Genomic DNA, 56848 nt, shown 5'->3' on the forward strand with positions numbered 1-56848 from the left:
CTCGTAGTGGGTCTACGTGGACGATCCCGACAACGCAGCGAGGCGCCGTGCCAGGCGTCGCGGGCCAGACGGGACTTTGCGGACACCCCCTAGGGGGTGTCCGCAAAGTCGGCGGCCACCGGCGCCAGCAGTGCGCGGCGGCCCGCGAGTTGCCCTCCGGGGCCCGTAAGTGGTCACATGCGCGGCATGAACGCGATGCCCGGGCCGGTTCCGCCGTCCGTACCGCCGCACATACCTCCGGTTCACCCGGTGCCCGCCGGGCTGACGGTCCCGCCGGGGCCGCCGCCGTACGCCCTCGGGAATCAGGGGCTGCGGCTGGTCGCCGTGGTCATCGACGTGGTGCTCGCCTGCGTCGTCATGTCCGTCGTCTCGGGGGCCATCGGCCTCTTGGTCTCCTTCGGCGGCTCACGCGACAATGTGCCCTTCTCCCTCGTCGGCCTGACCGCGCTGGCGTTGCTCTTCCTCTACTCGCCGCTGCTGACCGCCCGTTGCGGGGGCACGGCAGGCAAGCTGATCTGCGGACTGCATGTCGTGCGGCTGAGTGACGGCCGCAATCTCTCCTACGGGCAGGCCCTGGGGCGGCACTTCGCCCATCTGGGCATGTGGGCGGTGCCGGTGCTCAGCCTGCTCGACGCGCTCTTCTGCCTCTGGGACCAGCCGTACCGGCAGTGCCTGCACGACAAGACGGCCGGCAGTGTGGTCGTCCGCAGCCGGATGCGCGGGGCACAGGCACCGCCGCCCGTCTGGTGACCGCCGTCTGGTGACCGCCCCTTTTACGACCCGCCGCGGGGGAAGCTGACCTCGACCCGGCGGTTCTTCTTGCGGCCTTCCTCGGTGCCGTTGTCGGCGATCGGGTACTGCTCGCCATAGCCGCGGATCTGGAAACTCACCGACGAACCGAGGTCCTTGGCCAGCTCCTGCTGGACCGCGTTGGCGCGCTGCCGGGACAACACCAGACCGTGGCCGGCCGAGCCGAGATTGTCGGTGAAGCCGAAGACCCGCAGGCTGGTGGCGTGCTGCTTCTTGATCTCCGCGCCGATGGTGGCGATACGGGACAGCGCGTCCGGCGTCAGCTTGGCGCTGTCCTTGCCGAACAGCACCTCGGCCTGGAGCGCGAAGGTCACATTGTCGTTGGTGTCCTGCCGCCGCTCGGAGCCGTCGTCGGTCTCCACGATCGACTTGATGTTGAGCACCTTGGACGGTGCGAGCCGGGCGCCCTGCACCATCCGCAGATCGGGGTCGTCGGGGTCGATCTTCACCGGGGGGCTGGAGTCCTCGGTCATGCCGGGCGGGTCGGCGTGCGCGGTGGGGACCGACAGCGCCGCGGTCAGCAGCAGGGCGACGGCGGCGCAGACGGCACTGCGGGGCGCTCGGGGCGCACAACGGGCTCGGGGGTTCGGGATCGCGGTCATCGGGGCGGCCCGCTCAGTCCGTGATCTGCACGCTGGCCGGCGGCATCGTCGGCAGCTGGAAGTCGACCTCGGTCACCTTCGCCGGCGGCGCCGGGAACTGGGCGAAGATCGGGCGGCCGGCGCCGGGCATCAGCCCGCTCAGCCCGGTCGTACACAGGCATTCGCCGTTGGTGTCGCGCAGCACCAGATAGCGCTTCTTGCCCGCCTTGTCGACGAGGGTGGCCCCGGAGATGGAGGAACGGGAGCGCAGATCGGTCTCGTTGGAGCGCCAGTCGATGGCATTGAAGGCACGGGTGCCGTGGTTGGTGACCGTGCCGTTGACGGTGACGAAGCCGCCGGAGTCGCGGACGACGGAGTGCAGGGTGACCACGATGCCGTCGGGGCCCTTCATCTCGCCGATCACCTTGTTGGAGTCGGCCGCCGGGGTTCCGGGGCCGCCGTCCTTGGGGCCGCTGCTGCGGGCGGGCGGTTTCTTGTCGTCCGGCTGCGCACCGCCGTCACCGCCACCGCCGCAGCCGGCCACGACGAGAGCCAGGCCGACAGCGCTCGCCATGGCGACCGCTCCCCTGGCGGCCTTCGTGGTGCGCCGAATGCTCATGGATGCGATTCCTTCGATCGTCGTGTGCTCGGTGAGGTCGGTGTGCGGTGTCAGTGGGCCAGGCGTACCGAGAAGAGGTCGGCGGCGTCGGGCAGGTCCTGGAGGTGGCCGGGGTCGAGCGTCCAGTCCTTGCCGTCGCAGGTGAGCTTGACGGGGGCGGGCTCCGGGGCGTCCTTCCCGCGCCCGTCTCCCTTGCCCCCCTTGTCGTCCGTGCCTCCCTTGTCGTCCTCGCCGTCCGTACCGCCCTTCCCGTGGCCGTCGTCCTCGGCCGTCCCCAGCGTGCAGCGGGGGCCGACGACGGACTTCGCCGCCGCCGACGCATGTTTGTTCTCGGTCCCCGGGATGACCGAACGGCCCACGGAACCACGGGTCCTGACGGTGACGGCGAAGGACGTCGGCCAGGAATCCGGGTTGCAGGCCGAGAGCGCGGCACCGTTCCGGCCGGCGAACCAGTCCGCGTTCGTGCACGCCGCCCCGGACGGCGCACCGCGCCCGTTCACCAGGTCCTCCCAGGCGGCCTTGTTGCTCTCGTAGCTGCCGTCGCGGATGCCGTCGAGCACGCCCTTGGTCAGCAGATCGCGGTACTTCTGGCCGGCGGCGAGCGCGGCCGCGTCGGCGGCGGTCTGCGCACCGTTGCGGGTGGCCGCCGCCTGTCCGACGGCGAAGAAGGCGAGCGCGAGAAAGAGCAGGCCTCCGACCGCCACGATGTAGAGCGGAAAGGCCTGCCCGGCGTCGCGCCTGCCCCGGCGCGTGGTGGTGGCCGTCACGGCGGTGGCGGCGGTACGCCCTAGATTCCGACGACGTCGGAGATCTTGTTGGCGATGGCATTGGCGATCTGGCTGCCGAAGTCCGTGGTCGACAGGACCAGAACGATCGCCACGACCACCGCGATGATGCCGAGGTACTCGATCGAGGTCTGTCCCCGGTCGTTCCCCAAAATCCGCTTCGCCATCGTCTTCCCCTCCATGGGCGGCCGTACCGCTCTGGTCCGGCTGGTCTGCCCCCGTGGTGCCGGCGCGTCCGACCGCGCTCATGACACCAGAAAAGTACGCCGGAACCAGGCTCCCGGAACAGGGATTCCGTACCCAATCCTCTTTCGGGGACACGGGCAGAACGTACAACGGCGCATTTCGGCCACTCAGCCGCACCCTGTCCACCCCCGCTCCCCCTCCGGGACATTGCCCCGTTCCGATGCCCATGCGGACCGCCGGGCGCCCAGCACCGTAGCGCGGAGCAGACCACCGGCCTACCCACTGTGACACAACTCGTTGCTCCTGCGAAGGCGTTGACGAGAAGCGGGCGGTGCAGCGTCCGCATCCGGCCGGTCCGCGGGCGGCTGCGGCCGGGGGTGCGGGCCGGGGACGAGGGCCAACCGTGATCGGGCCGTCAGTCGCCCACCAGCGAGCCGAAGTTGGTGCCGGAGCCCAGGAAGAAACCGGCGATGAGCAGGATCATCGTGGCCGGAACCATAAACGTCGTGACGACCATGGTGGCTTTGGGTACCGCGCGGGCGGCGCGGCGGCGGGCGTTCTGGGCGTCGGTGCGGCGCATGTCGTTGGCGATCTGGATCAGGGTGTCGACAATCGGGGAGCCCAGCTCCTCGCCCTGCTGGAGGGCGGTGACGAACTGGGCGACCTGTTCGGAGTCGTTGCGTTTGCGCAGCTCCTCGAAGGCGGCGCGACGGCTGACGCCCATGTCCATCTGCCGGAGCGTGATCCGGAGTTCATCCGCCCACGGGCCCTCGTACTTCTCCGCGACACGGTCCAGTGCCTGACGGAAGCTCAGACCGGCGCTGACGACGACGGCGAGGACATCCAGAAAGTCCGGAAGGGTGCGTTCGATGGTGTCCTTGCGCTGGCGAATGGCGGCCCAGATGCCGACCTCGGTCCAGAAGAGGCCGAAGAGGACCATCAGGACGCCGAGAACCGGCTGGCCGCGCAGGAACATCACCAGGGCGCCGAAGAAGCCGAGTGCGCCGTAGACCGCGCGGCGGGCGGCGTAGCGGTCGACGGTCAGTCCGCCGGGGTTGCCGGCCAGGTCGATGCGGCGGCGGATGCGGGCCGTACGTTTGTCGCCCATCAGGCGCAGGACCAGCGGGGCGTAGCGCATCCCGGCGCGGTCCACCGCGGAGCCGACCGCCGTCGTACGGGTCGCGCCGACCTCCAGGGACAGCGCCAGGTCGGGCGGCAGCCGGGCCTCGCGGCGGTAGAGGGCGATACCGCAGCAGATGCCGGCGACCGAGAGGGCGAAGGCCGCGGCGAGGAGGATTGCGATTCCCATTCCCATCATTCCGTTGCTGTTGCGGTGACCGGTCCCGGTCCGGTGGCCATGGTGGTCAGACGTCGATCTTGGACAGGCGGCGGATGAAGAAGAAGCCGAGCCCGTAGAGGACGAAGGCGACGACGACCGCGAGCTGGCCGAGGAAGGAGGAGGTCATCCGCTCGATGGCGCCGGGCGCGATCCGGTTCATCAGCAGCAGGGTGCCGATGCCGAGCAGCGGGACCACGTAGGCGGTGACCACGACCTGGGAGAGCTGGGTGCGGACCTCGCGCCGGGTCTCCTTGCGCTCCTCCAGGGTGGTGGTGAGGTTACGGAGCGATCCGACGACGGTGCCTCCCGCCCGGTTGGAGAGCACCAAGGTGGTCACCAGGACGACGAGTTCGCGGGAGGGGAGGCGTTCGGCCAGTTCCCCCAGCGCCTCCTCGATGGAGTGGCCGACCGCGAGCTTGTCGGAGACCTTGGCCAGCTCCTCCCCGGCCGGCGCCTCCAGCTCCTCGGCCGCCATGCCCAGGGCGGTGCGCAGCGCCAGCCCGGCCTGGGTGGCGTTGGCGAGGATCCGGGAGAGTTCGGGCAGCTGGTTGATGAACTTCTCGATGCGCTTCTGACGCTGCCAGTTGAGGAAGGCGAAGGCCGCCCAGACGGCCACCAGTGCGGCGATCGGGCCGAAGAAGGGGGCGAGGACGGCGTGGGCGGTCAGCCAGAGGGCGACGACCGCGACGAGCATGGCGACGAAGAATTCGCCGGGGGTGACGTCCAGGCCGGTGGCGGCCAGCCGCAGTTCGAGCCGGCGGCCGAAGCGGGTGCCGCGCAGGGTGCGGTCGAGGGACGGGAAGCGGCGCCGGCCGGTGACCGGCAGGCCGTGTTCGTCGTCGAGCCGGTCGACGATGGCCTGGCGCTGGGCGCGTCCGGCGGCGAAGGTGCGGGCGCCGGCGATCGCGAGCACCCCGCACAGCAGCGTGGCCCCGATGGTGAGCAGGGCGAGCTGGTTCATGGAGGCCGGGATCAGCCCCCCGGCGGCAGTGGTCAGGGCCCAGCCGGTCATGAAGTGGCCTTCCGGGTGGCGAGTTGGTCGTCGGTGGCCGCCACGCCGAAGGCGGCCGGGGTCGGCTCGCTGGCCATGAAGAGGCGTTCGGCGACCCGGCGGGGCAGCGGGAAGTAGCGGAAGCGGCCGTGCACGATGCGGTCGGCGCCCATCGGTTCGGCGTCGAAGCGGCAGACCGTGGCGATCCGGTAGTCCTCGTGGCCCCGGGAGTCGAGGAGGGCGATCTCGCTGATCCGGCGGGAGCCGTCGGCGTGCCGGGTGAGCTGGACGATGCAGTCGACGGCGCTGTTGATCTGGTCCCGCAGCGCCTCGAAGGGGATCTTCACATCCGACATGGACGCCAGTGTCTGGAGCCGCATCAGGGCGTCCTCGGCGCTGTTGGCATGGACGGTGGCGAGCGAGCCGTCGTGACCGGTGGACATCGCCTGGAGCATGTCGAGGGTTTCGCCGCCGCGCACCTCGCCGACGATGATGCGGTCGGGGCGCATGCGCAGGGAGTTGCGTACGAGGTCGCGGATGGTGATCCGGCCCTTGCCCTCCACGTTGGGCGGCCGGGACTCCAGCCGGATGACGTGGGACTGCTGGAGCTGGAGTTCGGCGGCGTCCTCGACGGTGATGATGCGTTCGCCGTCCGGGATGAGGCCGGAGAGCGCGTTGAGGAGGGTGGTCTTGCCGGCGCCGGTGGCCCCGGAGACCACCACATTGAACTTGGCGCGCACCAGTCCCGCCAGCAGCATCAGCATCTGCTCGTCGAGGGTGCCCCTCCCGATGAGTTCGGCGAGGGTGTAGGCGCGCGGGAAGCGGCGGATGGTGAGGGTGGCGCCGTTCAGGGCGAGCGGCGGGATGATGACATTGACGCGTTCGCCGGAGGGGAGGCGGGCGTCGACCATCGGATTGGACTCGTCCACCCGGCGGTTGACGGTGGAGACGATCCGCTCGATGGTCTGCATCAGCTGCTCGTGCGAGGCGAAGCGTACGGGCACGAGCTCGACCCGGCCGGCGCGCTCGACGTACACCTGGTCCGGGCCGTTGACCATGATCTCGGTGATCGAGGCGTCCTCCAGCAGCGGTTCCAGCACGCCCAGGCCCAGCGCCTCGTCGACCACCCGGCGGATCAGCCGGCCGCGTTCGGCGGTGGACAGCACCGGGCCCTCGCGGCTGATGATGTGGCCGAGGACGCGCTCCAGCCGCGAGCGGCGCTCGGCGGCGGCCAGCGAGGACATCTCGGCGAGGTCGATCTCCTCCAGCAGCTTGGCGCGGTAGGTGGCGACCATATGGCTGTCGTGGCGCGCCTCGGCGGGCGGCTCGGGTGCGACGATCCGGCCTTTCAGGCTCATCGCGGGGGTGCTCCTTCGTACGTACGCACCGCGCCGCCGAGGACACGGGGGTGCTCGGGGCGGGGCATGGTGGCGCTGCGGGTGGCGGTGCCGAAGTCGTCGACGCCGGGGATGATCGAGGGGATGGTGACCCGCACCGTCGCGCGGACCGAACCACCGCCGTCGCCGCTCACCGAGACCCCGGCGCCGCGCGCGACCCAGCCGCTCATGGCGGCCTTGCCGGCGCTCGACGGGTCGGTCTCGCGGTCGGCCCGGTCCATCGAGGCGGTGCGGGCCGCGGCGCGCGCTCCGGTGCCGGCCTGCTGGACGGTGTAGGCCGCCAGGCCGAGCTGGATCACGGCCAGCGCGATGACCAGCAGGAGCGGCAGGAAACCGAGGAATTCGATGGACACCTGGCCACGGTCGCGGCCGTGGCCGCGCAGCCGGGCGGGGATGCGCAGCCGGGCGGGGATGCGTACGGGCCTCACCGGCGGTCCTCCTTCGCGGCGCCGGCCGAGCCGGTGACCGGCCACGGGAAGTCGCCGGCGCCAGGGAAGAGCACCGGCACCTGGATGCGGACGGTGGCCTTCCACAGTCCGCCCGCCGTCCCGCAGGAGGTCGTGGCGCCGCCCCGCCAGGCGCTGGGCAGTTCGCCCTCGGCGGCGGCGCGGCAGGCCCCCGCGCCGCCGCCCTCGGTGGCGGTGGCGGCCCTGGCGCCCCGGTCGGCGGCGTGGGCGGCGAGCGAGTAGGTGTAACCGACCAGCACGAACTGCCAGAGCAGTACGAGCACCACGAGGATCAGCGGGAGCAGCCCCAGGAACTCCACGGAGACCTGCCCCCGGTCGTCGCCGCCCAGCGGGCGCCGCACCGCTCAGCCCTCCTCGTACGGGCCGGCCGGATCGAACGGGCCCTGGCCGCCGCCCGTGGGGGCGGAGCCGCGCCGCGCGCCGAACCGGGCCGCGGCCCCCGCACCGGCCCCGGACGCCGCCCCTGACGCCGGACCCTGAGCCGTCCCGGAACCAGGAGCCGCCCCCGCCCCTATGGCCTTGCGCCTGCGCCCGGTCAGCGTGGGGCGCGCCCGGTGGCTGCCGCGGCCCTGCCGCACGGCCGGTGCCTCGACCAGCCCCAGTTCGCCCGCCAGCGTCCACAGCGCCTGCTTGACCGTCGACCGGTCGTCCAGGTCCTGCATCCGGCCCGCGTCGACGCAGGGCTGGAGCTCCTTGAAGGCGGCCGGCACCGGGGTACGGGCCACCTGGGTGCCGGTGGCCTTGGCGACCAGCGGCGGCTGGATCTCGGTACTGCGGGTGAGGCGGTTGACCACCGTCGTGGTGTCCTCCGCCTTGCGGATCTGCAACCGGTCCCACAGCCGTACCTGCCGCTTGGCGGCCCGTACGGCCACCACGTCCGGAGTCGTCACCAGCAGCGCCACATCGGCCAGTTCGACGGCCGCGGCGTTGGCGGACTGCATCTGGGAGCCGCAGTCGACCAGCACCACTTCGTAGCGGGAGCGCAGCGCGCCGATGATCTGGCGGGCCGCCCGGTCGTCGACCTCCTCACCGCGCTCGCCCTCCTCCGGCGCCAGCAGCAGCCCGAGGCCCGTGTGGTGGTCGTGCACCGCGTCCTGGAGGACCCGTACGGAGATGTCCTGGATCCCGGCCAGGTCGACGACCGAGCGGCGGAACTGGACGTCCAGGTAGGAGGCCACATCGCCGGACTGGAGATCGAGGTCCACCAGGGCGACGCTGCGGCCCGCGGCCCGCGCGGCCAGCGCCAGATGGACGGCGGTGACGGTGGTGCCGACGCCGCCCTTGGCGCCGGTCACGGTCACCAGGGTGCCGGTCGGCCCGGGGGGCGCATCCGTGCTGCCCCCCAGGTGGACCCGTACGCCCGCGGACCACTGGGCGGCGGCCTGCACCCGGGCGGCCAACTCGTCGTAGCCGAGCGGCAGTCCGACGATGCCCCGGGCCCCGGCGTCCATCGCCGCGGAGAACAGCGCGGGTCCGGCGTCGGCGGTGATCAGGACGACGCCGACCGCGGGGAAGCGCAGCGCCACCTCGCGGATCAGCTCCAGCGCCGGCATCGGGCCGATCCGTTCATGGACCAGGACGACCTCGGGCAGCGCCTCGACGGCGGACGACGGGCCGCCGGCGGGCGCGGCGGGGCCCTGGCCCGCGGGCGGGGCGCCGGTGCCCTGTGCGGCGGCGCCGGCCAGCGCGTTGAGCAGCGCGGTGGAGTCGGCGACCGCGGGTCCTGGCTCGGCGTCCGGCAGTTGGTGGAGCAGCGAGGACACCGCACGGGCGGCGTCCGGGTCGCCGATCGCCGGGAGGATACGGATGGTCACCTGAGCCTCCGGGTCACTTGTCGCCGTCGAGGGTGTAGCTGCGCTGGCCGGGCGGGATGACCGTCTCGCTGCCGGGCGCGAGCAGGGCGAGCCGCACATGGGAGGCGAAGGACTCGGCGTAGGCGACCCGTTGGGCGTCCTGGGTGTTGAGCGCGAAGGTGATCGGGACCGCCTCACCGGCCTGCCGGCCCGTAGTGGTGTCGCCCGGGTCCTTGGCCTCCAGGGGCGTCAGCTTGCCGACGTCGATGACCTGGGCGGCGGCGACGATGACCTTGGAGACCGGCTTGTCCTCGGGGCGCTTGCCCTCGAAGGTGGCGTAGATGTTCACCCGGGCTCCCGGGTTGATCTTGCCGGCCACTCCGGTGGCCGCGTCGATCATGATGGCGATCTCCTGCTGCCCGGGCTTCAGCGCGGGCCGCTCGACGATCATGTCGTCCTGGAGCAGCGACCCCTTCTTGAGCGGGGTCACCGCGATCCTGCCGCTGACCCGGTCCAGATCGGTCACGGCGGTGGGCGGCAGCCAGCGCTGCGGCATCTTCACCTTTTCGAACTGCCCAGGATCCAGCGCTTTATAGGCGGCCACATCCGTCTTCAGCCGGTATGCGGTCTTCTCGGGTCCGACCTTGGACTCGACGTTGTTGATCACCGACAGCACGCCGACGAACGCGCCGACCGCACACAGGACCGACAGGAGCAGCAGGATCACTCCGCGGCGCTGGCGTGAGTTCATGGGGGAGGGACCTCGATCGGGACGGGGGGACAAGGGTTGGCCAGGGGTGGGCCGGGGGGTCGGTCTCAGCGCACGCGGGCCACCGTCCGCGGCGCACCGGGAGACTCCGGCTCACCGGCGTAATCGGGGTGGCCGGGCAGATCCCAGCGGCCGGGGGCATGGGGGCCGTCGGACGCGTAGGGGTTCCCCGGTACGGGGCGGCCGGACCCGTAGGGGTTGCCCGGAGCGGCCGGCCCCGCCCCGTACGGCCCGGGTCCGCCGGTGGCGGGGGCCGGTCCGCGTACGTCCAGATGCGCCGGTCCGCCCTGGCCTCCGGGCACGCCCGCCGGTGCCACCGGCGACAGACCGCGCTCGGCCCACGGTGCGGACGGCGGCGGTGCGGACGGCGGGGGCGCGGAATCCGTGGCGGGCGCGGAAGGCGAGCCGGGCGCGGAAGGCCATCCAGGGGTCGGAGGTGCGCCCGTGGCGGGAGCGGATTCCGTGGCCTGATCCGTGGCCGGCGCCGGCTCCGGGGCCGGAGCGCGGTCCGTGTCCGGCGCCGGAGCGGGAGCCGGATGCGTCTGCGGAGTCGTTGCCGCCGGAGCCGGGGCGCCCTCGGCCCGCTCCGGCCCCGCTATGGCCGCGGGGGCGCGCCCGGACGGTCCTCCGCCCCGCGCGGCCCGGTCCCTCGCCAGCGGCGCCGCGCAGAAGGCGCAGTGGTCGCCGAGGAGTTCCAGCCCGCACCAGCCGCACTCCTCGCGCCGTACGGAGGCCACCAGCTGGTAGAGGACCGACGGGTCCGGGATGGCGGCGGCGAATTCGATCAGCTTCTGGGTCCCCCACCAGCGCGCGGACTCGGCCGGCAGCCGGGCCTCGTACGCCCCCTGGACCTGCCAGGCCGGGGCGAGCGAGCCGGTCACCCACTCGGCGGTGAGCTGACCGCGGGCGACCGCGAGCTGGGTGGCGAACCCGGGGGCCCGCAGTCCGGCCTCGGTGCTGTGCCGGTCCAGATGCAGCAGCTGCGGCTCGGGATTGGCCAGCACCGCGAAGTGCGCACCGGGCAGCCAGGACTTGAGTTGCGCGCGTAGATCGACCTCGACACGGTCCAGGCCGCTGACGCTGCCCAGCAGGGCGCCGGCGTGGATGTAGTGGGTCAGCAGCCGCGCCGCGCTGGCCAGCACGCCGGGGCTGAAGTCGCACAGCGACAGCTGCCGCAGCTGACGGGCGAGCAGGGCCACCCCCAGCGGTGGCAGGGGCACCGGCAGGATGGCGATCCGGTCGCTCTCCAGGACCGCGCGCAGGGTGTGCAGCCGGCGGATGTGCTCCGGCCGGCAGGCGGAGGAGTAGAGCGCGACGAGATGGCCGTGGTGCTCCAGTACGGCACTGGTCTCCGTCAGGGCGTCGTCCAGCGGCTGGAGATGCGGCGCCTGGAGGACGACGGCGGCGGGGGTCTGCCGGTCGATGGGGGCACCTCCCTGCTCGAACGAAGTTGAGAGCATGGGGGAGGGCAGCGCCATATCAGGGCTGGTGACTGCAATCGCGGTCGGCACGTCGCTCCCCCACTCCCTCCGGCCGCCGGGGGTCCCGGGACCGCGGATCGGCACAGCTCTGCGCCATCGGCGCCATTCGCTCAGCACTTTATCCACAGAGATACGCCCCAGAGAACACGTTCTGGGCTACTCGTCATCACCCTCACCCCGTAGGGAAAGGGCGTGTACCGCCCGAGCGGCCCTTACGGGAACACCGGGTTCCCGTAAGGCCCTTGACAGGGCGAATGGTCTGGACCATGTTGTGGGCAGCACAGGGGCCCCTGAGCGCGCATCCGCACCACCCCTCTCAACTTCCCCCCACACGGAGGCAGTCGTGGTTCGCGCACCATCAGGAAACGTCAGGAGAAGGCTCCTTGCCGGGCTGGCCGCCACGGCGCTGCTCTCGGCCGGCACCCTTGCGGTGGGCACCCTCGCGGCGGGCACCGCGAGTGCGGCCGCCGGCCACCCCGCCCCGGCCGCGGCCGCCACCGCCGCCGTACCGAAGCACGCCCTCACCGGCTACTGGCAGAACTTCGACAACGGCGCCACGGTGCAGAAACTGAAGGACGTCGACGATGCCTACGACATCATCGCGGTCTCCTTCGCCGAAGCGGCCGGCGAGCCCGGCGCCGTCACCTTCCGCCTCGACCCCGCCGTCGGCTACGGCTCGGTCGACGACTTCAAGGCGGACATCAAGGCCAAGCAGGCGGCCGGCAAGTCGGTGATCCTCTCCGTCGGCGGCGAGAAGGGCTCGGTGTCCGTCAACGACGACGCCTCCGCCAGGAACTTCGCCGGCTCGATCAACAAACTGATGGACGAGTACGGCTTCAACGGCGTCGACATCGACCTGGAGAACGGCCTCAACGCGGCGTATATGACGCAGGCGCTCAAGGCCGTGCACGCCGCGCACGGCGACGTCGTGGTGACCATGGCCCCGCAGACCGTCGATATGCAGTCACCGCAGAACGAGTACTTCAAGACGGCGCTCGGCATCAAGGACTTCCTGACCGCCGTCAATATGCAGTACTACAACAGCGGTTCGATGAACGGCTGTGACGGCAAGGTCTACGCCCAGGGCTCGGTGGACTTCCTGACCTCGCTGGCCTGTATCCAGCTGGAGGGCGGTCTCGACCCGTCCCAGGTCGGCATCGGTGTCCCGGCCTCCGCCCGCGCAGCGGGCAGCGGGTATGTCGCCCCGTCCGTCGTCAACGCCGCCCTGGACTGTCTCACCCAGGGCAGCAACTGCGGCTCCTTCAAGCCGTCCAGGACCTATCCGGGGCTGCGCGGTGCGATGACCTGGTCCACCAACTGGGACGCCTCGAACGGCAATGAGTTCGCGGGCCAGGTGGGCGCCCACGTGCACGGCCTCCCGTAGGGGTACCCGTACGGGAGGCCCCACAGCCAGGTCCCGCACACCCGGTGCGCGGGACCTGGCTGTTCTCTGTCCCTTGGGTCACCTACGGGTGGCCGCCGGCTTGGGCAGCTCACAGCCCTCGGCGCTCAGGTCCAGCTTGTTACCGGTGCCGAAGCACTTCGGTATCCCGTACGTCTCCTGGGCGTAGTTGATGCCCTGGTGCACCGTGACCTTGCCGTTCTCGTCGACCTCGCACGGGTTGTTGACGGTGCACTTCTCGCCGTCCTCGTTGCCCGTGTTGTTGATCGCCGCGACCTTGCCGCTGGTGGTGTCGACCACCGGCGAGCCGGAGGTCCCGCCTATGGTCTTGCACTCGGGGGTGTAGCGGACCGAGTCCTTCCAGGTCCAGTCGCCCTCCTTGAGGGTGGGCACGAACCCGTCGATGTTGCAGGAGTAGATCTTCTTCCAGTACCCGGAGACCACGCTGATCGCGGCGCCCTTGGCCGGGTGCTCGGTGGCCAGCTCCAGTGGCTTGATCCCGTACTTCTTCTCGATCTCGGCGTAGGTCGAACCGGTCTCGTAGAGCGAGACATCGGTGTCGGTCATCGTCGCGTAGGCGATCTTGGTGGCCTTGACCCTGCCCAGTTCGCGCGCCGACTTGTCCAGGAGGGTGAAGCTACGGCTGGACGGCTGGTCGACGATGACCTCGCCGGCGCCGGGCATACCGCTTTCCAGACAGTGGCCGTTGGACATCACCAGGGCCGGGTCGTTCGCCTGCGAGGAGGGCATCCGCACCAGGGAGCCGGAGCAGTTGCTCAGTGCGACGGTGCCCGCGAAGTCCACCGCCTTGGTCTTGTGGTGGGTGAGGTGGTCCGCCGCCCGCTGGGGCGCCGCGTGGGCCGTTCCGACGGTGCCCGTCAGGGCTGCGGCTCCCAGGACGGCCGTGGCCAGGGTGCCGACGAGAGGTCGATTCATGTGGGGGTCCTCTCAGCTTCTGTCACCGGAGGTCCTTGCGGATCCTTCGGTTTTGTCGTGCGCATTGTTAGTGCCAGGGCCCCGCGTGGCAATCAATTTCCGCAAAACGATGGGAAGTTGCCGGGTTCACCCACCGCACCCGGCTCCCCGCGACTCCGACATCTGGCGATACAACACCTTGACCCGCCCATGCCAATGCCCGAAAACTGGCCGCTGTCGCTTCGACTCACACCCCCCACAGGAGACCGCATGCGACCTCGGATACGCGGCGGACGCACCACCGTCCTCGCCGCCCTCCTCTCCCTCGCGCTCGCCGCCCCGATAGCCGCCGCCCAGGCGCAGGGTGCGCCGTCCGGCGAACCGACCTCCACCGGTGCCGTACGCGGCGCCGAACTCCCCCACCAGTACGAGGTGACCGGCCTCAGCACCCCCGCGGCCCGTACCGCGCTCGCCGCGACCGGCGCCAGCATCGACGAGGTGCACGGCCGGGCCGTGGTCATCACCGCCGACCGCGCCCAGGCCGCCGCCGTCCGCCAACTCGGCCACACCCTGCGGAAGTTGCCCGATCCCCCGGCCGCCGGGCCGGCCGCCCCCGGCGCCAGGGCCAAGGACTTCCCGGACGGCTACACCAACTACCACACCTACGACGAGGCCACGAAGGAGATCGACGCCCTCGTCGCCAAGTACCCGGACATCCTCAGCAAGCAGGTCATCGGCACCTCACACGAGGGCCGCAACCTCCTCGCCCTCAAGCTCAGCAAGAACGTCACCAAGGACGAGAAGGAACCCGAGGTCCTCTTCACGGCCCACCAGCACGCCCGGGAGCATCTCACCGTCGAGATGGCCCTCTACCTGCTCAACGAGTTCACCTCGAAGTACGGCTCCGACGACCGCATCACCAAGATGCTCGACTCCCGCGAGCTCTGGATCATCCCTGACCTGAACCCGGACGGCGGCGAGTACGACATCGCCTCCGGTGACTTCGCCATGTGGCGCAAGAACCGCCAGCCCAACGCCGGCAGCAGCGAGGTCGGCACCGACCTCAACCGCAACTGGGACTTCAAGTGGGGCTGCTGCAACGGCTCCTCCGAGGACCCGGGTGACGAGACCTACCGCGGCCCCTCCGCCGCCTCCGCCCCCGAGGTCCAGGTCGTCTCGAAGTTCGTCCGCAGCCGGATCGTCGACGGCACCCAGCAGATCAAGGCCGCCATCGACTTCCACACCTACAGCGAACTCGTCCTGTGGCCCTTCGGTTTCACCAATGACGAGACCGGTCCCGGCATGACCCAGGACGAGCACGACACCTTCGCCACCCTCGGCAAGAAGATGGCCGGCACCAACGGCTACACCCCCGAGCAGTCCAGCGAGCTGTACATCACCGACGGCGCGATCGACGACTGGCTGTGGGGGGACCAGCGGATCTTCGCCTACACCTTCGAGATGTACCCGTCGTCCGCCGGAAGCGGCGGTTTCTACCCGAAGGATTCGGTGATCCCGAAGGAGACTTCGCGCAACCGTGAGGCGGTGCTCCAGATGGTGGAGACCGCGGACTGTGTGTACCGGGTGATCGGCAAGGAAGGGCAGTACTGCAAGGGAGGCAAGGCCGGCTGAGCCGGGCCGGGCCGAGCCGTTCGCACGCGCCAGGGGGCGCCCCGGTCGGACCGGGACGCCCCGTGGCCTCTGCGCAGCGGGCCGGCTCAGCCCGGCTGGTCTCCGGTGTACCGGTAGATGTTCCCGGCGGCGTTCACACCCCACACGGTGCCGTCGGCGGCCGCACCGATATCGGTCAGCGCACCGGGGATGTTCACCCACGGATTCGCATCGTCCCCCGTGTACCGGTAGATCCCCCCGGCCGAGTTGACACCCCACACATGCGTCCTGGACCCCGCCGAAATCCGCGCCAGCCCACCGGGGATCCTGATCCAGTGGGTCGAGCCCTGGTCCCCGGCGTAGCGGTAGATGTTCCCGGCGGCGTTCACACCCCATACCGTGCCGTCGGCGGCCGCACCGATATCGGTCAGCGCACCGGGGATGTTCACCCACGGATTCGCATCGTCCCCCGTGTACCGGTAGATCCCCCCGGCCGAGTTGACACCCCACACATGCGTCCTGGACCCCGCCGAAATCCGCGCCAGCCCGCCCGGGATGTTGATCCAGTGGGTCGAGCCCTGATCGCCTGCGTACCGGTAGATGTTCCCCGCGGAGTTGACGCCCCACGTGGTGCCGTCGACCCCCGCACCGATGTCGACCAGCCCGCCGGGGATGTTCACCCACGGATTGGCATCGTCCCCTGTGAACCGGTAGATCCCCCCGGCGGAGTTGACGCCCCACACATGGGTCCTGCTCCCGGCCGATATCGCCTTGAGACCGCCGGAGATCTGCTTCCAGTGCGGCATACGAACTCGCTTCCTCTCGCTCCTGACCTTGCATGCGGGTACTTGGCGTGCGAGAGAACTACCCAAACCCTCCAATATGCCGACTGGTCAGCAATACGCTCCAGAAATCGATGTTTGGCGACGCCGTCGATCCGCCCGTGCACGGCGAATGGACATCCGTTCGGCAGATATGCGGCCGGAAACTCCGTACCGCCTTCAGCGGATCGACGGGACGCCCGGTCTGTGCTGTCGGTGGCCCGACCGCTCGCCGGCGCGCCCTCTCGGCCCGGCTACAGGACGGCGAGGGCGTCGATCTCGATGAGCAGGCCCTTGGGCAGACCGACGTAGACGGTGGTGCGGGCGGCGGGGGCCTCCTTGAGGCCCTGCTCCTCGAAGTAGGCGTTGTAGATCTCGTTCATCTCGGCGAAGTGGTCCACGTCCGTGAGGTAGACGCGGATCATCATCACGTCGTCCCACGTGGCGCCGCCCTCTTCGAGGACGGCCCGGACGTTGGCGAGGGTCTGGAGGGTCTGCTCGCGCAGGGTGGGGCCGGCCGGGGTGGGGGCCCGGCCCTCGACGGCGGGGAGGAAGCCGACCTGGCCGGCGACCTGGAGGATGTTGCCCTTCCTGACGCCGTGGGAGAACTTGGCGGGCGGGGTGGTGTGGGTCTTCGGGGTGAGCGCGGTCTTGTCCGTCATGCGGTCTCCTTTTCCGGTGTCCTGCCTGAGTACTCCCGGCTGATGGCGTCCGCGGTACGGCGTACCAGCGGGAGCAGCGTGAGGAGTTCGTCGGCGCTGACGACGACACTGGGCGCGGAGACCGACAGGGCGGCGACCGCCCGGCCGTCCGCCCCGCGGACGGGGGCCGCGATGCAGTTGATGGACTCCTCGTGGCCGCCGAGGTCGGTGGCCCAGCCCTGTTCGCGCACCGTGGCCAGCTCGGCGAGGAAGGCCGTGGCGTTCGGGGTCGAACGGGGCGTGTAGCGGGGGTAGTCGAGCCGCTCCGCGAGGGCGCGGCGCTCGGGTTCGGGCAGGTCGGCGAGGAGCAGTTTGGCGACCGCGGCGACCGTTGTCGCGACCGGCTTGCCGATCCGGGAGTACATCCGGACCGGGTAGCGGCTCTCGACCTTGTCGATGTAAAGGACCTCGTTCTCCTCGTGGACCGCGAGGTGGACGGTGTGTCCGCACGCCGCGTTGAGCTCGACGAGGTGGGGGTGGGCGATCTCGCGGACGTCGAGGTTCTCGGCGGCCTGCTGGGCGAGCGCGAAGAGCCGTGCGCCGAGGCGGTAGCGCTGGTCGGGCTGGCGGTGGACCAGCCCGTGTTCGTGCAGGGTGCGCAGCAGCCGCAGCGCGGTGGACTTGTGGACGCCGAGGCGGTCGGCGACCTGCCCGAGGCCGGCGGGGCCCTCGGCGAGCAGCGGCAGGATGCTCAGCGCGCGGTCGACGGTCTGACTCATGCCGCACCCTCACTCCGCCCGGCCCCGGCCTCGTCAGCGGCGCACCGTTCGGCGGCTCTCCCGAGGGCGCCCTCGATGGTTCTCTCGCTGTGCTCGTTCACTGCGTACGTACCTCCTCGACGGCCCGTCCCCCGGGGGCCGTGGGCTTCGTCCAGCCGGGGCCGAGGTGCAGTGTCCCCCAGGCGGCACCGTCGAGACCGGTCAGCCGGTCCGCGTGGGCGCGGGAGGGGGGCACCCCGAGGTCGCCGGGCACCGTGAGGGCGGCGGCGGCCCACAGATGGCCGTACCGCAGGCGGGTGCACAGGGGCAGGTCCCGGAGGGTGGCGGAGAGGAATCCGGCGGCGAAGGCGTCGCCCGCGCCGACGGCGGCGACGACCTCGACGCGCGGCGCGGGCTCGGTGTGCCGGTGGCCGTGCCGGTCGTAGGCGACGGCGCCCGCGGCCCCGCGTTTGACGACGAGCGTGGCGGGCTCGGGCAGCGCGGCACGGACCGCGTCGGGGCCGCCGGTGAGGCCCCAGGCGTCGGCCGCCTCGTCCTCGCCGACGAAGACCAGATCGGCGCCGCGTGCGAGGTCGAGCAGGACGTGGGCGCCGGTGGGGTCGCGCCACAGGCCGGGGCGGTGGTTGACGTCGAACGAGACGAGCGGGCGGCCGGGCCTGCGCGACATGAGCGCGCGCAGCAGGCCGAGGCAGTCGTCGGAGAGCGCGGCGGTGATGCCCGACAGGTGCAGCACCCGCCCGGATCCGGCCGCGGCCGGGTCCACGGTGCCGGCGGACATCGCGGAGGCGGCGGATCCGGCGCGGTAGTAGGCGACTTCGTGGGCGCCGGTGGCACGGTCGCCCGCCGTACGGAAGTAGAGGCCGGTGGGGCGCCGGGGGTCGCGCCGGACGTGGGAGACATCGACGCCGCAGTCGGCGATGGCGGCGACGAGGTGGTCGCCGAAGCCGTCGGCGCCGACCCGGGAGATCCAGCGGGCGGTGTGTCCGGCGTGGGCGAGGGTGCAGGCGACATTGGATTCGGCGCCGCCGATGGCGCGGGTGAAGGACGGCACCCCGGCGAGCGGTCCGGGGCGGCCCGGCAGGAAGGCGACCAGGGATTCACCCAGGCAGACGACGTCGACGTCCGGGGCGGGGGCGCCGTCCCGGGCGGCGGTGCCGCCGGCGTGCGGGGACCTGGTCACGATCGGATGCGCTCCTTCGCTGTGCGGCTCACCCGGGCCGGCCGGTGCGGTGGAACCGGGCGCTGTCCGGGGCGGTATCCGGGCCCCGTTGCGGCCCGTTTCGCACCATGCTTTTCACCGTTGACCGGGCGATGGCCCGGATGTTAGACAGCTGCCAGCGATATGCGCAACGAGCGTTGCAGAGAATGCAACAGGATCTTTGAGGAGGCCCCATGGCCGGCGAGCGGCTCGCGCAGGGACTCAAGGGACTCGCGGACGAACGGGTCGACCACCGCTTCAAGGCGCTGCCGCCGGACGCCGAAGGGCTGACCGTCGGGGAGCTCGCCGCCCAGCGCCGCAACCTCTTCGACGGCGGCTTCACCACCCCCGTACTCGCCCTCTCCGCCGAGGCCGTCGAGCACAACCTCGCCGTGATGGAGACCTACGCCACCCGGCACGGCCTCGCCTTCGCCCCGCACGGCAAGACCTGCATGGCCCCGCAGCTCTTCGCCCGGCAACTGGAGCACGGCGCCTGGGGCATCACCGCCGCCGTCCCCCACCAGGCCCGCGTCTACCGCACGTACGGCATCCAGAAGATCTTCCTCGCCAACCAAGTCGTGGACCCGGCCGCACTGCGCTGGCTCGCCGCCGAACTCGCCGAGGACCCCGGCTTCCACCTGATCTGTTACGTCGACTCGCTGCGCGGTATCGAGCTGATGGACCGCGCGCTGCGGGAGGCCGGCGCCACCCGCCCGGTGGACGTGGTCATCGAGCTGGGCGCCGGAGAGGGCGCACGGACCGGCGTCCGTACCGACACCGAGTGCCTGGAACTCGCCGATGCCCTCGCGGGCGTGGACACCCTGCGCCTGGTCGGCGTGGCCGGCTACGAGGCCGAGGTGCCGGACGCCACTCCCGAGCGGGTGACCGCCTGGCTGCGCCGACTGGTCGCACTGGCCGTGGAGTTCGACAAGGCCGGCCGCTTCGCCGACCTCGACCAGATCGTGGTCAGCGCCGGCGGCAGCGCCTGGTTCGACGCGGTCGCCGAGGTGTTCGCGGAGATCCCCGCGCTGTCGGCCCCGGTCCTCAAGCTGCTGCGCTCGGGCGCGTATGTCTCGCACGACGACGCCCACTACCGCCGTATCACCCCCTTCAACCGCATCCCGGACGAGGGCTCCCTGCACCCCGCCTTCCGGCTGTGGGCACAGGTCGTCTCCCGCCCCGCGCCCGAGCAGGCCTTCCTCAACGCGGGCAAGCGCGATGCGGCGTACGACCTGGGTCTGCCGCAGGCCCAGGTCGTACGGTCCGGCCGGGACGGCACCGAGCGCCCGGCGGACGGCCTCACCATCACCAAGCTGTCCGACCAGCACGCCTGGGTCGCCACCGAGCGCGTCGGCGATCTGGAGGTCGGCGACTGGGTGGGGCTGGGGCTGTCGCACCCCTGCACCATCTTCGAGAAGTGGCAGCTGATCCCGCTCGTCGAACAGGACGGGACGGTCACGGACTTCATCCGCACGTTCTTCTAGCTTCCAGGAGAGGCGCCCTCTTCACAGAAGAGAGACCGGCCCCGGCGGCCCGACCGGCCAGAAAGGCACCCCGGCCATGGACACCGTGCTGCGCGACGTACGCGTCATCGACGGGTCCGGCGGCCCGTCCTACCGGGCCGATGTCGCGCTGGCCGGCGGCCGGATCGCCGGGATCCGGCGGGAGAGGGACGGCGGTCCGCGCCCGTCCGCGGCGCGCGTGGTGGACGCGGACGGGCTGGCCCTCTCCCCCGGCTTCATCGATATGCACGCGCACAGCGACCTTGCGCTGCTCCACGACCCCGCCCACGAGGCCAAGGCCGCCCAGGGCGTCACCCTCGAAGTCATCGGCCAGGACGGCCTGTCGTACGCACCGGTCGACGACCGCACCCTCGCCGAGGTCCGCGACCAGATCAGCGGCTGGAACGGCGAGGGTTCCGGCATCGACTTCGCCTGGCGGACCGTCGGCGAGTACCTCGACCGCCTCGACCACGGCTTCGACGGCCAGGGCATCGCGGTCAACGCGGCCTACCTCGTCCCCCAGGGCACCGTCCGGATGCTCGCGGTCGGCTGGGAGGACCGCGCCGCCACCCCCGACGAGCTGGCACGGATGAAGCAGCTGGTCGCCGACGGACTGGAAGAGGGAGCGGTCGGCCTCTCCTCCGGCCTGACCTACACCCCCGGCATGTACGCCTCCGACGCCGAACTGACGGAACTGTGCCGGGTGGTGGCCCGCTACGACGGCTACTACTGCCCACACCACCGCTCCTACGGGGCGGGCGCCCTCCAGGCGTACGAGGAGATGATCGCCCTCACTCGCGAGGCCGGCTGCGCCCTCCATCTCGCCCACGCCACCATGAACTTCGGCGTCAACGAGGGCCGCGCACCCGAGCTGCTGTCCCTCCTGGACGCCGCCCTGGACGCCGGTGCGGACCTCACTCTCGACACCTACCCCTACACCTCCGGCTGTACGACGCTGGCCGCGCTGCTGCCCGGCTGGGCGAGCGAGGGCGGCCCCGACGCGACCCTGGCCCGCCTGAAGGACGACGCGACCGCGGCACGCATCCGGCACGTCATGGAGGTCGAGGGCGCCGACGGCTGCCACGGCGTCCCCATCGCCTGGGACACCGTCGAGATCTCCGGCGTCATCAACCCTTCGCTGGCCCGCCACATCGGCCGGACGCTCGCCCGGAGCGCCGCCGAACGCGGTGAGGAGCCCTGGATGACGGCCCGCCGGCTGCTGATCGACGACCGCCTGGGCCCGACCGTCCTCCAGCACGTCGGCCACGAGGAGAACGTGCGGCAGATCATGCGGCACCGCGTCCACACGGGCGGCAGCGACGGCATCCTCCAGGGCGCCAAGCCGCACCCCCGCGCCTACGGGACCTTCCCCCGGTACCTCGGCACCTACGTCCGCGAACTGGGCGTGCTCTCCCTGGAGGAGTGCATCGCCCATCTGACCTCCCGCCCGGCCGCCCGGCTACGGCTCCCCGACCGCGGCCTGATCCGCGAGGGCTACCGCGCCGACCTGGTCCTCTTCGACCCGCTCACGGTCGCGGCCGGCTCCACGTACGCGTCCCCCCGCACCCTCCCGTCCGGCATCCCACACGTCCTCGTCAACGGCCGCTTCGTGATCGAGGACGGCCGGCGGACGGACGCCCTGGCGGGCCGGGCGGTACGGCGGGGTCGCTAGGGCGCGTCTCCCCGGTCTTCGGGTGCCGGCGGGGGCACGGGGACCTGGGCGGCCTGCGGGACGTCGCGGGTCCGGTCCTGGAGGGCGGTCACGACCAGATCGCGCAGCCGGTGCTCGTTGTTGGTGAGCCGGGCCCCCAACGCGGCCGCCCGCTCCTCCCGTTCGGCGCTCTGCCGGATGGTGTAGAAGATCACCGGCCCGTCGTAGGCCCCGTCGTCCTTGAACCGTCCCACCATGTCGAAGCCCGCGGTGTGGTCCCGCCCCCGGCTGATGTCGGAGATCAGCAGGTCGGGCCTGCGGTCACGGACGGCACGGGCGGCGTCCCGGCTGGTGGCCTCGTGCCGTAGCTGGACCCCCAGCCCCTCCAGCACCTCACGTACCACCTGCTTGCGCTCCGGCTGGTCATCGACCCAGAGGACGTCGAACGTCGGCACGGCGTACGGGCCCGGCATCTGCGGGACGGCGCTCCGGCCCGGCTGTCCCGCCAACGGTTGCCCTCCCAGCGGCTGCCCTGCCAGCGGCGGCTGGGCCGGCTGCGGCTGGGCCGGCTGCGGCTGGGCCGGCTGCGGCTGCTGTCCCGGCCAGTACGCCGGCTGCTGGAGTGCCTGCCCCTGCTGTGCCGGCGGCCCCGTCCGCTGCCGGTCGGGCGGCGGCGCCCCGTAGCCGCCGTACGGCTCGCCCCACGGCCCGGCCAGCGGCGGTCCGAACCCCGTGGCGTAGCCGTCCGGGCGGGGCCCCTCCAGGTCCCGCCACGCCACGGTCCACTCCTGGGACATCCGGGTGGGCTCCCCGCCGGGGCCCCGCGGACCCTCGCGCAGCCGGCGCAGCAGCTCCTCCGCGTCCGGGCGGGCGGTCAGCTCGTCGACCAGCGAAGTGAACGCCGGATTGACCACCAAGTCGGGGAATTCGTTGGGGAGTTGACGCTCCAGCGCGGCCAGCGCCCGGCTGCCGCCGGAGGAGCCGAGCGGCTCCGGCAGCAGCAGGTCGTACGAGGCGAGGAAGGCACGTACCTCGCTCAGCTCCGGTGCGGTCGGCTCCCCGGCGGCGGAGGCCAGCAGGATCCGGCGCACCTCGCGATAGGTACGGAATTCGGCCACCACATCGCCGTCCACGGTGCCGGACGGCCCGGTCATCATCCGGTAGAAGTCGGGATAGAAGTACTGGAGCAGGAGGGTTCTGATCACCGCTCCGGGGCCGAAGTCCCGCCAGACCGGGTTGAGCGTGGCCTCCAGGACGAAGCCGTTGACCAGGCGCTTGATCCGGCGGGGATTGCGGTCCGAGCGCTGCGCCAGCAGGTCCACCAGGGCGTCGTCGAGCAGCGGTGCCACGCCCGCGGTCCGTGCGCACCAGCGGATGTAGTCCTTGACACCGTGGTTGTCGGCGGCCGGAATCCGGTAGCTGGTCTGGAAGATCTTCTCCATGAACGCCGAGCCGGCCGGAGACAGATCGCGCAGCAGGCCGTTCGGCCCGAGCGCGGACCGGTCGCAGCCGACCACGAAGGCCAGCCCCGGTACGTCCAGGTAGACCTTCACCGCCTCACAGACCGCGAGCACGGTCTCCTCGGAGCAGCGGTCCAGGTCGTCGATGAAGACCACCAGGAGGCGGCGTGGCCGGAACTCTGCGGTCTGGGACCACTCCTGCACCAGATCGCCGATCGCGCCGCGCATCTCGTTGCGGGCCTGGGAGTTGACGGAGAGGTTCTTCCACAGTTCGTCGACCAGGCCGGCCACGCCCAGCGGCCCGGCGGCGACGGTCGTCAGGGCGCGGGCGAACCGCAGCAGCGCACGCCGCTCGCTGACCCGCTGGAGTCCGCGGCGCAGCACCCGCCGATCGAAGCGCATCAGAACGGACTTGATCAGCCCTTCCAGCGCGTCGGCCCCGGTGGAGGTCCAGGCGTTGTACCAGACGGTGTGGACGTCGGAGGCCTGCGCCAGCTGCGCATCGACCAGCCGCATCAGGCTGCTCTTGCCCATGCCCCAGCCGGCGTCGACGGCGAGGGTGAAGGGGGTGGAGCCACGGGAGGCGTCCAGCAGGTCGGCCAGCTGCCGGGCGGCCCCGCCGGCGCCCAGCAGATCCGCGCCCGGCTCGGCGACCGGTTCGTCGTTGAGCAGCGCGAACGGGTGGTGCGACGGGTGCGCGCTCCCGGTCGCCTGCGGTGCGGCTGGGGGTAAAGGGGCCGAGGGGGACATGGGCCCGGATCCTAGGCCCTGGAGCGCACCGCGGTTGCGCGGCCCTCACCGTCCGTGAGGAAGCCCACACCATCCGCTCCCCCACGTGGGGAAAAACACCGGGCGGCCGCCGAAACACCGCCGTAAGGTTGCGGACATGCAGGTGATCCAGTCAACGAAGCTCGCCAACGTCTGCTACGAGATCCGTGGCCCGGTGCTCGAGGAGGCCATGCGGCTCGAGGCGGCAGGTCACCGCATCCTCAAGCTCAACACCGGCAACCCGGCGGCGTTCGGCTTCGAGTGCCCGCCCGAGATCCTGGAGGACATCCTCCGTACGGTCGGGACGGCACACGGCTACGGCGACGCCAAGGGCCTGCTCTCCGCCCGCCGCGCGGTGATGCAGCACTACCAGACCCAGGGCATCGAGCTCTCCGTCGAGGACATCTACCTCGGCAACGGCGTCTCCGAGCTGATCCAGATGTCGATGCAGGCGCTGCTGGACGACGGCGACGAGGTGCTGGTGCCGGCCCCGGACTACCCGCTGTGGACGGCGTCGGTCTCGCTGTCCGGCGGTACGGCCGTGCACTACCGCTGTGACGAGCAGGCGGACTGGATGCCGGACCTCGCCGACATCGAGCGCAAGGTCACCGACCGCACCAAGGCCATCGTCGTCATCAACCCCAACAACCCCACGGGTGCCGTATACGGCGACGAACTGCTGCGCGGCATCGCGGAGCTCGCCCGCCGCCACAACCTGATCGTCTGCGCCGACGAGATCTACGACAAGATCCTCTACGACGGCACCACCCACACCCCGTTCGCCTCGCTCGCCCCCGACCTGCTGACCCTGACCTTCAACGGGCTGTCCAAGGCGTACCGGGTGGCGGGCTACCGCAGCGGCTGGATGGCGGTCTGCGGACCGAAGGCGCACGCCTCCTCGTACATCGAGGGGCTGACGATCCTCGCCAATATGCGGCTGTGCGCCAATATGCCGGCCCAGCACGCGGTCGCCACCGCGCTCGGCGGCCGGCAGTCGATCAACGATCTGGTACTGCCCGGCGGCCGGCTGCTGGAGCAGCGCGATACGGCGTATGAGCTGCTGACCCAGATCCCCGGCGTCAGCTGCGTCAAGCCGAAGGGTGCGCTCTACGCCTTCCCGCGGCTGGACCCCAAGGTCTACAAGATCAAGGACGACCGGCAGATGGTGCTCGATCTGCTGCGCGCCGAGAAGATCATGATCGTGCACGGCACCGGCTTCAACTGGCCGGAGCCGGACCACTTCCGCCTGGTCACCCTGCCCAGCAAGGACGATCTGGCGGATGCGGTGACCCGGATCGGATCCTTCCTCGACGGTTACGGACAGTACTGATCCGAGGCGATTTCTGCGCGACTTCCGACCGACTTCTGTACGGATCTCAACTTTAGACAGTGTCCAAGCTAGGATGGTCCCCTGAACGTTGTCAGGAGGCCGTCCCATGTACGAACCGATCCGCACCAAGTCGGTCCACACCATGGCCGCCGCCCCGGAGATCCCGCACCGCTCCCGCGAGGAGGAGCTGGACATCCGGCTCGCCGGACAGCTGACCGCGCTGCTCACCGTCACCGACGAACTGCATGCGCTGGCCACCCGGGCCGATACGGAGGAGGCCCGGCAGCTGGACGGCGTCGCGCTGGCCGCCGCCGCCGACCGGATCGCCGAGCAGGTCGCGCGGCTGAGCGGCGGCCACTACCCGCTGCGCGCCGAGCCCACCGACGGCGGCGCCCCGTCCCGTACGGCGGCCCTCCAGCAGCGCGCCCGCACCCTCGCGGGGAACGCCCTGGCGGTTGCCACATCCCGCAACGACACCGAGGCGATGGCCCTGGCCACGGAGCGGATGCAGGCACATGCGGGCCCGGCGCACACGGGACCGGCGCACGCCGGGCCGGTCCGGGACCTGGCTTCGGCATAGGAACCCCATCGCCGCAGCTGCCGCGGCCTGATCCTGCGGAGACCGAAGCGACAGACACCCCTGCTCCACGTCACTCCACCGGCCCAGCCGCGGCGCCCGTGTTTCGCAGCACCGCCCGCTCACGCTCAGCTGCGCGCCACCGCCCGGGCCGCGTTCACCTTCGTACGGATCGCCGCCCAGGCCGAGGCCCCGCACCTTTCGGTACGGGGCCCGGCCGGTGCACGGTAGTGATCAGCCCAGCCGCTGGACCAGCGCGCGGTACTCGTCCCACAGCTCCTTCGGCGTGTGGTCACCGAAGGTGTTGAGGTGCTCGGGGATCAGCGCCGCCTCCTCGCGCCACACGTCCTTGTCGACCGTGAGCAGGAAGTCCAGTTCGGCATCGCCGAGGCCAAGGCCCTCGGTGTCCAGCGCGTCCCTCGTGGGCAGCACACCGATCGGGGTCTCGACGCCCTCGGCCTTGCCCTCCAGCCGCTCGACGATCCACTTGAGCACACGGCTGTTCTCGCCGAAGCCCGGCCACACGAAGCGGCCCGCGTCGTCCTTGCGGAACCAGTTGACGTAGTAGATCTTCGGCAGCTTGGACTGGTCCTTGTCGGCGCCGACCTTGACCCAGTGCCCCATGTAGTCGCCCATGTTGTAGCCGCAGAACGGCAGCATGGCGAACGGGTCGCGGCGCAGCTCGCCGACCTTGCCCTCGGCCGCGGCGGTCTTCTCGGACGCCACGTTCGCGCCGAGGAAGACACCGTGCTGCCAGCTCAGCGACTCGGTCACCAGCGGTACGGCGCTGGCGCGGCGGCCGCCGAAGAGGATCGCCGAGATCGGCACACCCTTGGGGTCCTCCCACTCGGGCGCGATGATCGGGCACTGGCCGGCCGGAACGGTGAAGCGGGCGTTGGGGTGGGCCGCCGGGGTCTCGGACTCCGGGGTCCAGTCGTTGCCCTTCCAGTCGGTCAGATGGGCGGGCTTCTCCTCCGTCATGCCCTCCCACCACACGTCGCCGTCGTCGGTCAGCGCGACATTGGTGAAGACGGAGTTGCCCCACATGGTCTTCATGGCATTGGCGTTGGTGTGCTCGCCGGTGCCGGGCGCGACGCCGAAGAAGCCGGCCTCGGGGTTGATCGCGTAGAGGCGGCCGTCCTCGCCGAAGCGCATCCAGGCGATGTCGTCGCCGATGGTCTCGACCGTCCAGCCGGAGATCGTGGGCTCCAGCATGGCGAGGTTGGTCTTGCCGCAGGCGGACGGGAAGGCGGCGGCCACGTACTTCGGCTCGCCCTGCGGCGGGGTCAGCTTGAGGATCAGCATGTGCTCGGCGAGCCAGCCCTCGTCACGCGCCATCACCGAGGCGATACGCAGGGCGTAGCACTTCTTGCCGAGCAGGGCGTTGCCGCCGTAGCCGGAGCCGTAGGACCAGATCTCGCGGTCCTCGGGGAAGTGCGAGATGTACTTGGTGGAGTTGCACGGCCACGGAACGTCGGCCTCCCCCTCGGCCAGCGGGGCGCCGAGGGTGTGCACGGCCTTGACGAAGAAGCCGTTCTCGCCCAGTTCGTCGAGCACCGGCTGCCCCATGCGCGTCATGGTGCGCATCGAGACCGCGACATAGGCGGAGTCGGTGATCTCCACGCCGATGGCGGAGAGCGGGGAGCCGAGCGGGCCCATGCAGAACGGGACGACGTACATCGTCCGGCCCTTCATCGCGCCGCGGAAGATGCCCTGTGCACCGACGAAGATCTCCCGCATCTCGGCGGGCGCCTTCCAGTGGTTCGTGGGGCCGGCGTCCTCCTCCTTCTCGGAGCAGATGAAGGTGCGGTCCTCGACGCGGGCCACGTCCGAGGGGTCGGAGGCGGCGTAGTACGAGTTGGGGCGCTTGATCGGGTCGAGCTTCTTGAACGTGCCCTTTTCGACGAGCTCCTGGCACAGGCGCTCGTACTCCGCCTCCGAGCCGTCACACCAGACGACCCGGTCGGGCTCGGTGATCGCTGCGATCTCGTCGACCCAGGCGATGAGGTCCTTGTGCCGGGTCGGGATGGGGGAGGGAGCCGCGTTGTCGCGCGCCACGATCGCTCCTAGATGAGGGTATGGACGAATTATTGCCCGTTTTGCCGGGAAAATCCGCATCTTTTGGTTGTCTGCCCCTTGGGGGCTGCGACCCGGATGCTTCGTGACCGCTCATCCGGTGCCGACCGCACTCATTTGATCATCCGACCCCGATAGAGTTCTGTCCAGAGGGCGACTTGGTGACCGTCACCACTTCGGGACGAACCCGTAACTTACGGTTGCGTAGGTAGCATTGCGCCATGACTTCCGCGCCTGACGCCGCCGAGAGCACGCCCCCCTCCGCGCCGCCCGCGACCGCGGCGGTCACCGCCGCCACCGCGCCACTCAAACCCAAACTGCGCGGCTGGCTGCACGCGGGAATGTTCCCCGCCGCCCTGCTGTCCGGCGTCCTCCTCACCGCCCTCGCCGACAGCCCCCGCGGCCGCCTGGCCTGCGCCATCTACACGCTGACCGCCTGCCTGCTGTTCGGCGTCAGCGCCCTGTACCACCGCGGCAATTGGAGCCCCCGCATCGACGGCGTCCTGCGCCGCCTCGACCACGCCAACATCTTCCTGATCATCGCGGGCACCTACACCCCCTTGACCATGCTGCTGGTGCCCGGCTCCCGCGGCCAGGCGCTGCTCTGGGCGGTCTGGGCGGCCGCCCTGGCCGGTATCGCCTTCCGCGTCTTCTGGGTCGGCGCGCCCCGCTGGCTCTACACCCCCTGCTACATCGCCATGGGCTGGGCCGCCGTCTTCTTCCTCCCCGACTTCCTGCGCACCGGCGGCGTCGCCGTCCTCGTCCTGGTCGTCCTCGGCGGCCTCCTCTACAGCGCCGGCGGCATCATCTACGGCATCAAGCGCCCCAACCCCTCCCCCCGCTGGTTCGGCTTCCATGAGGTCTTCCACTCCCTCACCCTCGCCGCCTTCGTCGTCCACTACGTAGGCATCTCCCTGGTCGCCTATACACACGCCTGACCCGCCCCCCACCCCCGCACCACCCGGCCGCGACCACCCGAGTCGCGGCCTTTTGCCCACCTCAACCACTCACTGTGCGCAATCACTTCACCACAGAGCGTGCCATACGCCACTGACAGCCACTGCGGCCGCGACCGAGACCCTCGACGTCAATTGACAGTCACAATCTTTTGAGAGTTACTGTCATTTGATTCATGCAGTCAGTTCCTCCCGACTCTCCGAGGTGTGCCGTGACGTCGCGGTCCGAAGAACCCCAGCCCTCCCGGCCCTTAGTTCAGCCCGTGCGGTCCACGCACGGGCGTCCGGGCGTGCCCGCCGCGCCCCACCCCCGCCGCTGGTGGGCGCTGGGCGCCCTCGTCGCCGCGATGCTCGTGCTGGGCTTCGACACGACGATCCTCAACGTCGCGCTGCCGACGATGGCAACCCAACTGGACGCCGGCACCGGACAGCAGCAGTGGATCGCTGACGCCTACCTCGTGGTGTTCGCCGCCCTGATGCTTCCGGCCGGCCTGTGGGGCGACCGGTTCGGCCGCCGCCGGATGCTCATCGCCGGACTCGGGATCTTCCTCGGCGGCTCGCTGCTCGGCACCCTCGCCGGCAGCGCCGAGGCAGTCATCGCGGCACGGGCGGTGATGGGGATCGGCGCGGCGCTGATCATGCCGCTGGCGATGTCCGTACTGCCTTCGCTCTTCGGGCCGGACGAACGGTCCAAGGCCGTCGGCGCGATCTCCGCGGCCTCGGCGCTCGGGCTGCCGCTCGGCCCACTGGTCGGCGGCTGGCTGCTGGACCACTTCTGGTGGGGCGCGGTCTTCTTCGTCAACGTCCCCCTGGTGGCGATCGGGGTCGCGGCCTGCGCCTTCCTGCTCCCCGAGACCAGCGACCCCGGCTCCCCGAAGGTGGATGCGCTCTCCACCGTGCTCACCGCCACCGGGCTCGGCGCCCTGGTGTTCGGCATCATCGAGGCTCCGGCACGCGGCTGGGGCGACCCGCTCGTGCTGACCGCGTCGGCAGGCTCCGCCGCCCTGCTCGCCGGCCTGGTGCTGCGCGGCCGTCGTCTGGACCGGCCGGTGCTCGATCTGCGGCTGCTGCGCAGTCCAGCGTTCCTCTGGAACACCGTCGCGGCCTCGCTCGGCACGCTGGTGCTGTCCGGGCTGATGTTCCTCCTCCCCCCGTACCTCCAGGCCGTCCTGGGACATGACGCATTCGGCACCGGGCTGCGGATGCTGCCGTTGATGGCGGGCCTGATGGTGGCGGCGAAGGGCAGCGGTGTGCTCGCCGCGCGGACCGGTCCGCGGCCCGTCGTCGCCGACGGCCTGCTCGTCCTGGCCGGTGCCGCCTTCCTCGGCTCCACCACGAGCGTGCACGACGGCTATGGCGCCACCGCCCTGTGGCTGTCCCTCGCGGGGGTCGGCTTCGGATTCACCATGGTCCCCGCCATGGATGCCGCGCTGGGCGCCCTGCCCACCGAACGGGCCGGCAGCGGGTCCGGACTGCTCATGACCGCGCGGCAGTTCGGCGGTTCGCTGGGGGTGGCGCTGCTCGGCAGCCTGCTGGCCGGGGCCTACCGCGACCGGGTCGGCACCGCCGGGCTGCCCGCGCGGGCAGCCGATGTGGCCGGGGACTCGGTGGTGGCCGCCCATAGGGTGGCCGAGCGGATCGGCGCGCCCCAACTGGCCGCCTCCGCGGACCGCGCCTATCTGCACGGCATGGGGCTGGTCCTGCTGGTGTGCGGAATCGCGGCCGTGGTGGCGGCGTTGCTGACGACCGCGTTTCTGCCCGATCCGCGTACGGCAGGCCGGCGGCGTCCCGCGGGGCGCCGCGGGGATACGGATGCGGCCGTGGCCCCTGGAACGTCCGATGCCTGACAATGCTGCCCATGGTCTCCGCACGTACCTCTCCCCGCACGCCGCCCGGGACGCCGAAGACCGGGCTACGTGAGCGGAAGAAGATCCAGACCCGGCAGGCGATCCGGCGGGCCGCCTACCGGCTGTTCGAGGAGCAGGGGTACGACGCGACCCCCGTCGACCAAATCGCCGAGGCCGCCGAGGTCTCGCCGAGCACGGTCTTCCGCTACTTCCCCACCAAGGAAGACATCGTGCTCACCGATGAGTACGACGCCGTGCTGGAGGCCGGGATCCGGGCCCGTCCTGCGGACGAGCCGATGGCCGAGTCGATGCGGCAGGTCACCGTCGAGGCGCTGCGCCGGCTCCCCGCGGAGGAACGTGCCGAACTCGTCCAGCGCATCCGGCTGATCCGTGAGGTGCCCGCGATCCGGGGCCGTACGGCGGAGAACACCGCACGGGACGCCGCGATGATCAGCGCGGTGCTGGCCGAACGCTCCGGACGCCCGGCCGACGACCTGGAGTTGCGGGTCATCAGCGCGGCGATCCTGGCCGCCCTCCAGGAGGCGATGCTGCGGTGGGTCGCGGAGGACCGGCCGGCCCACCTGGAGGGGCTGATCGAGCTGATCAACCGGACGATGGATGTGCTGGCGCGGGGGCTCACGCTCTGAGCGCGGGGGGGGCTTCGGGGAGCGGCGGTCCGGGGGCCGGGTTTCCGGTGCCGCGCCCGGCGCCCCCGGCCTTGCGCTGGGGCCGGCCGCCCCTCTCCCTTCCCGCCGACCCGTTCAGCGTGCGCCCGGCCCGCCCGGCTCCTGTGGCGCTCCGCCCGGTGCGCCCTCACACCCCGCCAGTACGCTCTCGATTTCCGCTGCCCCGTGCAGCAACGCCTCGTCCGCGCCGAAGTTGCCGATGAGTTGGAGCCCCAGCGGCAGCCCGTTGGCGGCCCGGCCGGCGGGCAGACTGAGGGACGGCAGGCCGGCGTTGCTCCAGGGGAGGCACATGATCGAGCTGCCGGTGGTGGTGAGGTCGGCGGGCGCGGGGCCGGTGGCCGACGGGGCGATCCACAGGTCGATGCCTGCCGCGGCCCCTTCCGCCGCGAGCCGTGCCCGGAACGCGGTGCGGCGCTCCCGGGCCGCTTCATAGGCGCCGTCCCCGATCGGCTGCCCCTGGCGGATGGCCGCCCTGGTCTCCTCCCGGTAGCGCGCGCCGAAGCGGGCGAACAAGTCGGCGTGCGCGCGGGCGACCTCGTAACGGTTCATCGTGAAGAGCTGGTCGACGATCTGCTCGAAGTCGTCCATCAGGGGGACTTCACACACCACGTACCCGGCGGCCCGCAGCAGCTCCTGCTGTTCCCCGAAGGCGCGCAGGGCCTCGTCGCCAGCACACTCCAGGTAGGGGCCGGCGGGTATGCCCAGTACGGGACGTCGCGCCGTGCGCCCGCCCGGCCGCTGCTGCCATCCGTCGAGCAGCACCGATGCCGCGAGGGCGACCCCTGCCACGTCGGTGGCGTAGCACCCCAGGGTGTCGAAGCCGGACGCGTTGGGGATGACCCCGTCGACCGGTATCCGCCCGTAGGTGGGCTTGAATCCGACGACGCCGCAGTACGCGGCGGGGCGGATCATCGAGCCGACGGTCTGCGTCCCGATGGCCAGCGGCACCATGCCCCCAGCCACCGCGGCCGCCGAGCCACTGCTCGACCCACCAGGCGTATGGGACAGATGGTGCGGATTGCGGGTCGGGCCGGGCGCCGTGACCGCGAACTCCGCCGTCACGGTCTTGCCCGCGATCAGCGCGCCGGCCGCGCACAGCCGGTCGACGACGGTGGCCTGCGCACCGGCCAGCACCTCGGGCGGCAGCGCGGAACCCGCCCGGGTGGGCAGCCCGTTGACATGCACGATGTCCTTGATGCCTACGGGTATCCCGAAGAGGGCGGGCCGGGCCGCCGGGTCCGGTGGGCCGCCCGCCGCCCGCTGCCGCGCCGCCTGAAGGAGCCGGTCGCGGCGCCCGGCCTCGGGCACGAAGGCCCGCACCTGCGGATCGACGGCGTCGATGCGGTCGCAGGTGCGCTGTGCCGCGGCGACGGGGTCGTCCGTGCCGGCCCGTAACGCCGCGGCCTCCTGGACAAGGGATCGATGCCCGAGCAAGGTCGTCACGCCTGAACGCTACAACCGGCCACTGACAGCGGGCCGTTGCTTCCCCCGCCACGGCGCCCCCTTACTCAGCCCGGGGGCCTTCGCAGGCCGGGCCTCTCTCGGGAGGCCCGGCCGCGTACCTCACCCCCGGAGCCGTTCCGTCAGCTCCTCCGCGTCCGTCGTGGGCCGTTCGCAGGTGAAGTGGCGGCAGACGTAGGCGGCGGGTTTGCCGTCGACCAGGGGGCGGTCCTTGAGGAGCGGCACCTCGCCGGTGTCGTCGGACCCGGGGGCGCCCAGTGCGACCACCGCTCCCGGGGCGGTGCCCAGCAGCGCGGCGCGGTGCAGCGCCGCGGTGGCCGGATCGTCCTGCGGGCCGACGACCGCGATCTCGCGCGGGCCGTCCAGGGCGGCCTCGGCGACCGCGAGGCCCCAGCCGATGAAGCGCGGGGCCCGGCCGCCGAGGGCGGTGACGATGCCCAGGGCCCGCTCCGCGGCGTCCCGGTGCAGCGCGCTGCCGGTCAGCGCCGCGTACGACAGGAGAGCGCCGGCCGCGGCGGTCCAGCCGGAGGGCGTGGCGCTGTCGGTCGGGTCCTGGGGGCGGCGGATCAGCGCCTCGGCGTCGGCGGCGGTGTCGTAGAGCGCGCCGTCCTCGGTGGTGAACTGGACCAGCACGGTGTCCAGGAAGAAGCCCGCGAACTCGGTCCAGACGCCCTCCCCGGTCACCGAGGCCAGCGTGAGGAAGCCCTCGGCGACATCGGCGTAGTCCTCCAGGACACCGGAGTTGGCGCCCGGGGCGCCGTCGCGGGAGGTGCGGTGCAGCCTGGCCTGCCAGTCCATGTGGACGCGGACCAGCAGGTCGGCGGCGTCGGTGGCGGCCTGGATCAGGTCCGGGCGGTCGAAGTAGGCGCCGGTCTCGGCGAGCGCGGCGATGGCGAGCCCGTTCCAGGAGGCGACGACCTTGTCGTCGCGGCCGGGGCGCGGCCGCTTCGCGCGCGCCGCCAGCAGCCGCTCCTTGACGGACCCCACCCGCTCGGCGTCAGCCAGGCCTTCGGTGTCCGGGAGCTGGAGCACCGAGGCGCCCTCCTCGAAGGTGCCCTCCTCCGTGACGCCGAAGTAGGTGGCGGCGAACTCCGCGTCCTTCTCCCCCAGTACGGTGCGCAGCTGCTCCGGCGTCCATACGTAGTACGCGCCCTCGACGTGCTTCCCGGAACCGTCGTCGCTGTCCGCGTCCAGTGCGGAGGCGAAGCCGCCCTGGTCGGTGCGGAGTTCGCGGACCATGAAGTCGGCGGTCTCGACGGCGATCCGGCGGGCCAGGTCGGACCCGGTGGACCGCCACAGGTGGGCGTAGGTCCGGCACAGCAGGGCGTTGTCGTAGAGCATCTTCTCGAAGTGCGGCACCGTCCACGTGGCGTCCACCGCATAGCGCGCGAAACCGCCGCCGAGCTGGTCGTAGATGCCGCCGCGGGCCATCGCCGCGCAGGTCGCCTGCACCATCTCCAGGGCCCCGGCGGAGCCGGTACGGGCGTGGTGGCGGAGCAGGAACTCCAGCACCATGGACGGCGGGAACTTGGGCGCGCCACCGAAGCCGCCGTGCACCGCGTCGAATTCGCGGGTCAGCCCCATCAGGGCGGTGTGCAGCTCCTCGGGGCGCGGCGGCCGGCGGTCCGCGGGCAGCGACTCGGTCAGCGAGCGTCCGGCCAGGTCGGCGACGATCCGTCCTGCGACCTCGCCGACCTCGTCACGGCGGTCGGCCCAGGCACTGCGCACCCCCTCCAGGACCTGCCGGAAGGACGGCATGCCGTGGCGGGACTCGGGCGGGAAGTACGTGCCGAAGTAGAACGGCTCGGCGTCGGGGGTGAGGAAGACGGTCATGGGCCAGCCACCCTGGCCGGTGGCGGCCTGCACGGCCTCCATGTACACCGCGTCGACGTCCGGGCGCTCCTCGCGGTCGACCTTGACCGAGACGAAGTGGTCGTTGAGCAGCGCGGCGGTGGCCGGGTCCTCGAAGCTCTCGTGGGCCATCACATGGCACCAGTGGCACGCAGAGTAGCCGACTGATAGCAGAACGGGTACATCGCGCCGCCGCGCTTCCTCGAAAGCCTCCGGCGTCCAAGGCCACCAGTCGACCGGATTGTCAGCGTGCTGAAGCAGATACGGCGAGGTCACACCAGCCAACCGGTTCATACGACCCAGCCTCTCACAATGCCCAACCCTGCCCTGGAGGCCGCACGGGCTCTGCCTCGCTTTACCTGACGCTGAGCAGCACCCCGCGCCGGCCGCCTCGCTGAACGCCTCGGGCGCCCAGGTCGATCCGAGGCAGGAAGATTCCGGGGGAGGGGAAGAGATCGATGACGGATTCCCTGCTGGTCAACGGCACAGAGGGAGCCTTCGGGGCGGGCTTCCTATCCGATCGAAGGACGACGGGTGCGGGTTTCCGACCTGGTCGACGCCGGGCTATTGGCCGCGGGGACACAGCTCACCTTCCGGCATAAGCGAGCGGGGAAGCGCATCTCGCCCAGGTGACCGCGGACGGCAGGATCGAGGCGAGCGAGGGTCGACAATTCAAGTCCCCCTCTGCGGCAGCCGCCGCGGCCTCGGGACGAGGGCCCTTCGACGGTTGGACCGCCTGGGCACTGGACGACGGACCCTGCTGGACGTTGCGGCCGACATTGCTGGACACGGCGGCGAGGCAGCAGGCTGTCAGGGCGCCACTCCGCGGACTCTTGGCCGACGAATCACCTCAGCCCAAGCCAACCCGCAGCAGCGCAGGAGTGAATCAGGACGGCATTCGATATCTGCGGTCGAGCGAGGACGTCCTCAGGCTTCCGAAGCGCGAAACGTGAGCCCAGTAATGTCATATTCTGCAAAATCTTTCGCGCACACCGAAATGCCGTTGCTGCCCGTCATGTCGACACCGCAGAAGTACCTGGGCCCGGGAGCCCGAAGATACAACAGGTCGATATCGCGAAGAGCATCCTCTGTGCGACACAGGATGGATTCCTCGGACCCGTTGTACATGATCAATGCATGCGGATGTGAGCCCATTGGAGTCTCCAGGCATTCCTGCATGAACTTGACGTCGGGTGATTGCGGAATTTCCACCTTGATGTGCCCGATCGCCCCCCAACGGATCCCGCTCGAACCCCAAGGGAGCGCATTCAGATACTCGTTCAGGATTCCTGAGTACTGACTTCCCAAGACTTCACCGTCATGCTCCCCCAACCACTCTTTGATGTGCTGATGCTCTACGTAAGCCATGGGCTCAACCTTTGTTTACGCCTGCGGGAAATGTCGAAATATGTCCCTGTAAGTCTGCAGATCACCTCCGTTGATCACATTCGCCCCGTAGGTCCAGGAGTCACTTCTCTTGGCACCCTCCTTTACCCACCAGTTTACATGGAATGCCTTTTCCGGATTATCCGGGTCATAGTCGATCCTCCATCCGCGCGACCCGTCAGGACTTTGCATTCCCGTAACCGCACCCCTTTCGGGGCCGATTTCTTGGACGAATGGAATTGCGTCGTCTCCCAGCCCGGCGCGCTGCCGAGCATCGGCCCTTGCTTGGTGGAAGTCATCGAAATAGTTGAACTCCTCTTTGGGCTTCCCTTCATCTTCTTCGTCTTTGGCCTTCTTTTTCTTCTTCTTGCATGGTGCGAGGCCGAGTGGGTCGGTCCAGGTGAACGGATTGCGGACGTATGTAGAAGGATTCGGCGCCGGGGTGAGACCGAGCGGGTCCGGGGTGAGGTAGCGGGCCGTCTCTGGGTCGTACTGACGAAAGTAGTTGTAGTGCAGCCCTGTCTCGGGGTCGTAGTACTGGCCCGGAAAGCGCAGCGGCGTGTACGCAGTGCTGCCGGATGCCCAAGTGGTGCTACCCCATAGGGTCTGGCGGCTCCGCCAGGCGATATCGCCCCGCTCGTCGACGAGTTCGGTGGGTGTGCCGACGAGATCGGTGACGATGGCGAAGAAGCGCTGATCTGTCTCGTGTTGCGGGGTGTGGATTGTGGTGCGGCGTTCGTGTTGGGTCAGGGGTTTATAACCCTGATGGTCCCAGGTGAGGGTTGTTTGCATGGGGTTGCCGTGGACGAGGGTGGTCTGCTCGCACAGGGTGGTGCCGTCCCAGGTGAAGTCCACCTGTTCGGCGATGCTCCGGCCGTCCGGGGTGAGACGTAGCTTGGCAGTGCGGCGGCCCAGCGGATCGTAGGCATAGCGCCAGGTGGTGCCATCTGGGGTGGTGCAGGCGATCAGGCGATCTTCGGCGTCCCAGGTATAGCGCCAGGTGTCCGGTTTGCGGGAGGGCCGGGTCTTTTGGCGCAGGGTGATGCGGCCAGCGGCGTCGTGTTCGTAGCGGATTCTGCCGGCGCGGTTGATGCGGGTGCCGGTGTACGTGCGCTCGCCCCGGGCTTCGGGGGCGGGGTGGCGGTCGGGCCAGGTGGCGTGGCTCTGGTTTCCGGCCGTGTCGTAGGCGTAGGTCTCGGTCCAGTTGAGGGCGGAGACGGTGGTGACCCGGCCGACGGCGTCGAGTTCGAAGTTGCGGGTGCCGTTGAGGTGATCGTCGATGTGGGTGAGGTAGCCGTCCGCGCGGTAGGTGAAGGCGCGACGCTGGACTGTTTCCGCAGCTGAGGTGACGTGCTGGCCTGTGAGGCGGCCGAGGGAGTCGAATTGGTTCGTGAAGGTTAGGTCGCCGAGGGTGCGGGAGATTTCCTGGCCGAGTGCGTCGTGTGCGAAGGCCAGGATGTGACCAGACACGTCAAGCGCGGTGCGGCTCCCAGCTGCGTTGTAGGTCCAGGTGCTAACCGCGCCAGTGGGAGTGGTGCGGGATATACGACGGCCCAGCGTGTCGTAGGTGTAAGTGGTGGTGCGGCCGTTCACCGTCTCGTTGATGACCCGTCCGAACTCGTCGCGTATGTAGACGATGTCACTGTCAGAGGCGGTGATCCGGGTCAACTGCCCAGTAGCATCGTAGGTGAAGGTGGTGAGCTCACCGTCGACATCCTTGGAGGTTGTGCGGCCCCTCGCGTCGTGCTGGAAGCGGATGGTCTGGCCCAGAGCGGTGGTGCGGGAGGTCATCCGCCCGGCCGCGTCGTGGGTGTACGACTGGGTGCGGTTGTCGAAGTCGGTCTCGGAGATCAGGCGCCCGGCCAGGTCGTACTCGTAGCGCCAGGTCAGACCCTGTGGGTTGGTGACCTTCATGAGCTTGAGTTCGGTGTCGTGCACGAACTCGTGGCGTGCGCCGTCCGGGTCGGTGCGCGCCTTGAGCTGGTCGAAGTGGCCGTATTCGAAGGTGGTGACCTGGCCCAGGGGATCGGTATGGGTGGTGCGGTTGCCCTCGCCGTCGTAGGTCCAGGACTCCTGGGTGCCATCGGGGTTCAGGCGGGTATCGAGGTGCCCTTCGGGGGTCCATGTGTAGTGGGTGGTGTTGCCAAGAGGATCGGTCACGGATGCGGTGTGGCCGAACCGGTTCCGGCGGAAATGCGTGGCGGCGCCCAGAGGGTCGGTGATCGTAAGTGGCAGACCGGCCTCGTCGCACTCGATACGGGTGGTGTTCCCCAGCGGGTCGGTGACCGAGGCGAGGTGTCCGCGTCCGTCTCGGGTGAAGCGGGTGGTTCGGCCGGCAAGGTCCGTGATGGAGGTGCGGTTCCCGTTGGCGTCGTACTCCTGACGGAAGGTTCGGCCATCCTGGCCGGTGACCTCCGCTGGTAGCCCCAGGTCGTTGTAGGTGGCGGTGCTGGTGGAACCGTCCGGGTGGACAAGGGAGACGAGGCGTCCGTCCTCGTCGTAGAAGAGTTGTGTGGTGTTGCCGAGGGGGTCGGTGATCTGTAGCGGCCGGTCGTGCGCGTCGTAGGTGGTGCGAGTGGTGTTCCCGAGCGGGTCGGTGGTCGCGATGACCTGGAGGCAGTCGTTGATGAGGTAGCGGGTGGTGGCGCCCTCACCGTTGATGTGTGTGGTGACGCGGTGGCCGGTCTCCGGATCGGGCTCACCGTAGGTGAACCGGTTCTCCAGGTGCCACTCGGCGCCGCACTGGGTGACGCAGCGGTGGCGGTCGTCGTAGGTGTATTCGTAGCGGGAGTCGTTGGAGTCGACCCAGGCGGTCATGCGGTGGTCGGTGTCGTACTCGAACCGCGTTACCGCGCCGGTGGAGTTGGTGACGGTGATGAGGTTGCCGGCCTGGTCGTGTCCGTAGGAGCGGATCAGCTGGTCCGAGCCGTCGGCGGCGGCGCCCGCCAGGTGCAGGGCGGTGAGGCGGCCGTTCTCGTCGCAGGTGAGCTTGAGTTCGTAGCCGGCGCTGTGGCGGACGGCGTACGGGATGCCGGTCTCGTCGGCGTAGTCGAAGGTGATCCGGTGGCCGTTGCGGTCCGTGATCTCGTCGGGCAGGGCGATGCCGGGGGCGTGCGGGGCGTCGCTGAAGTAGCGGGTCTGACCGGTGTCGGGGTCGTGGATGGCCCAGTCGCCTTGGGAGGTGCGCATCAGGGGCCAGCGCGGGCCTTGCTTGGGCCGTACCCGTTCGCCGGTCTGGGGTATCGGGTAGCGCAGCAGCATCCCGGACTCGGTGACGAAGATGACCTCTTCGGTGTCGATCTCCAGGCGCTGGTCGATGGTGGAGGACCAGGACGGGCCGATGTGCCGCCCGATGCGGGTGGACGACTCGAACCTGCGGGTGAAGGCCAGTGGCAAGGCGCCTGGCAGGGCGATATCGGTCTGTGGCAGGAACACCTTGCCGGTGGCGAGGTCGACCGGGTCAGTGCCGTCCGTGCACTTGCCCTCGTCCTTGCGGGTCTTGTCGTTCGCGTGGTCGGCGTCGGCCTGTTTGGCCGCCTCACTCTTCGAGGGCCCCTTGGAATGGGGACTCTTCGAGTTCGGTGACTTGCCACCGTCGCTGCCGCCCGGGACTGAGCCACCGCCGCCCGGACGCTTGGGATCGCCCTTCCCCTCCTTGCCGAGGCCCTTGAAGCGGTCGGCCAGGCTCTTGTCGTTCTCGTGATGGTTCTTGGCCATCTGTTTGATGCCGCGGGTCATGTTGTCGTCGAGGTGTTTGGCGGTCTTCTTGACCGCGTCCTCGATGCCTTCGATGACTTTGTCGAGCATCGTGTTCGCCGCGTCGGCGATGAAGTCCTTGCCGCGGGTGCGGCCGTGGTGGCTCTTGGCGCGGCCGATCTTGCCGCCGGCCTTGTTGCGGAAGGTGCCGCCCGCGCTCTCCAGGCTGGTGACGGCCTTGTCGTGTTCGTCCTTGTCGAAGCTGAAGCCGCCACCACCACCGCCACCGGAGCTGCTGCCGCCTCCGCCGAGCCCGCCCCCGCCTCCGCGGCGGCCGCCGGCGCTGAGGAGTTCCATGGGGTTGTCTGCGGCGGATTTGGCGGAGTCCTTGGCGTCGTTGACGCCCTGGTTGAAGCCGTCTTTGCCCGCCTTGGCGGTCTGGCCCAGGTCGACGCCGTCCTTGACGCCGAGGGCGTTGGCGCCGAGCTGGACGACCAGGTCGCCGACCATTGAGGCCAGGGCTTCCTCTACGGGGGTGAGCGCGATGCTGATGACCTGCTCGGCGACCTGCTGGCAGACCTCCTTGAACAGGCGCTTGACGATCATGCGGGTGGCTTGGGTCGCGGCCAGCGCGCCGATCTCGGAGAGGCCCAGGGTGAAGGGGGCCGCGGCCTGGGCTGCGATGACCTCGGCGGCGAGGATGCCTAGTTGAACGAGGGCGGCGATCTTGGCGCCCTCGATGAGGACCGCAACACCGTCCATCGCGGTGCCTGCCATGCGGCCACAGTCGGCTAGGCCCTTGAGATGCTGGCCGTTGATCTTCCCCCAGTGCGCATTGAGCGCCTCAATGGCCAATGAGCCGCCCGCTGAACCGACCAGGCTCTGGATGGCGGTGTGCGCCTCGTTCGCGCCTTCGTCGATGTCGTCGGCGAACTCCCGCATGGCGTTGGCCATTTCGCGGTAGTCGTCCTCGTCGACGTTCGGCCAGGACACACCGATCAGGTCGAGCAGTTCATCCGCCCAGCCCGGCAGCACAACCCCCATGCGGAACGATCCCCCCGTAAAACCTTTGCCAGATGATCAGACTATTTCAGCTGGGCGAACGGTTCCCCAAGTGCCCTATGAGTCACATGTGATGACGCCGCACCTGGCAAGGACACCACGGGCCGGCCACAGGCCAGCCGCACCCGGGACACAGGGCAAGGGCAACGAGTGCCCTCGGAGCGCCACCCTCCTAAGCCGGTAGGCGATCTTGGACCCAGGCGCCTGCATCTCGCCCAAGCTGCTCACTGAAAGCATCCACACCGGTACACCTTGAAAACTACCCAGCTCAGAGCTACCTGGTTGTTTTCATCTACTGACACCAGTGGCAGGAGCTGTAGCCGACGCTGAGCAGCACCGGCACACCGCGCCGCCGGGCCTCCTCGAACGCGTCGGAGGACCAGGGCCACCAGTCGACGGGGTTGTCGGCGTGCTGGAGCAGATACGGGGAAGTCTCATGAGCCAGGCGGTTCGGCATGTCTCCATCCTCTCCCAATGTGCCGCGGCAGTGCGGGAGCGCAGGGAGTTATCCACAGGCCTGCCGGAATCCGTGCGGACGCGGAACACTGTGCGTACGGCGAAGATCACCGCCGGAGACTGCTGGAACTGCTGGAACTGCTGGAGGGGGACGGCATGCCGGGCTCACTGACTGTGCTGCGCGACGGCCACCGTGCGGAAGCGGAAGCGCTGTTGACCAGAACCGTCGAGGAAGAGGTGCGGCGCTCGGGAGGGCGGCTCGACGGGGAGACGCTGATCGGCAGGGCCCGGTCGGCGCTGGAGGAGCTGGCGGGCAGCGCCGCCGAGGAGTACTCCGCCTATGTCCGGGCGCTGGACGAGGCGGCCGCCGGCCGGCCGGCCCTGGCAGAGCGGCTGTCCCGTAAGGAACTGGGGACTCCCGTGGTGGCGACTGCCGCGGCGGCGGTGGCGGCGTTCGGCACCGACCTCGCGTACGGCACGGGCACCGGCGCGGCGCTGGGGGTGGGCGCGGCCACGGTGGTGGCGGGCGCGGCGGCCACGGTCCTCAAGCTCACCGCGGGCCACTGGCCGGCCGCGCATCGTGAGGCGGGCAGGCGCGGTCAGCCCGGCGGAGCGGAGCAGCTGCGGCTTCAGTGGCTGACGGCGCTGGAGGTGCGCGGCATCCGGCCGTTCCTCGACCAGCAGCGGATGCTGACGGCGGCGGCCCGCGGCAGCGGCCCGGCGGCCACGTCCACCACGTCGAAGACCACCCGGGGGCCGCAGCTGCGCGGTGCGGACCGGAGCGCGGCGGCCCGGCAGCGGTCGGTACTGGAACATTCCTTCTCCCAACTGCCGCAGCCGGACGGCCCGTTCGCCGGCCGGCGGGCGGAGCTGACGCAGATCGCGCAGTGGGTGCACGCGGCCCGCGCGAGCACGGAGACCAGGCCGACGGTGGTGGTGCTGCACGGCGAGCCCGGCTCGGGGCGTACGGCCCTGGCGGTGCGGGCCACACACGAGCTGCGCGACCAGTTCCGCGGCGCCTGTGTGGTGGATCTGCACGGGGACACCCCCGGTGAGGTGCCGCTGCCGACCCGGGACGCGCTGCTGCATCTGCTCAACCGCCTGGGCGCACCGCGCGAGCAGCTGCTCTTCCGCGAGCGTCCCTCCCAGGAGCAGCACGTCAAGCGGCTCGTCGAGCTGTACCACCAGCACCTGACCGGACTGCCGGTGACGGTGCTGCTGGATGACGCCTCCGATCCGGAGCAGGTGCGGACCCTGGTGCCGGAGCGGTCCGACAGCCTGGTGCTGGTCACCTCCCGGGCGCCGCTGGACCTGCCCGCCGACCTGGAGGCATGGGTGCACCAGCTGCCCGTGGGCCCGCTCGACGCGGCGGGCACCGAAGAGCTGCTGCGTGCCGCCGCCGGCCCCGACGACGAGGCGTCGGACCAGACCGGGCCGTACGACGCCCGGGCGATCGAGGAGATCTCCGGGCTGTGTGCCGGACTGCCGCTGGCGCTGCGGGTGGCCGGGTCCTCGCTCGGCGCGCGCACCCCTGCCGCGCTGGCCGGGGATCTGGCGGCCGAGGGCTCGCTCGGACCGGTCGAGCGTGCGCTCGCGCTGCGCTACGCCGACCAGCCGGAGGCGGCCCGGCGGCTGCTGCGCCGGCTGGCGCTGGTGGGCCGGGCCAGCCTGGGGGCGGCGGCCGCGGCGGCCCTGCTGGGCGTCGGGAACGCGGAGGCGGAGCGGCAGCTGGCGGCGCTGGCCCGGGCCGGGCTGATCGAGCATGTGCGCGGCGAGCGCTATCGCATGCATGCGGTGGTGCACCGCTTTGCGCACGCCCGGCTGGAGGACGAGGAGGGCGCCGACGAGCGTGGCGCGGCCCAGGAGCGGCTGATCCGCGGCTATGCGGAGCTGGCCGACTCGGTCATCCGGCTGGTCGACGGCCGGACGTCCACCCGCGCCGACCGCTTCGGCTCGCACGGCTTCACGTCCCTGGACGCGGCCCTGCAATGGCTGGACGACGAGACCAGCTTCATCACGGCCGCGCTGCGCCATGCCGACCAGGGCGTCGACCAGGCGGCGGTCTCCCATCTGCTGGGCGCGCTGGCCGACTACTGCCTGCTGCGCGGCGACCTCTACCGGCTCGGCGAGCTGAGCGAACTGACCCGGGCCGTCGGCCAGGGGCTGCTGGCCCGCTCGGTGCAGTGGCGTACGGGTGTGGCAGCCCGCCAGCTCGGCGAACTGGACAAGGCGCGTACGACCCTGTCGTCGGTGGTCGATCTCTACTTCGAGGCACAGCACCCGGTGGGTGCCGCGCGTGCGCTGCGCGATCTGGGCATCACCCTTCAGCAGCAGGGCAATCTGACGGAGGCCGCGGCCAAGCTCCGCGAGGCGCTGGAATTGCAGTCCGCACCGGACATGCACGGCGACCGCGCCTGGACCCTGCACGCCCTGGCGGCGGTGGAGCGGGACCGGGCGCAGCTCGCCGACGCCATCGCCATGCTGCGGGAGTCCCTGGAGCTGCACGAGGAGAGCGAGAGCATCCACGGCCAGGCCTGGGCACACTTCCAGCTCGGCCAGGTGTATCTGCGGATGGGGGATGTGCCGCGGGCGGAGCGCGCCCTGCATGCGGCGCTGGAGCTCTACGGCCGTTCGCACGACGAGCGCGGCGCGGCCTGGGCGATGACGCAGCTGGCGCGCGCCCGGCTGGTGGACGGCGAGCCCGGGCCCGCCGTGGACCAGCTGCGGCAGGCGCTGCCGCTGCACCATCAGCACGAGGACGCCCGTGGTGAGGCCTGGACGATGTACTACCTGGGCCAGGCGCTGGAGGAACGCGGCGAACACGATGTGGCGCTAAGGCAGTTGGAGCGCTCACGGACGATGTTCAGCCGGATGCAGGACGGCTACGGACTGGCGTGTGCCCGGCACCACTCAGGAAGGGTCACCCGCGATCTGCGGGCGGAGCAGACCGGATCGCTGCGCAACAGCGGCTTCGCCCGGCAGCTGCTTCAGGACGCGCGTAAGGACTTCCAGCGGATAGGGGTGCCCCACGGGGAGGCGTGGTCCTGCCTGGAGCTGGTGATCATCGACGCCGGGAACGGCCGGGCCTCGCAGGCACTGGAGCTGGCCGACGAGGCGGCCCGGATATTCGCCGGCTACGGCGACCGCCGGGGCGAGGACTGGGCCCGGTTCCTGCGCTGCACACTGCTGCCGTTCGCCTCACCGGGCGGCTCCGTGGTGGGCACGGCCGTCGCCCAGGAGGAGCTGGCGCAGCTGATCCGGGAGAAGCATCCGACCCGCGATTCGAAGCTGGAGGACTGCGCGGAGGCGTTCGGGCTGCTGCTGGAGCGCGGCGTCGAGCCGGAAACGGGATGGCAGGCCTGGCGGCTGGGCATGGTGCCGAACCGCCATGCGCGCGAGGTGATGGGGGTGGTGGTCGCGCCGGGCGCGGACGAATGAGGAGCGGTGCGGACGAGTGACGAGGACCGAGGACGAGTGAGGGTGCCGGCTCGCTGACCGCTTGGGTCAGCGAGCCGCCGGGCCGGTCAGCCGGCCTGAGCCATTCGGCCGGCCCTCGACCGCCACCCGGTCCGTGTGGACCGGCAGCCCTGCGCGGCGGGCCGGTGCGCAGCAGCCCACCGATGCCCGCTGCGGCGGCCCCGTCGGCCGCTCCCTCAGGTGGTCTTCGGCTTCGCAGCCGTGGAGGAGGCCGGGGCTCCGGTCCCCGTCCCACCCTCCTCCGGCTGCTCCTCGAAGTCCACCTTCCTCATGTGCTTGTTCATGGACTTCATCAGCAGCCACACGGCGCCGCCGATGACCGCGAAGACGATGAAGCCGAGGACGCCGGGGGTCACCTTGTTCTTGTCGAAGCTGTCGGCAAGGGTGACGAAGTGCGTCAGGGCGAGGGTGCTGGTCGCGCTCATCATGGGCTCAATTGTTGCGGATGCCCGCGAAGAGGTCGTCCTCGGGGAGGGAAGTGTCCACGAGCGACTTGGCGAGCTCGTACTCCTCCGTCGGCCAGACCTCGCGCTGGATGTCCATCGGGACCCGGAACCAGCCCCCGTCGGGGTCGATCTGGGTGGCGTGCGCGATCAGCGCCTTGTCGCGGATCTCGAAGAACTCGTCGCACGGGATGTAGGTGGTCAGCGTGCGCTCGCGCTGCTCGAACTGCTTCCAGCGCTCCAGCCACTCCCCGTAGGGCGAGTCCAGGCCGCGGGCGATCAGCGCCTCGTGCAGCGCGATCGTGCGCGGCTTGTTGAAGCCCTGGTTGTAGTAGAGCTTCTGGGGCTGCCAGGGCTCGCCGGCCTCCGGGTACTTCTCCGGGTCGCCGGCCGCCTCGAAGGCCACCATCGTGATCTTGTGGGTCATGATGTGGTCCGGGTGCGGATAGCCGCCGTTCTCGTCGTAGGTCGTGATGACCTGCGGCTTGAACTCCCGGATCAACTTGACCAGCCGCTCGGCCGCCACCTCGACGTCCTGCAATGCGAAGCAGCCCTCGGGCAGCGGCGGCAGCGGGTCGCCCTCGGGCAGCCCGGAGTCGACAAAGCCCAGCCACTCCTGCTTGACGCCCAGGATCTCCCGGGCCTCGTCCATTTCCTTCTTGCGTACCTCGTGGATGTGCTCCTCGATGTACGGGTCTCCCTGGAGCTTGGGGTTGAGGATGGAGCCTCGCTCACCGCCCGTGCAGGTGACGACCAGCACGTCCACCCCCTCGGACACGTACTTGGCCATGGTGGCCGCACCCTTGCTCGACTCGTCGTCGGGGTGGGCGTGCACCGCCATCAAACGCAGCTGCTCAGTCAAGACTCGATCCTCAGTTAAGGGCCGGAGAAGATGCCTCCTATAGTGACCGAAGCGAGGGGGCGCTGTATTCCCTGGGGCGGGGACCCCCCGGGGGTTCATGGTCCAGGTCCCCGTACCAGGAGGATGGATCATGACCGCGGTGCGCGAAGGGCTCCCCGACGGACGCTACGGCCGCTCCGCGGACCAGCGCGCGGACCGCAAGCTCAAGATCATCGGAGCGGTGCTCGGCGCCGCGCTGCTGGGCGTGGTCGCCTGGTCGGGCATCTCGTACATCACGGGGCAGGAGCTCAGCGGCAGAGTGATCACCTGGGATGCGGTCTCCGACCACACCGTCAAGGTGCACCTCGAGGTCGTCAAGGAGCCGGACGCCAAGGGCGTGTGCACGCTCCGCTCACAGGCCGAGGACGGCTCCGAGGTCGGCCGCAAGGACGTCACCGTCGACCGGCGCACGGCCCAGGTGGACACCGAGGTCACGGTGCGTACGACGAAGCGGGCGACCACTGCGGTGCTGGTCGGCTGCACGGTGTCCGGCAACGGCTGACCCGCGCACGGCCCGCGCGCAACCCCCCGTGGGCCACCCACGAGCCCCCGCTCACCACGGGGCGTGTCGTGACCGCCTCTGATCAGGGATGATGCGTTCCTGTGCCACGACTGTGAATTTCCTCTTCCCCGTTTTGTGCCGGAATTGTTAGGCTCGTGGTTTCGCCCACCCGTGAAGGCGCAAACCTTCCTGGTAGGGCGTTTGATTTATCCCCAGTACCGACGAGGAGCACCTGTGACCCAGACCAGCGAGAACGTCACCTGGCTGACCCAGGAGGCGTATGACCAGCTCAAGGCCGAGCTGGAGCACCTGTCTGGTCCCGCACGCGCCGAGATCACCCAGAAGATCGCGGCGGCCCGCGAGGAAGGTGACCTGAAGGAGAACGCCGGGTACCACGCGGCCAAGGAAGAGCAGGGCAAGCAGGAGGCCCGCGTCCGGCAGCTCACCCAGCTGCTGCAGTCCGCGAAGGTCGGCGAGGCCCCTGCTGCCAACGGCGTCGTCGCTCCCGGCATGGTCGTCACCATCGCGTTCGACGGGGACCCGGACGACACGCTCGAGTTCCTTCTGGCCTCGCGGGAGTACGCGAGCTCGGACATCGAGACCTACTCCCCGCAGTCGCCGCTGGGCACGGGCGTGAACGGCAAGAAGATCGGCGCCGATGCGGAGTACGAGCTCCCCAACGGCAAGAAGGCCAGCGTCAAGATCCTTGACGCCAAGCCGTACTCCGGCTGACGCGGTCACGGCTGACGCCGCAGACCGGCGAGGCCGCGTTCTGACGGCCACCGCCCCCGCGGACCTCGAAGCGGCCCGGAGCACCTGTCTCCGGGCCGCTTCGCCATGCCGTGTGCCGTATGCCGTTACGGCCGTATGTCTCATGCCGTAGGGCCGTGTGCCTGCCGTGCCGGGCACCGTAGGCCGTGCCGTACGCCTCCCGCGCGCCCGGCACGTATGTCCTCAGGCCGTGGCCGACCGGTACTTGCGGACCGCCAGCGTCCGGAAGGCCGCGATGATCAGCACGGACCAGATCACCGACGCGAGCACCGGATGCTCCATCGGCCAGGCACCGGTCACCGACTTGGGCACCCCGTCGATCGTGTTGCCGAACAGCTCACGCGCCGCGGCCACGGTCGCGCTGAACGGGTTCCACTCGGCGACATGCTGGAGGAACACCGGCATGCCGTTGACCGGCACGAACGCGTTGGAGATGAAAGTCAGCGGGAAGAGCCAGATCAGCCCGCCGGAGGTGGCCGCCTCGGGCGTACGCACCGAGAGGCCGATCAGCGCGCCGATCCACGAGAAGGCGTAGCCGAGCAGGAGCAGCAGCGCGAAGCCGGCCAGCACCTCGGCGATGTTCTCGTGGGTGCGCCAGCCGATCAGCAGCGCGACCACCGCAAGCACCACCAGGGTCAGCGCGGTCTGGACCAGGTCGGCGAGGGTCCGCCCGGTGAGCACCGCGCCACGGGACATCGGCAGCGACCGGAACCGGTCGATCAGCCCCTTGTGCATGTCGTCGGCGATGCCCGCGCCCGCCCCCGCGGTGGCGAAGGTCACGGTCTGCGCGAAGATCCCGGCCATCAGGAACTCGCGATACGCCTGGGCGTCGCCGACCGGGGCGCCGGGGATGTTGATGGAGCCGCCGAAGACATAGGTGAACAGCACCACGAACATGATCGGCTGGATCAGCCCGAAGATCACCACCTCGGGGATCCGCAGCATCCGGATCAGATTGCGCTTGGCGACGACGAGCGAGTCGCGTACGGAGCGGCTGACACCGCCGCGGGTCAGCGGGGCCCTTACGGGCGCTTCACCGGCCGTATCGGTCACCGTGGTCACTTCACGCCCTCCTTCTGCCGCCCGAGGCCGGATCTGCCGCCGGCCGTCCCGTCCGCGCCCGCCGCGGCGCCGTTCCCGCGCTTCCCGCCCTTCCCGCCGTGAACGCCGTTCTCGCCGCTGTCGTCGGCGCTCTCGGCGGCGTGCCCGGTCAGCGAGATGAAGACGTCGTCGAGGGTCGGCCGGCGCAGCCCGATGTCGTCGATCTCCACGCCCCGCATGTCCAGTTCGCGGATGACCTCGGCGAGCAGCTTGGCGCCGCCGGTGACGGGGACCGTGAGCTTGCGGATATGCGGTTCGACGGTGCCCTCACCCTTGCCGAAGCCGCGCAGGACCTCGTCGGCGACCCTGAGGTGTTCGGGGGCGTGCACCACGACCTCGACGCGCTCGCCGCCGGTGCGCGCCTTGAGCTGGTCGGAGGTACCGCGGGCGATGACCTTGCCGTGGTCGACGACGCAGATGTCGTGGGCCAGACGGTCGGCCTCCTCCAGGTACTGGGTGGTCAGCAGCAAGGTGGTGCCGCCCGCGACCAGCTCCTGGATGACGTCCCACAGGGCCTGGCGGTTGCGCGGGTCCAGGCCGGTGGTCGGCTCGTCCATGAACATCACGGGCGGGCTGACGACCAGCGCGGCCGCGAGGTCGAGCCGGCGGCGCATACCGCCGGAGTAGGTCTTTGCGGTGCGGTCGGCCGCGTCGCCGAGATGGAAGCGCTCCAGCAGTTCAGCGGCCCGGCGCTTCGCGTCGCGACCGCTCATCTGGTAGAGCTGGCCGACCATCACCAGGTTCTCGCGGCCGGTCAAGTACTCGTCCACGGCGGCGAATTGGCCGGAGAGGCCGATCGACCGGCGCACCTTGTCGGGGTGCGCCAGCACATCGATACCGGCGACCTCCGCCTTGCCCCGGTCGGGCCGGAGCAGGGTCGTCAGGACCCGTACGGCGGTGGTCTTGCCAGCACCGTTGGGGCCGAGCATTCCGAGGACGGTTCCTTCGGGAACGTCGAGGTCGACGCCGTCCAGTGCCCTCACGTCGCCGAAGGTCTTCACCAGACCTTCGGCGTAAATGGCGCCTGGCATAGGGGTACTCCCATGGCTTGGGTCAGTTCCAGGTCGAATATTACGTTTGGCGGTCTATACCTGCCTTGTGGGTATTTGTCCGCAGCGGGGCGCCCTCGTGCACCGGCACCCCGCAGCCGCGATGCTACTCCGAGACGCGATACATCGCGATAGAATTTCGATTCCTGGGCGGAGGGCACCGCGAGGGCATGGCAGATGGCTTCGCGTGGCCTGGGCGGCCGCTCGTCCCGAGCCGGGCGGCGGCCCGTCCTGACGCGGGTGGCCGCCCGCGCCGTCACTCCGCGGCGACGTACCCCGCCTCGGCGAGCGCCCTGCGCACCTCGTCGCAGTGCGCCGGCCCCTTGGTCTCCAGGTGGAGCTCCACCTCGACCTCGGTGAGCCCGAGCCGCGGATCCGTCCGCACATGCCCGATGTCGAGGACGTTCGCATCGACCACCGTCAGCACCCCCAGCAGCGTCTCCAGCGCCCCCGGCCGGTCCGTCAGCCGCAGCCGCAGCGAGAGGTAGCGGCCCCCGGCCGCCATGCCGAACCGCAGGATGCGCTGCATCAGCAGCGGGTCGACATTCCCGCCGGACAGCACCGCCACCACCGGCCCCTCGAAGGACTCCGGGTCGGCGAGCAGCGCCGCCACCGGGCTCGCCCCGGCCGGCTCCACCACCAGCTTCGCCCGCTCCAGGCACAGCAGCAGGGCGCTGGAGAGCTGGTCCTCGCTGACCGTACGGACCTCGTCCACCAGCTCCCGGACGAGGTCGAAGGTCACCTCGCCCGGCCGGCCGACCTTGATCCCGTCCGCCATCGTCGACAGCGCCTCGATCGCCACCGGCCGCCCGGCCGCCAGCGACGGCGGATAGCAGGCGGCGCCCGCCGCCTGCACCCCGACGACCCTCACATCCGGCCGCAGCGCCTTGACCGCGAGCGCGATCCCCGCCACGAGTCCACCGCCGCCGACCCCGACGACGATGGTGCGCACCTCCGGGCACTGTTCCAGGATCTCCAGGCCGACCGTGCCCTGGCCGGCGATGATGTCGCGGTGATCGAAGGGGTGGATGAAGACCGCGCCGGTCTCCCGCGCATACTCCTGCGCGGCGGCCAGGGTCTCGTCCACCACCTGGCCGTGCATCCGCACCTCCGCGCCGTATTCACGGGTCGCGGCGACCTTCGGCAGCGGCGCGCCGACCGGCATGAACACCGTCGAGCGCACCCCCAGCAGCGACGCCGCGAGCGCCACGCCCTGCGCGTGGTTGCCCGCGCTCGCGGCCACCACACCGGCGGCGCGCTCCTCCGCGGAGAGGCCGGCGATCCGTACGTAGGCGCCACGGATCTTGAAGGAGCCGGTGCGCTGGAGGTTCTCGCACTTGAGGTGGACGGGGGCACCGACCAGCCCGGACAGATAGCGGCTGCCCTCCATCGCGGTGGCCCGGGTGACGCCGGAGAGGATCTTGTGCGCCTCACGTACGTCATCGACCGTGATCGGGGCGCCGGTGAGCGGTGCCTCGGCGGGATGCGGACGGTCGCCGGGACGCGGACCGTCGGCAGGGAGCGGACCGTCGCCGGGGAGCGGGGATGCGGAGATCTCGTGTATCCCGTGTGACCGGTGGGTCTCGTGTGTCCCGTGGTTCCCCTGGGTCTCGTGGGCCTCGCGTGTCCCGTGGTTCCCTTGGGTCTCGTGCGGCGTGCGCGGCGTAGGAGCTGCCATGCCGCCAGTCTCGCAGTTCGGCCACCGCCCGGCCCGTCCGTCCAATGGGCGGGCAGGGGTTACAGGGCGTTATCGGATTGGGCAGCGCAGGTACGCTCCGCGCCGGGTCCGCGTACGCTGTCCTCCCATCCATACGCACTTCCATCGAAGCGAGCTCCCGGCCATGCCCACCTCTTCGGACATGACGACCCACACCGATCCCGCTCTCCTCGACGCGCTGCAGCACCAAGTGGCCGTCTTCGCCCGCCGCGCCGAACAGAGCCGGCTCGGCGGTGTCGGGCAGGCGCGCAACTCCATGGACCGCGCCGCCTACCTGCTGCTCAACCGCCTGGACCAGGAAGGCCCGATGGGCGTCAAGGCGCTGGCCGCCGGTATGGGCATCGACTCCTCGACGGTCACCCGTCAGGTCGCCCCGCTGGTCGACTCCGGGCTGGTCAGCCGCGCCACCCACCCCGAGGACGGGCGCGCCGTGGTGCTCCAGCTGTCCGAGCGCGGACGCGCCCGGCTGGACGAGGTCCGCGCCTCGCGCCGCGCGCTGATGGCCCTGGTGACGGAGGGGTGGTCGGAGGAGGACCGCGAGGCCTTCACCGCCCTGCTGACCCGCTTCAACGCCTCCCTCGCCGACATCACCGCGTCCTTGACGCCGATGGGTTCGAGCTCCTGACGCGGTGGGGCCGGCCGGGGCCCCCTTCGTTCAACTCACCCCGTCATGTCGCCCTGCCGGATCGCGCGCCCCGCTTCCCCGCGCCGGCGCCTGCCGGACCCGCCATGCCTGACCGGACCCGCCACGCCCCAGCCTGCCGAAACCGTCAAGCCCGTCAAGCCTCTTGACCGGGTGGCCGCACTGCCGTGCTATAGGAGCCCACGGGGTCGGGTGTCCCTCATCGGGGAGGCGCGGTGCGAGAGCGGCGGATTGCGCAGCAGCGCCGCCACGCCCGGGAGTTCGAGTCTCCCCCAGCTACCGCTGGGAGGTGCCCCCAGTGTCGGGCGCGGCGGGCCGACTGCTGCATGCCGCCACCCTGCTGACCGGTGAGCCGGCGTCCCGACCCGCCCCGGCCGCCGAGGAGTTGCTGACCTGCGCACTGGCGCGGACGTACGCCGACTGGGACCGGCTGCGCGGCGACGACCCGTACGAACACACCCGTCGGGAGTTGGCCACCCGTTTCGCCCGTACCGCCTGGCGGCACCGCCGGCCCCGGGGCGGTCTCCTGGACCGGCTCACCCCACGGGAGCGGCTGGTCCTGGTCCTGCGGCTCTACGAGGGCGTCGCCGAGGAGCAGACCGCGGCCCAACTCGGCCTGCCCGCCGACCGGGTCCGCTCATGGTGCCTGCACGCGGTCGCCGAACTGCGCAGCCGCCGCCCAGAGCCGGAGCCAACGGCCTCATGAGCCCACCCGACACGAGCACGCCGGGTACGGGCCCAGCGGGTACGGGCCCGCCACGTACGGGCACGCCGGGCACGCCAGGCACGCCGGGCACGGGCCCACCCGAAAGCCGCCTTCCCGACACCGACGTCCCCGGCACCGACCTCCCCGGCACCGTCCCCGACCGCAAGGTGGCGGAGGTACGGCGGATGCTGGCCGGGCCGCATCCGCCCGTACCGCCCGGTCTGGCCGCCCGGGCCACCACCCGGGGCCGTCGCCTCCTCGCCCACCGCCGGCTGCTGCGCCGCATCGGCTGGCTGCTCGCGCTCCTGGCGCTGACGGCACTGACCTGGGCGGCGCTGACCCGGCCCTGGCTGCCGCCGCCGTCCCTCACCACCCCTCCGCTGAAGGGGTGGTGAGGCGGAGGATCGGCTGAGGCACGGCGGCCGCGGCACCTGCCGACGCACCCCGGACCGTCAGCCCAGCGCCTGGGTGAGGTCGGCCAGCAGATCGTCGGCGGACTCGATGCCGACCGAGAGGCGTACGAGGTCGTTGGGGACCTCCAGCGCCGAGCCGGCCGTCGAGGCATGGGTCATCCGCCCCGGGTGCTCGATCAGCGACTCGACGCCGCCCAGCGACTCACCGAGGGTGAACAGCTGGGCCCGGTTGCACACCTCGACCGCCGCCTCCTCACCGCCCGCGACCTGGAACGACACCATGCCACCGAAGGCACGCATCTGCTTGGCGGCGACCTCGTGGCCGGGGTGCTCGGAAAGCCCCGGGTAGAAGACGCGGGTCACCTTCTTGTGGGAGGTGAGCAGCTCCGCGAGGCGCGCGGCGTTGGCGCTGTGCCGGTCCATCCGCACGGCCAGGGTCTTGATGCCACGCATCACCAGCCAGGCGTCGAAGGGGCCGGCGATCGCGCCCATCGCGTTCTGGTGGTAGGCCAGTTCCTCGCCGAGGGTGTCGTCGTTGACGACCAGGGCGCCGCCGACCACGTCCGAGTGACCGCCCATGTACTTGGTCGTGGAGTAGACGACCACATCCGCGCCGAGGGCGAGCGGCTGCTGGAGGTAGGGGCTGGCGAAGGTGTTGTCGACGACGAGCTTGGCGCCGGCCTCCCGGGCCACGGCGGACAGCGCCGCGATGTCGCTGATGCCGAGCAGCGGGTTGCTGGGCGTCTCCACCCAGATCGCCTTCGTACGGGGCCGCAGCGTCTCACGTACGGCCTGCGGGTCGGAGGTGTCGGCCACCGACCACTCCACGCCCCACCGCTCGACGACCTTGGCGAAGAGGCGGAACGTTCCGCCATAGGCATCGTTGGGGATGACGACATGGTCGCCGGGGGCCAGGAGGGTCCGCAGCAGGCAGTCCTCGGCGGCGAGGCCGGAGGCGAAGGCCAGACCGCGACGGCCACCGTCGAGGGCGGCAAGGTTCTCCTCCAGGGCGGTACGGGTCGGGTTGGCGCTGCGGCTGTACTCGTAGCCGCCGCGCAGCCCGCCCACGCCGTCCTGCTTGTACGTGGAAACCTGGTAGATGGGCGGCACCACCGCGCCGGTGGCCTCGTCGGGCTCCTGGCCTGCGTGGATGGCAAGGGTTTCAAAATGCTGGTGGCGCTGGTCGCGCAGTTCGCTCATGCCTGCCGAGGGTAGTACCCCGCGCAAGAGGCCTTCCCGGAACTTTCTGGTTGGCTTGATAGTGGATACATACGAGGCGTCGCACACTGGTTCCCGCCGCGTCACCTCAGCCCCACCCGCCGCCATCCGCACCGCTACGGGTAGCCACCACGGCCGGCCACTACGAGTAGCCGCCGACCGGCAGCCCGTACAGGCCACCGTCACAAGTGGTCGCCACAGACAGCCGTTACAGGTACAGGACACCCCACATGGACGCTCTGCTGGTTCTCTTCGCCGCGCTCGCGCTCGGCGGCCTCGTCTTCCTCCCCTGGATGCGACGCCGGCGGGCCGTCCAGCACACCCGGCAGGGCCTGGTGGTGGCCTCCGACCCGATGGCGGGCTACGGCTTCGTACCGCTCGAAGAGCTCGACGTCCGGCTGCCGGGCCCCGACCAGGAGCTGGAGGACGCGCTGACCGAGATGCGGCGGACGCACGACTGGCGGCCGGCCGCCGAACTGCTGAAGTCCACCGGCGACGACTGGGAGCGCCGCTGGCAGCGGGTGCAGACGCTGGCCGGCGCGGCCGCGTTCGAGCTGGCCGCGGGCGGGACGGAGGAGGCCGGCGGCCCCCGCACCGGCGGCATCTGGCTGCGCACCTGGCGTGCGGAGGCGCCCAAGGACGCCGGCGGTGCCCAGACGCACGCCCAGTTCCTCGTCGTCCAGGCGCTGCGCGACCCCGGCTCCCAGGACTTCCGCATGATCCTCGAAGAGGCCCGTACGGTCTGCCGGGAGGCGGCGCTGCTGGCCCCGGGCAGCCCGATCCCGTACATCACCGAGCTCGCCGTCGCCCGCGGCCTGGGCGACCGCCCCGCCGACTACGAGGAGCTGTGGTCCAAGGTCGTCCAGCGCGCCCCGCACCTCATGGGTGCCCACCTGGCTGCCCTCCCCTACTGGTCCGAGAAGTGGCACGGATCCCGTAAGGAGGCCGAGGCCTTCGCCGAGCGCGCCGCGTCCACCGCACCCGCCAAGACCCTCCTCCCGGCGCTCCCCCTCTTCGCGGTCTACGAGCACCTCCCCGAGGCCAATATGGTCCGCAGCCTCTACCAGAGCGCGGTCGTCGAGCGCGCCATCGAGGGCGCCCACTTCGCGCTGCGCGAGGCCCCTGCCGACCACCCCATGGCCCCGCACGTCCGCCATCTCCTGGTCTGGTTCCTCGTCCGCGCCGAGCGCTACGCCGAGGCCATGGAGCAGCTGCGCCTCGTCGACGGCCACGTGGGCGCCGTCCCCTGGTCCTACGGCCGCAGCCCCGCCGCCGAATACGCCGCCTACCGCGCCCTGGCCATCGCCGGCTGGGAACAGCTCGGCGGCACCTCCGCAAACCTCCCGCCCGAGCGGCCGTAACTCGTCGGCACCCCTCATCCCGCCCCCCTTCATCCTTCATCCTTCATCCCGGATCTTCCGGCGGAATGCCCCGGCCCCCCGCAGCGTTGACCCCACAAGCCGGCCCGTTGCCTCCCCGTCCCCGCCCCACGTCCACGTCCGCTTCTGCTTCCCTCGCCCTGGAGTGATCCTGATGCTGTTCTCCCGCTTCAAGACCCACCTCCCCACCCCCGAGGAAGCGCTCGCAGGCCGCCCCGAGCCGGCCTTCGCCGTTCCCGACCGGCACACCGTCCTCGGCAACCCCCTGCTCGGCCCGTATCCGGAAGGCCTGGAGATCGCCGACTTCGGCCTGGGCTGCTTCTGGGGGGCCGAGCGGAAGTTCTGGCAGACCGAGGGCGTATGGACCACCCTCGTCGGCTACCAGGGCGGACACACCCCGAACCCCACCTACGAAGAGGTCTGCACCGGCCACACCGGCCACACCGAGGCCGTCCGCGTCGTCCACGACCCGGCAGTGGTCCCCTACACCGCCCTCCTGAAGCTCTTCTGGGAGTCCCACGACCCCACCCAGGGCTTCCGCCAGGGCAACGACGTCGGCACCCAGTACCGCTCCGCCATCTACACCCACTCCCCCGCCCAGCAACAGGCCGCCGAAGCCTCCCGCGACGCCTACCGCACCGTCCTCCACAACTCCGGCTACACCGACATCACCACCGAAATCCTCCCCGCCACCCCGGCCCGCCCCTTCTACCCGGCCGAGGCCTACCACCAGCAGTACCTTTCAAGCAGCAAAAACCCGAACGGGTACTGCGGGGTGGGCGGGACGGGCGTCTCTTGCCCGATCGGCGTGGCCAGGGCTGATGGCTGAGCAACTGTCGCCGGAAGCCACGGCGACGCTGCGGGCGCTGCTGGCCGGCTCGGATCCGGTGAGCAGCGCCCTGCTGGCCCAGATTCCCCACACGCGCGTGGTGGGCAGGTGTGGGTGCGGTTGCGTGACGGTCGATCTGGAAGTGGACCGTACGGCAGCGGCTCCTGCGCCGTCGCACGACAATCCGGCCGTGGATGGCGGGTACGACGCCCCGTACTCGGCTGGCGTCCTCGTCTGCACCAAAGGCGGCTACCTCTCCGCCCTGGAGATCTACTCAGTCTCCGACGAACCGATCACCGCATGGCCGGACCCCCGCTTCATCGAACGATGAGCAACTGAGCGCACGCAC

48 protein-coding genes and 3 pseudogenes (1 of these 51 cut by a window edge) are annotated in these 56848 nt (G+C 70.8%); 21 read left to right on the forward strand and 30 right to left on the reverse strand.

The genetic code is table 11. From position 1 onward, the window contains the following. The first annotated feature begins 186 nt into the window (after positions 1-186). Positions 187-750 (forward strand): RDD family protein, encoded by a 564-nt coding sequence (locus tag ACZ55A_RS09405; protein WP_468836679.1) that lies wholly within the window; start codon positions 187-189, stop codon positions 748-750. Positions 751-773: 23 nt separating this feature from the next. Here the strand turns inward: ACZ55A_RS09405 and ACZ55A_RS09410 are convergent, their stop codons facing one another. From ACZ55A_RS09410 to ACZ55A_RS09465, 12 genes are all read right to left on the reverse strand, one after another. Next, positions 774-1412 (reverse strand): OmpA family protein, encoded by a 639-nt coding sequence (locus ACZ55A_RS09410; protein WP_468836682.1) that lies wholly within the window; start codon positions 1410-1412, stop codon positions 774-776. A gap of 13 nt (positions 1413-1425) precedes the next feature. Continuing rightward, the gene (locus tag ACZ55A_RS09415; RefSeq protein WP_468836684.1) at positions 1426-2010 is read right to left on the reverse strand and encodes a hypothetical protein; all 585 of its coding nucleotides are present in this window, start codon (positions 2008-2010) and stop codon (positions 1426-1428) included. 50 nt (positions 2011-2060) lie between these two features. Beyond that, positions 2061-2777: a pilus assembly protein TadG-related protein gene (locus ACZ55A_RS09420; protein WP_468836686.1), complete on the reverse strand. Its 717-nt coding sequence runs from the start codon at positions 2775-2777 to the stop codon at positions 2061-2063. A 20-nt stretch (positions 2778-2797) separates the two neighbouring features. Then, positions 2798-2962 carry a membrane protein gene (locus ACZ55A_RS09425; protein WP_018089307.1) on the reverse strand — a complete coding sequence of 55 codons (165 nt, stop codon included), beginning with the start codon at positions 2960-2962 and terminating at the stop codon, positions 2798-2800. A 434-nt stretch (positions 2963-3396) separates the two neighbouring features. Further along, positions 3397-4290, reverse strand: coding sequence for a DUF5936 domain-containing protein (locus ACZ55A_RS09430; RefSeq protein ID WP_468836690.1), 894 nt, complete (start codon positions 4288-4290; stop codon positions 3397-3399). A gap of 55 nt (positions 4291-4345) precedes the next feature. Next, on the reverse strand, positions 4346-5281 hold the full coding sequence (locus ACZ55A_RS09435) for a type II secretion system F family protein (protein ID WP_468837889.1): 936 nt from the start codon (positions 5279-5281) through the stop codon (positions 4346-4348). Between the two features lie 47 nt (positions 5282-5328). Beyond that, on the reverse strand, positions 5329-6669 hold the full coding sequence (locus ACZ55A_RS09440) for a CpaF family protein (protein ID WP_468836692.1): 1341 nt from the start codon (positions 6667-6669) through the stop codon (positions 5329-5331). After that, positions 6666-7136, reverse strand: coding sequence for a TadE family protein (locus ACZ55A_RS09445; protein ID WP_468836695.1), 471 nt, complete (start codon positions 7134-7136; stop codon positions 6666-6668). Before ACZ55A_RS09445 ends, ACZ55A_RS09440 begins: the two co-directional genes overlap by 4 nt. Beyond that, positions 7133-7516: a TadE/TadG family type IV pilus assembly protein gene (locus tag ACZ55A_RS09450; RefSeq protein ID WP_468836699.1), complete on the reverse strand. Its 384-nt coding sequence runs from the start codon at positions 7514-7516 to the stop codon at positions 7133-7135. The genes ACZ55A_RS09445 and ACZ55A_RS09450 overlap by 4 nt, the downstream gene beginning before the upstream one ends. A gap of 3 nt (positions 7517-7519) precedes the next feature. After that, entirely contained in the window at positions 7520-8989 is a 1470-nt protein-coding gene (locus tag ACZ55A_RS09455; protein WP_468836701.1) for an AAA family ATPase, read from the reverse strand. Positions 8990-9002: 13 nt separating this feature from the next. After that, positions 9003-9719 (reverse strand): Flp pilus assembly protein CpaB, encoded by a 717-nt coding sequence (gene cpaB, locus ACZ55A_RS09460; RefSeq protein WP_468836704.1) that lies wholly within the window; start codon positions 9717-9719, stop codon positions 9003-9005. 65 nt (positions 9720-9784) lie between these two features. Further along, positions 9785-11248, reverse strand: coding sequence for a hypothetical protein (locus tag ACZ55A_RS09465; protein ID WP_468836706.1), 1464 nt, complete (start codon positions 11246-11248; stop codon positions 9785-9787). Positions 11249-11561: 313 nt separating this feature from the next. On the opposite strand from ACZ55A_RS09465, the gene ACZ55A_RS09470 reads away from it, so the two are divergent. Then, a complete protein-coding gene (locus tag ACZ55A_RS09470) occupies positions 11562-12602 on the forward strand; it encodes a chitinase (RefSeq protein ID WP_468836709.1) in 1041 nt (346 codons plus the stop codon). Positions 12603-12680: 78 nt separating this feature from the next. On the opposite strand, the gene ACZ55A_RS09475 is transcribed toward ACZ55A_RS09470, so the two are convergent. After that, positions 12681-13556, reverse strand: a complete 876-nt coding sequence (locus ACZ55A_RS09475) for a trypsin-like peptidase domain-containing protein (protein ID WP_468836712.1) — start codon at positions 13554-13556, stop codon at positions 12681-12683. A 249-nt stretch (positions 13557-13805) separates the two neighbouring features. On the opposite strand from ACZ55A_RS09475, the gene ACZ55A_RS09480 reads away from it, so the two are divergent. Next, positions 13806-15167, forward strand: coding sequence for a M14 family metallopeptidase (locus ACZ55A_RS09480; RefSeq protein WP_468836714.1), 1362 nt, complete (start codon positions 13806-13808; stop codon positions 15165-15167). Between the two features lie 86 nt (positions 15168-15253). Here the strand turns inward: ACZ55A_RS09480 and ACZ55A_RS09485 are convergent, their stop codons facing one another. From ACZ55A_RS09485 to ACZ55A_RS09500, 4 genes are all read right to left on the reverse strand, one after another. Next, positions 15254-15952 carry a tectonin domain-containing protein gene (locus ACZ55A_RS09485; protein WP_468836716.1) on the reverse strand — a complete coding sequence of 233 codons (699 nt, stop codon included), beginning with the start codon at positions 15950-15952 and terminating at the stop codon, positions 15254-15256. 269 nt (positions 15953-16221) lie between these two features. Continuing rightward, entirely contained in the window at positions 16222-16629 is a 408-nt protein-coding gene (locus ACZ55A_RS09490; RefSeq protein ID WP_468836719.1) for a RidA family protein, read from the reverse strand. Beyond that, the gene (locus tag ACZ55A_RS09495) at positions 16626-17387 is read right to left on the reverse strand and encodes an IclR family transcriptional regulator (RefSeq protein ID WP_468836721.1); all 762 of its coding nucleotides are present in this window, start codon (positions 17385-17387) and stop codon (positions 16626-16628) included. The genes ACZ55A_RS09490 and ACZ55A_RS09495 overlap by 4 nt, the downstream gene beginning before the upstream one ends. Positions 17388-17484: 97 nt before the next feature. Next, positions 17485-18567 carry a sugar kinase gene (locus ACZ55A_RS09500; RefSeq protein WP_468836723.1) on the reverse strand — a complete coding sequence of 361 codons (1083 nt, stop codon included), beginning with the start codon at positions 18565-18567 and terminating at the stop codon, positions 17485-17487. Between the two features lie 212 nt (positions 18568-18779). Between ACZ55A_RS09500 and ACZ55A_RS09505 the strand changes: the two genes are divergently transcribed. Both ACZ55A_RS09505 and ACZ55A_RS09510 read left to right on the forward strand, forming a co-directional pair. After that, positions 18780-20069 carry an amino acid deaminase gene (locus ACZ55A_RS09505; protein WP_468836725.1) on the forward strand — a complete coding sequence of 430 codons (1290 nt, stop codon included), beginning with the start codon at positions 18780-18782 and terminating at the stop codon, positions 20067-20069. Positions 20070-20145: 76 nt separating this feature from the next. Then, on the forward strand, positions 20146-21759 hold the full coding sequence (locus tag ACZ55A_RS09510; RefSeq protein ID WP_468836727.1) for an N-acyl-D-amino-acid deacylase family protein: 1614 nt from the start codon (positions 20146-20148) through the stop codon (positions 21757-21759). On the opposite strand, the gene ACZ55A_RS09515 is transcribed toward ACZ55A_RS09510, so the two are convergent. Next, the gene (locus ACZ55A_RS09515; protein WP_468836729.1) at positions 21756-23948 is read right to left on the reverse strand and encodes a P-loop NTPase fold protein; all 2193 of its coding nucleotides are present in this window, start codon (positions 23946-23948) and stop codon (positions 21756-21758) included. The two genes, ACZ55A_RS09510 and ACZ55A_RS09515, sit on opposite strands and share 4 nt — an antisense overlap. Positions 23949-24084: 136 nt before the next feature. Between ACZ55A_RS09515 and ACZ55A_RS09520 the strand changes: the two genes are divergently transcribed. Then, positions 24085-25296: a pyridoxal phosphate-dependent aminotransferase gene (locus tag ACZ55A_RS09520; RefSeq protein ID WP_468836731.1), complete on the forward strand. Its 1212-nt coding sequence runs from the start codon at positions 24085-24087 to the stop codon at positions 25294-25296. A 106-nt stretch (positions 25297-25402) separates the two neighbouring features. Then, a complete protein-coding gene (locus ACZ55A_RS09525; protein ID WP_468836733.1) occupies positions 25403-25876 on the forward strand; it encodes an SCO4983 family protein in 474 nt (157 codons plus the stop codon). Positions 25877-26107: 231 nt separating this feature from the next. On the opposite strand, the gene ACZ55A_RS09530 is transcribed toward ACZ55A_RS09525, so the two are convergent. Continuing rightward, the gene (locus ACZ55A_RS09530) at positions 26108-27931 is read right to left on the reverse strand and encodes a phosphoenolpyruvate carboxykinase (GTP) (protein WP_468836735.1); all 1824 of its coding nucleotides are present in this window, start codon (positions 27929-27931) and stop codon (positions 26108-26110) included. 239 nt (positions 27932-28170) lie between these two features. On the opposite strand from ACZ55A_RS09530, the gene trhA reads away from it, so the two are divergent. The 3 genes from trhA (at position 28171) to ACZ55A_RS09545 (ending at position 31399) form a co-directional block, all read left to right on the forward strand. Beyond that, complete coding sequence (gene trhA, locus ACZ55A_RS09535; protein WP_468836737.1) at positions 28171-28887, forward strand: PAQR family membrane homeostasis protein TrhA; 717 nt, start codon at positions 28171-28173, stop codon at positions 28885-28887. Between the two features lie 308 nt (positions 28888-29195). Continuing rightward, on the forward strand, positions 29196-30752 hold the full coding sequence (locus tag ACZ55A_RS09540; protein WP_468836739.1) for a DHA2 family efflux MFS transporter permease subunit: 1557 nt from the start codon (positions 29196-29198) through the stop codon (positions 30750-30752). A gap of 11 nt (positions 30753-30763) precedes the next feature. Further along, complete coding sequence (locus ACZ55A_RS09545; RefSeq protein WP_468836741.1) at positions 30764-31399, forward strand: TetR/AcrR family transcriptional regulator; 636 nt, start codon at positions 30764-30766, stop codon at positions 31397-31399. Between the two features lie 114 nt (positions 31400-31513). On the opposite strand, the gene ACZ55A_RS09550 is transcribed toward ACZ55A_RS09545, so the two are convergent. Next, positions 31514-32881 carry an amidase gene (locus ACZ55A_RS09550; protein WP_468836743.1) on the reverse strand — a complete coding sequence of 456 codons (1368 nt, stop codon included), beginning with the start codon at positions 32879-32881 and terminating at the stop codon, positions 31514-31516. Positions 32882-33001: 120 nt separating this feature from the next. Beyond that, positions 33002-35044, reverse strand: a complete 2043-nt coding sequence (locus ACZ55A_RS09555; protein WP_468836745.1) for a thioredoxin domain-containing protein — start codon at positions 35042-35044, stop codon at positions 33002-33004. Positions 35045-35379: 335 nt separating this feature from the next. On the opposite strand from ACZ55A_RS09555, the gene ACZ55A_RS09560 reads away from it, so the two are divergent. Continuing rightward, on the forward strand, positions 35380-35703 hold the full coding sequence (locus ACZ55A_RS09560) for a hypothetical protein (protein ID WP_468836747.1): 324 nt from the start codon (positions 35380-35382) through the stop codon (positions 35701-35703). Here ACZ55A_RS09560 and ACZ55A_RS09565 read toward each other — a convergent pair. The 3 genes and pseudogenes from ACZ55A_RS09565 to ACZ55A_RS09575 form a co-directional block, all read right to left on the reverse strand. Further along, on the reverse strand, positions 35678-36118 hold the full coding sequence (locus ACZ55A_RS09565; protein WP_468836749.1) for a hypothetical protein: 441 nt from the start codon (positions 36116-36118) through the stop codon (positions 35678-35680). The genes ACZ55A_RS09560 and ACZ55A_RS09565 overlap by 26 nt on opposite strands. Positions 36119-36133: 15 nt before the next feature. Continuing rightward, positions 36134-40876 (reverse strand): DUF6531 domain-containing protein, encoded by a 4743-nt coding sequence (locus tag ACZ55A_RS09570; RefSeq protein WP_468836751.1) that lies wholly within the window; start codon positions 40874-40876, stop codon positions 36134-36136. A 316-nt stretch (positions 40877-41192) separates the two neighbouring features. Continuing rightward, positions 41193-41351: pseudogene (locus ACZ55A_RS09575) on the reverse strand (DUF255 domain-containing protein); the annotation flags it as partial. 155 nt (positions 41352-41506) lie between these two features. Here ACZ55A_RS09575 and ACZ55A_RS09580 point away from each other — a divergent pair. Further along, positions 41507-44788 carry a tetratricopeptide repeat protein gene (locus ACZ55A_RS09580; RefSeq protein ID WP_468836753.1) on the forward strand — a complete coding sequence of 1094 codons (3282 nt, stop codon included), beginning with the start codon at positions 41507-41509 and terminating at the stop codon, positions 44786-44788. A gap of 215 nt (positions 44789-45003) precedes the next feature. On the opposite strand, the gene ACZ55A_RS09585 is transcribed toward ACZ55A_RS09580, so the two are convergent. Both ACZ55A_RS09585 and mca read right to left on the reverse strand, forming a co-directional pair. After that, positions 45004-45255, reverse strand: coding sequence for an RAMP4 family protein (locus ACZ55A_RS09585; RefSeq protein WP_468836755.1), 252 nt, complete (start codon positions 45253-45255; stop codon positions 45004-45006). Between the two features lie 4 nt (positions 45256-45259). Further along, a complete protein-coding gene (gene mca / locus ACZ55A_RS09590) occupies positions 45260-46132 on the reverse strand; it encodes a mycothiol conjugate amidase Mca (RefSeq protein WP_468836757.1) in 873 nt (290 codons plus the stop codon). A gap of 130 nt (positions 46133-46262) precedes the next feature. Here mca and ACZ55A_RS09595 point away from each other — a divergent pair, with 130 nt between their 5' ends. Together ACZ55A_RS09595 and greA are read left to right on the forward strand one after the other, a co-directional pair. Then, on the forward strand, positions 46263-46673 hold the full coding sequence (locus ACZ55A_RS09595; protein ID WP_468836759.1) for a DUF4307 domain-containing protein: 411 nt from the start codon (positions 46263-46265) through the stop codon (positions 46671-46673). A 234-nt stretch (positions 46674-46907) separates the two neighbouring features. After that, positions 46908-47405: a transcription elongation factor GreA gene (greA, locus tag ACZ55A_RS09600; RefSeq protein ID WP_468836761.1), complete on the forward strand. Its 498-nt coding sequence runs from the start codon at positions 46908-46910 to the stop codon at positions 47403-47405. A 222-nt stretch (positions 47406-47627) separates the two neighbouring features. Here the strand turns inward: greA and ACZ55A_RS09605 are convergent, their stop codons facing one another. The 3 genes from ACZ55A_RS09605 to ilvA all read right to left on the reverse strand — a co-directional run bounded on the left by ACZ55A_RS09605 (position 47628) and on the right by ilvA (position 51272). Further along, positions 47628-48506 carry an ABC transporter permease gene (locus tag ACZ55A_RS09605; protein ID WP_468836763.1) on the reverse strand — a complete coding sequence of 293 codons (879 nt, stop codon included), beginning with the start codon at positions 48504-48506 and terminating at the stop codon, positions 47628-47630. After that, entirely contained in the window at positions 48503-49576 is a 1074-nt protein-coding gene (locus ACZ55A_RS09610; RefSeq protein ID WP_468836765.1) for an ATP-binding cassette domain-containing protein, read from the reverse strand. The genes ACZ55A_RS09605 and ACZ55A_RS09610 overlap by 4 nt, the downstream gene beginning before the upstream one ends. A 274-nt stretch (positions 49577-49850) precedes the next feature. Further along, the gene (gene ilvA, locus ACZ55A_RS09615) at positions 49851-51272 is read right to left on the reverse strand and encodes a threonine ammonia-lyase (RefSeq protein ID WP_468836767.1); all 1422 of its coding nucleotides are present in this window, start codon (positions 51270-51272) and stop codon (positions 49851-49853) included. A gap of 163 nt (positions 51273-51435) precedes the next feature. On the opposite strand from ilvA, the gene ACZ55A_RS09620 reads away from it, so the two are divergent. From ACZ55A_RS09620 to ACZ55A_RS09630, 3 genes and pseudogenes are all read left to right on the forward strand, one after another. Next, complete coding sequence (locus tag ACZ55A_RS09620; protein ID WP_468836769.1) at positions 51436-51936, forward strand: MarR family winged helix-turn-helix transcriptional regulator; 501 nt, start codon at positions 51436-51438, stop codon at positions 51934-51936. A gap of 233 nt (positions 51937-52169) precedes the next feature. Continuing rightward, positions 52170-52660 (forward strand): annotated as a pseudogene (locus tag ACZ55A_RS09625) (sigma factor-like helix-turn-helix DNA-binding protein). After that, the gene (locus ACZ55A_RS09630) at positions 52657-53055 is read left to right on the forward strand and encodes a hypothetical protein (protein ID WP_468836771.1); all 399 of its coding nucleotides are present in this window, start codon (positions 52657-52659) and stop codon (positions 53053-53055) included. Before ACZ55A_RS09625 ends, ACZ55A_RS09630 begins: the two are co-directional and overlap by 4 nt. 57 nt (positions 53056-53112) lie before the next feature. On the opposite strand, the gene ACZ55A_RS09635 is transcribed toward ACZ55A_RS09630, so the two are convergent. Then, positions 53113-54273: a cystathionine gamma-synthase gene (locus ACZ55A_RS09635; RefSeq protein WP_468836773.1), complete on the reverse strand. Its 1161-nt coding sequence runs from the start codon at positions 54271-54273 to the stop codon at positions 53113-53115. A gap of 248 nt (positions 54274-54521) precedes the next feature. Here ACZ55A_RS09635 and ACZ55A_RS09640 point away from each other — a divergent pair, with 248 nt between their 5' ends. The 4 genes and pseudogenes from ACZ55A_RS09640 to ACZ55A_RS09655 form a co-directional block, all read left to right on the forward strand. Then, complete coding sequence (locus ACZ55A_RS09640; protein WP_468836775.1) at positions 54522-55652, forward strand: hypothetical protein; 1131 nt, start codon at positions 54522-54524, stop codon at positions 55650-55652. A 172-nt stretch (positions 55653-55824) separates the two neighbouring features. Continuing rightward, complete coding sequence (gene msrA, locus ACZ55A_RS09645) at positions 55825-56499, forward strand: peptide-methionine (S)-S-oxide reductase MsrA (RefSeq protein WP_468836777.1); 675 nt, start codon at positions 55825-55827, stop codon at positions 56497-56499. Beyond that, positions 56492-56830, forward strand: coding sequence for a hypothetical protein (locus ACZ55A_RS09650; protein WP_403146937.1), 339 nt, complete (start codon positions 56492-56494; stop codon positions 56828-56830). Before msrA ends, ACZ55A_RS09650 begins: the two co-directional genes overlap by 8 nt. A 6-nt stretch (positions 56831-56836) precedes the next feature. Continuing rightward, a pseudogene (locus ACZ55A_RS09655) lies at positions 56837-56848 on the forward strand (peptide-methionine (S)-S-oxide reductase MsrA); its annotated part runs 93 nt beyond the window's last position; the annotation flags it as partial.

The sequence above is a fragment of the Streptomyces sp. NPDC034111 genome (assembly GCF_055575375.1).

Bases quoted from the DNA above. Each gene is read 5' to 3' on its own strand.
- ACZ55A_RS09405 (WP_468836679.1), top strand. From the start codon at position 187: ATGAACGCGATGCCCGGGCCGGTTCCGCCGTCCGTACCGCCGCACATA.
- ACZ55A_RS09410 (WP_468836682.1), bottom strand. From the start codon at position 1,412: ATGACCGCGATCCCGAACCCCCGAGCCCGTTGTGCGCCCCGAGCGCCC.
- ACZ55A_RS09415 (WP_468836684.1), bottom strand. From the start codon at position 2,010: ATGAGCATTCGGCGCACCACGAAGGCCGCCAGGGGAGCGGTCGCCATG.
- ACZ55A_RS09425 (WP_018089307.1), bottom strand. From the start codon at position 2,962: ATGGCGAAGCGGATTTTGGGGAACGACCGGGGACAGACCTCGATCGAG.
- ACZ55A_RS09430 (WP_468836690.1), bottom strand. From the start codon at position 4,290: ATGGGAATCGCAATCCTCCTCGCCGCGGCCTTCGCCCTCTCGGTCGCC.
- ACZ55A_RS09435 (WP_468837889.1), bottom strand. From the start codon at position 5,281: ATGAACCAGCTCGCCCTGCTCACCATCGGGGCCACGCTGCTGTGCGGG.
- ACZ55A_RS09440 (WP_468836692.1), bottom strand. From the start codon at position 6,669: ATGAGCCTGAAAGGCCGGATCGTCGCACCCGAGCCGCCCGCCGAGGCG.
- cpaB (WP_468836704.1), bottom strand. From the start codon at position 9,719: ATGAACTCACGCCAGCGCCGCGGAGTGATCCTGCTGCTCCTGTCGGTC.
- ACZ55A_RS09475 (WP_468836712.1), bottom strand. From the start codon at position 13,556: ATGAATCGACCTCTCGTCGGCACCCTGGCCACGGCCGTCCTGGGAGCC.
- ACZ55A_RS09480 (WP_468836714.1), top strand. From the start codon at position 13,806: ATGCGACCTCGGATACGCGGCGGACGCACCACCGTCCTCGCCGCCCTC.
- ACZ55A_RS09485 (WP_468836716.1), bottom strand. From the start codon at position 15,952: ATGCCGCACTGGAAGCAGATCTCCGGCGGTCTCAAGGCGATATCGGCC.
- ACZ55A_RS09490 (WP_468836719.1), bottom strand. From the start codon at position 16,629: ATGACGGACAAGACCGCGCTCACCCCGAAGACCCACACCACCCCGCCC.
- ACZ55A_RS09495 (WP_468836721.1), bottom strand. From the start codon at position 17,387: ATGAGTCAGACCGTCGACCGCGCGCTGAGCATCCTGCCGCTGCTCGCC.
- ACZ55A_RS09505 (WP_468836725.1), top strand. From the start codon at position 18,780: ATGGCCGGCGAGCGGCTCGCGCAGGGACTCAAGGGACTCGCGGACGAA.
- ACZ55A_RS09510 (WP_468836727.1), top strand. From the start codon at position 20,146: ATGGACACCGTGCTGCGCGACGTACGCGTCATCGACGGGTCCGGCGGC.
- ACZ55A_RS09515 (WP_468836729.1), bottom strand. From the start codon at position 23,948: ATGTCCCCCTCGGCCCCTTTACCCCCAGCCGCACCGCAGGCGACCGGG.
- ACZ55A_RS09520 (WP_468836731.1), top strand. From the start codon at position 24,085: ATGCAGGTGATCCAGTCAACGAAGCTCGCCAACGTCTGCTACGAGATC.
- ACZ55A_RS09525 (WP_468836733.1), top strand. From the start codon at position 25,403: ATGTACGAACCGATCCGCACCAAGTCGGTCCACACCATGGCCGCCGCC.
- trhA (WP_468836737.1), top strand. From the start codon at position 28,171: ATGACTTCCGCGCCTGACGCCGCCGAGAGCACGCCCCCCTCCGCGCCG.
- ACZ55A_RS09545 (WP_468836741.1), top strand. From the start codon at position 30,764: ATGGTCTCCGCACGTACCTCTCCCCGCACGCCGCCCGGGACGCCGAAG.
- ACZ55A_RS09555 (WP_468836745.1), bottom strand. From the start codon at position 35,044: ATGAACCGGTTGGCTGGTGTGACCTCGCCGTATCTGCTTCAGCACGCT.
- ACZ55A_RS09565 (WP_468836749.1), bottom strand. From the start codon at position 36,118: ATGGCTTACGTAGAGCATCAGCACATCAAAGAGTGGTTGGGGGAGCAT.
- ACZ55A_RS09570 (WP_468836751.1), bottom strand. From the start codon at position 40,876: ATGGGGGTTGTGCTGCCGGGCTGGGCGGATGAACTGCTCGACCTGATC.
- ACZ55A_RS09580 (WP_468836753.1), top strand. From the start codon at position 41,507: ATGCCGGGCTCACTGACTGTGCTGCGCGACGGCCACCGTGCGGAAGCG.
- ACZ55A_RS09585 (WP_468836755.1), bottom strand. From the start codon at position 45,255: ATGATGAGCGCGACCAGCACCCTCGCCCTGACGCACTTCGTCACCCTT.
- ACZ55A_RS09595 (WP_468836759.1), top strand. From the start codon at position 46,263: ATGACCGCGGTGCGCGAAGGGCTCCCCGACGGACGCTACGGCCGCTCC.
- ACZ55A_RS09610 (WP_468836765.1), bottom strand. From the start codon at position 49,576: ATGCCAGGCGCCATTTACGCCGAAGGTCTGGTGAAGACCTTCGGCGAC.
- ilvA (WP_468836767.1), bottom strand. From the start codon at position 51,272: ATGGCAGCTCCTACGCCGCGCACGCCGCACGAGACCCAAGGGAACCAC.
- ACZ55A_RS09620 (WP_468836769.1), top strand. From the start codon at position 51,436: ATGCCCACCTCTTCGGACATGACGACCCACACCGATCCCGCTCTCCTC.
- ACZ55A_RS09630 (WP_468836771.1), top strand. From the start codon at position 52,657: ATGAGCCCACCCGACACGAGCACGCCGGGTACGGGCCCAGCGGGTACG.
- ACZ55A_RS09635 (WP_468836773.1), bottom strand. From the start codon at position 54,273: ATGAGCGAACTGCGCGACCAGCGCCACCAGCATTTTGAAACCCTTGCC.
- ACZ55A_RS09640 (WP_468836775.1), top strand. From the start codon at position 54,522: ATGGACGCTCTGCTGGTTCTCTTCGCCGCGCTCGCGCTCGGCGGCCTC.
- msrA (WP_468836777.1), top strand. From the start codon at position 55,825: ATGCTGTTCTCCCGCTTCAAGACCCACCTCCCCACCCCCGAGGAAGCG.
- ACZ55A_RS09650 (WP_403146937.1), top strand. From the start codon at position 56,492: ATGGCTGAGCAACTGTCGCCGGAAGCCACGGCGACGCTGCGGGCGCTG.